The organism is Cupriavidus sp. GW821-FHT07C08, assembly GCF_059419025.1.
Genome location: NZ_JBWKQZ010000017.1, coordinates 1 through 57,671, shown reverse-complemented (window position 1 = coordinate 57,671; position 57,671 = coordinate 1). Strand labels below are relative to the sequence as shown.

Sequence of the window (57,671 nt, the reverse complement as noted above, 5' to 3'; positions counted from 1 at the left end):
GGTGCATTCGGACATCACCGCGCCCTACATCGTGCGCCTGGGCACCGAGGAACAGAAGCGCAAGTGGCTGCCCAGGATCTGCCGCGGCGAGAAGATCCTGGCCATCGCCATGACTGAGCCCGGCAGCGGCTCCGACCTGAAGTCGATCCGCACCAGCGCCGTGCGCGACGGCGACGAGTTCGTCATCAACGGCAGCAAGACCTTCATCTCCAACGGCCTGAACGCCGACATGATCGTGGTGGTCTGCAAGACCGATCCGGCGGCGGGCGCCAAGGGCGTCAGCCTGATCATGGTCGAGGCCGAGCGCGCGGGCTTTCGCCGCGGGCGCAAGCTGGAGAAGGTCGGCCAGCACGCCGCCGACACCGCCGAGCTGTTCTTCGACAACGTGCGCGTGCCGGTCACCAACCTGATCGGCAATGAGAACGGCGGCTTCATCCACCTGATGGAAGAGCTGCCGCAGGAACGCCTGATCATCGCCGTCTACTGCGCCGCCAAGCTGGAGCGCCAGCTTGAGCTGACGCTCCAGTACGTGAAGGACCGCCGCGCCTTCAACCAGACCGTGTGGGACTTCCAGAACACCAGGTTCAAGCTGGCCGACGTCAAGGCCCAGGCCGTGGCGGTGCGCACCATGGTCGACTACTACATCGGCAAGCACATGGTGCAGAAGCTGTCGCTGCAGGAGGCGGCCATCGCCAAGCTGTACGCCACCGAGACCCTGTGGAAGTGCATCGACGACATGGTGCAGCTGCACGGCGGCTACGGCTACATGCTCGAGTACCCGATCGCGCGCGCCTTTGTCGACATGCGCGTGACCCGCATCTTCGGCGGCACCAGCGAAGTGCTGCGCGACCTGATCGCGCGCAAGCTCTGAGCCCCTTTTTCGAAACCTCCTTCAGGAATCCATCATGAGCGAGAAAGTCCTGGTTGCCGGCGTCGGCATGATCCCCTTCGCCAAGCCCGGCGCAAGCCTGAGCTACACCGAAATGGGCGCCGAGGCCACGCGCCGCGCGCTGGCGGACGCCGGCATCGGCTACGAGCAGGTGCAGCAGGCCTTTGCCGGCTATGTCTACGGCGACTCCACCTGCGGCCAGACCGCGCTGTATGAAGTCGGCATGACCGGCATCCCCATCATCAACGTCAACAACAACTGCTCGACCGGCTCGACCGCGCTCTACCTGGCGCGCAAGGCAATCGAGAGCGGCGATGCCCACTGCGTGCTGGCGCTGGGCTTCGAGCAGATGCAGGCAGGCGCGCTGAAGTCGCACTGGGATGACCGCCCCGTCACCCGCGCCCGCTTCCAGCCGATCATGCACGGGCTGACCGCCGACATGGCGCACCTGCCGCAGGCCCTGCGCACCTTCGGCGGCGCCGGCCGCGAGCATATGCAGCGCTATGGCACCCGCATGGAAACCTTTGCCGCGGTGCGCGCCAAGGCCAGCCGCCATGCCGCCAACAACCCGCTGGCGCTGTTCCGCAAGGTCGTCACCACCGAAGACGTGATGAACGACGTGGAACTGCTGCCGGGCGTGATGACGCGCCTGATGGCCTGCCCCCCGACCTGCGGCGGCGCGGCCGCAATCCTGGTGTCCGAGCGCTTTGCCCGCCAGCACGGCCTGCGCACCGGCGTGCAGATCGTGGCGCAGGCGCTCACCACCGATCCTCCCGCCTCGTTCGACCCGCCGTCCATGCTGAACTACGTCGGCACTCACATGACGCGCGCGGCGGCCAACAAGGTCTACGAGCACGCCGGCATCGGCCCCGAGGACGTCGACGTGTGCGAGCTGCACGACTGTTTCGCGCACAACGAGGTGATCTCGTATGAAGCCCTGGGCTTCTGCCCCGAAGGCGGCGCCGAGAAGTTCGTCATGGATGGCGACAACACCTACGGCGGAAAGGTGGTGGTCAACCCGTCGGGCGGCCTGCTGTCCAAGGGGCACCCGCTGGGCGCCACCGGCCTGGCCCAGTGCTACGAGCTGACGCACCAGCTGCGCGGCACCGCCGAGCACCGGCAGGTGGAAGGCGCAAAGCTGGCGCTGCAGCACAACCTCGGCCTCGGCGGCGCCTGCGTGGTGACGCTGTACGGCAAGTACTGAGCCCCGGACCGAACCAAAGCAATGACGTGGTGCGCCGGCTGCATCGTGCTGCCGGCAGTGCCCCGCAAGGAGACCGCCATGAAACGTTCCACGCTTTCCCGCCTGCTGGGCCTTGGCCTGGCCTGCGCGATGCTGCTGCCGGCGCTGCCGGCAAGCGCCGCCGACAACTTCCCCTCGCGTCCGCTGCGCTTTATCGTGCCCCTGACGCAGGGCAGCGGCTCGGACACCGTCACCCGCTTCGTCGCCGAGCTGGTGGGCAAGGAGCTGGGCCAGCCGGCCGTGGTCGAGAACCGCCCCGGCGCCGACACCATCATCGCCGTGCAGAGCCTGCTCAACGCGCCGGCCGACGGCTACAGCATCCTGATGATCTCGCCCAGCGCCATGGTCATCAACCCGCTGGTCAACGACAAGCTGCCCTACGACCCGCGCGACATCCGCCCGCTGGCCGCCGCGATCCGCGCTTCGGCGGTGCTGGTCACGGGCGCCAGTTCGCCCTACAAGAGCGTTGCCGACGTCCTCGCCGCCGCGCGCAGGAAGCCGCATACGGTCAGCCTGGCCAACTACAGCTACCACTATCGCCTGGGCGGGCTGCAACTGCAGCAGATGGCCGGCATCGACCTGAACCACATTCCCTACAAGGGCGCGGCCCAGGTGCAGACCGACCTGATGGGCGGCGCGGTGGACCTGGCCCTGCTGGATGTCGGCGGCGCCCTGCCGCTGCTGCGCGCCGGCAAGCTGCGTCCGCTGGCCGTGACCACCCGCGCGCGCCACCCTGACCTGCCCGACGTGCCGACCGTGCGTGAAAGCGGCGTGGCCAACTATGAGCTGTCGGTGTGGATCGGCTTTGGCGTCAGCAGCAAGACGCCCGAGCCGATCGCGCAGAAGCTCGAGGCGTCGCTGCTGAAGGCGCTGGGCACGCCGGAATTCCGCAGTTTCGCCGCGCGCACGGCCTACGCCGAAGTGCTGGCCGAGCCGGGCAAGCAGATGCGCGCCATGATCGCCTTGGAGCGGGTGCGCTACGGGGAACTGGTCAAGAACTACGACGTCAGCGCGCGCTGAAGGCGCCGCCCTGCACAACCCAGAGAACAGGATTCACCATGTCACAGCTTTGCAAGGACCGCGTTGTCGTCATCACCGGTGCCGGTCGCGGCATCGGGCGCGAGTATGCGCTGGAGTTCGCCCGCCAGGGCGCGAAAGTGGTCGTCAACGATCTCGGCGGGCGCGGCGAAGGCGGCGGTGCCGCCAGCGGCCCGGCCCAGGAAGTGGTGGCCGAGATCCGCGCCGCCGGCGGCGAGGCCATCGCCAACTTCGACGACGTGGCCGACTGGGCCGGCGCCGAGCGCATGATCCGCGCCGCCATCGACACCTTCGGCGGCCTCGACGTACTAGTCAACAATGCCGGCATCCTACGCGACCGCACCCTGGTCAACATGACCGAGGAAGACTGGGATTCAGTGATCCGCGTGCATATGCGCGGCACCTTTGCGCCGTCGCGGCACGCCGCCGCCTACTGGCGCGAGGAATCGAAGGCGGGGCGCCAGCGCGCCGCGCGCCTGATCAACACCAGCTCGTCGTCCGGCCTGTACTGCAACGCCGGCCAGTCCAACTACGGCGCGGCCAAGGCCGGCATCGCCGCGATGTCGGTGATCGCCGCGCGCGAGCTGGACCGGTACGGCGTCACCGTCAACGCGATCTACCCGACCGCGATGAGCCGGCTGACCGAAGACATCTTCGCCAAGCGGCGCAACGAGTTCACCGCCGGCGCCGTGCCGGGCTTCGATCCGCTCGATGCCGGCAACGTGGCGCCGCTGGTGGCCTGGCTGGGCAGCGTCGAGTCCGGCGACGTCACAGGGCGCGTGTTTGGCGTGCGCGGCGGGCGCATCACGGTGGCCGAAGGCTGGCACGCCGGCCCGCGCATCGAGAAGTCAGGCCGCTGGGACGCCGCCGAGCTTGGCCAACTGATTCCCGCGCTGGTCCGCCAGGCCGCGGCCAATGCCGACACGTCGGGCGAAATTCCCGCCGCCTGAGCACCGCACCCACGGATCCGCACCATGAACCCGACCCCCAAGTACCTGGGCGATCACGCCGCCCTGAACCCTGAGAAGCCCGCCGCCATCAACGGCACCACCGGCGAGGTCCTGAGCTACGGCGAGCTGGACCAGCGCTCGAACCGCTTCGCCCAGTACCTGTACGCGCTTGGCCTGCGCCGCGGCGACCATATCGTGATGTTGCTCGAGAACAATATGCGCTGCTTCGAGCTGTGCTGGGCCGCGCTGCGTTCCGGACTGCTGATCACCCCCGTCAACCGCTTCCTGACCGCGCCCGAGGCCGCCTACCTGATCGAGGACAGCCAGGCGCAGGTGGTGGTGACCTCCCACGCGATGCGCGAGCTGGCCGCCCAGTTGACCGACCTGATGCCGACCTGCCGCAGCCGGCTGATGGTGGACGGCACCATTCCCGGCTGGGATAGCTACGAAGCGGCCATCGCCGCGCAGCCGGCCGGGCGCCTGGCCGAAGAATGGATGGGCGCGACCATGATCTACAGCTCCGGCACCACCGGCCGGCCCAAGGGCATCGTGCGCGCGCAGCCGCAGGGCTATGTGACCGAAGGCTCGGGCTCGCCGCGCCGGGCGCAGTTCGTTCGCTATGGTTTCGACGCCGATACCATCTACCTGTCGCCCGCACCGCTGTACCACACCGCACCGCTCGGCTATGGGCTTGAGACCCAGTTCGGCGGCGGCACCGTGGTCTTCATGGAGAAGTTCGACGCGGTCGAGGCGCTGCGCATGATCGAGCGCTACCGCGTCACCCACAGCCAGTGGGTGCCGACCATGTTCATCCGCATGCTCAAGCTGGAGCCGGCGCAGCGCGAGGCCTTCGACCTGTCCAGCCACCGCGTGGCGATCCACGCGGCAGCGCCCTGCCCGCAGGAAATCAAGCGCGAGATGATTGCCTGGTGGGGACCGATCGTGCACGAGTACTACGCCGCCACCGAAGGCAACGGCGTGGCCACGCTGAACACGGCGGAATGGCTGGCGCACCCGGGCTCGGTCGGCAAGGCGCTGGTGGGCGTGCTGCATATCTGCGACGAGGACGGCAACGAACTGCCTTGCGGCGAAAGCGGGCTGGTCTACTTCGAGCGCGAAGCCCTGCCGTTCCACTACCACAACGATGCGGAGAAGACCCGCGCCGCGCAGCACCCGCGCCACCCCAACTGGACCTCGGTGGGCGATATCGGCCGGCTGGATGAAGACGGCTACCTGTACCTGACCGACCGCAAGGCGTTCATGATCATCTCCGGCGGGGTCAACATCTACCCGCAGGCGATCGAGGACGCGCTGGTGGTGCATCCCAGCGTCGGCGACGCCGCCGTGATCGGCGTGCCCAACGCGGAGATGGGCGAAGAGGTCAAGGCCATCGTCGAACCAGCCGCCGGCATCGCGCCGTCCCCGGAACTTGCCGAGGCCCTGCTCGAATACCTGCGCGGCAGGGTGGCGCGCTACATGGTGCCGCGCTCGATCGACTTCACCGACGCCATGCCGCGGCTGCCCACCGGCAAGCTGTACAAGCAGGCCCTGCGCGACCGCTACTGGAAAGCCCAATGACCGTGTCGGCAATGCGCGCCGCCACCAAGGAGTAAAACGTGAGCCAATTGCTGGACGCCTTCCGCCTGACCGCGCTGCCGCCCGCGGCGGAAGCCTTGCGCGCCGAAGTCAGGCGCTTCCTGGCCGAGCACCTGCCACCCGCCAGCGCCGATATCCGCGCGCGCTCGTGGATGGGTTTCGATGCCGGTTTCAGCCGCCGGCTGGCGCAACGCGGCTGGGTCGGCGTGACGCTGCCAGCCAGCTATGGCGGCGCCGGCATGGATGCGTTCCACCGCTTCGTGCTGGTGGAAGAGCTGCTGGCCGCCGGCGCCCCGGTGGCCGCGCACTGGGTCGCCGACCGCCAGAGCGGCCCGCTGATCCTGAAGTACGGCACGCCGGCGCAGAGGGCCTTCTACCTGCCGCGCATCTGCAACGGCAGCGCCTTCTTCTGCATCGGCATGAGCGAGCCAGACTCCGGCTCGGACCTGGCCAGCGTGCGCACCCGCGCCACGCGTTGCGCTGGCGGCTGGCGCCTGAGCGGGCGCAAGATCTGGACCACCAACGCGCACCATTGCCACTACATGATCGCGCTGGTGCGCTCGTCGGGGGTGCCGAAAGACCGCCAGAAGGGGCTGTCGCAGTTCATCATCGAACTGGCCGCGCCCGGCGTCACGGTGCGCCCGATCGTCGACCTGACCGGCGACGCGCATTTCTCCGAGGTCACCTTCGACGACGTGTTCCTGCCCGACGACGCGCTGGTCGGCGCGGAAGGCGGCGGCTGGGAGCAGGTCACGGCGGAGCTGGCGTTCGAGCGCAGTGGGCCGGAGCGGCTCTATTCCAGCATCGTGCTGGTGGACCGCTGGGTGCAGGCGCTGCGCGCCGGCCAGCCCTCGGACGCCGATGCCGCCAATGCCGCACTGCTCGGCAGCTTCGTGACCCAGCTGGCCACGCTGCGCAGCCTGTCGGTGGCCGTGACCGCGCGCCTGGCGCGCGGCGAAAGCCCGGTGGTGGAAGCGGCACTGGTCAAGGACCTGGGCACGGAATTCGAGCAGTCCATCCCCGCCCTGCTCGAAGCCGTGACCAGCGCCGACCCCGGCGCCGCGCCGGACCCCGAGCTGTACCGCACGGTGGCTTTCCTGAGCCAGATCTCACCCACCTTCTCGCTGCGCGGCGGCACCCGTGAAGTGCTGCGCGGCATGATCGCCCGCGGCCTCGGCCTGCGCTGAGCCAACCAGACTTCCAGAGAGACGACATGTTTACCGAAGCCATCGAAGACATCCTGCGCGACTACGCCACTCCGGCCGCGCTGCGCGCCATCGAGGGCGGTGCGTCACCCGCGCCGCTGTGGGCAGCACTGGCCGATGCCGGCTTCCTGGAGCTGATGGCGCCGGAATCCGCGGGCGGCGCGGCCCTGCCGCTGCAAGCGATCGGGCCGGTCTTCACCCTCTTCGGCAGCCACGCGCTGCCACTGCCGGCGGCGCAGGCCATCGCTGCCCGCGCGCTGCTGGCGCCCACGGGCAAGGCGGCGCCGGCCGGCATGATCACGCTGGCCGGCCAGTGCGCGCGTGGCGCCGACGGCACCATCACCGCACCGCTGCTGCCCTTTGGCGCGATCGCGGACTGGGTGCTGGCCAACGTGGAAGGCGGCATGCTGCTGCTCGATGCGTCGCAGGCATCGCGCCAGCCGTCCGGCGTGCATGGCAGCCTGGCGGCCACGCTGGTATGGGCCGCGCGGGACCTGCCGGGGCCGGTCGGCGACCATGGCGAGCGCGTGCGCGACTTCAGCGCCGCCATCCACGCGGCAGCAATGGCGGGCGCGATGGGACGCGTGTTCGACATGACGCTGCAGTACTGCAACGACCGCTCGCAGTTCGGCAAGTCGATCGGCAAGTTCCAGGCCGTGCAGCACCAGCTAAGCGTGATGGCGCAGCATGTGGCGGCGGCGGGAATCGCGGCGGAGCTCGCCTTTGCCGGCGACGGCCCCTTTCCTGCGCGCATGCCGGTGGCAATCGCCAAGGCTCGCACCAGCATGGCGGTGCCACTGGTCGCCGCCGCCGCGCACGCCCTGCACGGCGCCATCGGCGTGACCGAGGAATACGACCTGCAGCTTTACACCCGGCGCCTGCACGAGTGGCGCATGGCGGATGGCTCTGAAGCGTACTGGAACCGCCTGGCCGGCCAGGCCCTGCTGGCGCAGCCGCAGACAACCATTACCGACTTCGTGCGCGAGACGCTCGCGGCCTGAACCCCTGCCTCCCCATGCAAGCCACATTCCGTACCCGCATCACCGAGCTGCTGTCGATCCGCCACCCGATCCTGCTGGGCGGCATGCATCACCTGGGGGAATCGCGCATGGTCGCGGCCATGGTCAATGCCGGCGCGATGGCGGAGGCGTCGCGGGCAGCCTCCGCCTTTACACAAACCTTTGAGCGAGCCTTCTCCGCAAACAGCCGCGCAGCCTGAGCCGCGCGGCGCTTCAGCTTGCCAGCGCCGACACCCCGCCCTCCGGCCGCCTGACGCGGAACCACGCCGCGTACAGCGCCGGCAGGAACAGCAGCGTCAGCACCGTGGCAATGATCAGCCCGCCCATGATCGCCACCGCCATCGGCCCCCAGAACATCGAGCGCGACAGCGGGATCATCGCCAGCACCGCCGCGGCGGCGGTCAGGATGATCGGACGGAAGCGGCGCACCGCGGCTTCGACGATGGCGGTCCACTGCGGCACGCCGGCGCTGACGTCCTGCTCGATCTGGTCGACCAGGATCACCGAGTTGCGGATGATCATGCCCAGCAGCGCGGTGATGCCCAGCTGCGCCACAAACCCCATCGGCGCGCGCAGCAGCAACAGCGTGGCGGCGGCGCCGATCAGGCCCAGCGGGCCGGTCAGGAACACCATGGTCGCGCGCGAGAAGCTGTGCAGCTGCAGCATCAGCAGCGTGAAGATGATGAAGATGCACAGCGGCAGCTGCGCCGCGATCGAGGCGCCGGCCTTGCCGCTCTCTTCTTCCGCGCCGGCCACGGTGATGCGGTAGCCCGGCGGCAGCTGCGCGCGCAGCTTGTCCAGCTTCGGGTTGATCTGCGCGGTCACCGTCGGGCCCTGGATGCCGTCGACCACATCGGACTGCACGGTGACGCCGAAGTCGCGGTTCTCGCGCCACACCACGCCCGGCTCCGAGCGCAGCGTCACGCGCGCCACCTGCGTCAGCGGCACCATGCGCCCGGTGTTGGTCGGCACCAGCATGTTGTTCAGGTCCGAGATCGCATCGCGCTCATTGCGCGGGGTGCGCATCAGGATGTCGATCAGCTTGTCGCCGTCGCGGTACTGGCCCACCGGCACGCCGCTCAGCACGATCTGCGTGACGCGGGCGATGGCATTGGTGGTCACGCCCAGTGCGCGCGCCTTGTCCTGGTCGATCTCCAGGCGCAGCATCTTGACGTTCTCATTCCAGTTGTCGTTGACCCCGACGGTGTTGGAGTTGGCGCGCATCTCGGCCTTAACCTGGTCGGCCAGCCGGCGCACCCCGGCGGCGTCCGGCCCGATCACGCGGAACTGCACCGGATAGGCCACCGGCGGCCCGTTGGGCAGCAGCTTGACGCGGCCCCGCAGGTACGGGAACTCGGCATCCATCAGCTTGATGATGCGGCGGCGCAGCGCGTCGCGCACCTCGGTGCTGACCGGCATCACGATCACCTGCGCCACATTGGTCTGCGGGAAGATCTGGTCCAGCGGCAGGTAGAAGCGCGGCGCGCCGGTGCCGACGAAGGTGGTCAGGCTCTCGACCTCGCGGTCCTTGCCGACCAGCTGCTCGAAGCGCTTGGCCTCGGTTTCCATCTGGGCGAAGCTGGTGCCCTCGGGCATCCACAGCTCCACCATCAGCTCGGGGCGGCTGGAATCCGGGAAGAACTGCTTCTCGACAAACTTGAAGGCGTAGATGCCCAGTGCAAAGGCCACCAGCGTGATCGCGATCACCACCTTGCGCCAGGTCACGCACCAGTCCACCAGCCGGCGGAAGCGCGCATAGAACGGCGTGTCGAAGACCTCGTGGGCCTCGCCCGCGCCCGGGCCGCGGGTCTTGAGCAGCAGGTAGCCCAGGTAAGGCGTGAAATAGACCGCCGCCAGCCATGACAGCACCAGTGCCAGCGCCGTCACCGCAAAGATCGCGAAGGTATATTCGCCCACCGTCGAGCGCGCCAGGCCCACCGGCAGGAAGCCGGCCGCGGTGATCAGCGTGCCGGTCAGCATCGGCATCGCGGTGGAGGTATAGGCGAAGGTGGCCGCCTCCATCTTGGAGAAGCCCTCTTCCAGCTTGCGCACCATCATCTCGACCGCAATGATGGCGTCATCGACCAGCAGCCCCAGCGCCACGATCAGCGCCCCGAGCGATATCTTGTGCAGGCCGATGCCGAAGATATGCATGAACAGGAAGGTCACCGCCAGCACCAGCGGGATGGTCAGCGCCACCACCAGGCCCGGCCGCACGTCCAGCCGCAGCGGCCGGGTGTGCAGGCCCAGCGAGACAAAACTCACGGCCAGCACGATCACCACCGCCTCGATCAGCACGTGCACGAACTCGCCAACCGAGCGCTTGACGGCCTCCGGCTGGTCCTGCACCTGGTCCATCTCGATTCCCACCGGCAACTGCGTGCGCAGCCGGTCGAACGCGGCGCGCAGGTTCTTGCCCAGCTCGATGATGTCGCCGCCCTTCTGCATCGAGATCCCCAGCCCGATCACGTCCTTGCCGTTGAAGCGCATGCGCGTCTGGGTCGGGTCGACGTAGCCGCGGTAGACGTGCGCGATGTCGCCCAGGCGGATATTGGCGATGCCGTTGGGCCCGCGCAGCACCAGGTTCTCCAGGTCTTCCACGCTCGCGAACTGGCCCGACAGGCGCACCTGCAGGTTATCGGTCGGGGTGACCAGCACGCCGCTGCCGGTCAGGTTGTTCTGCTGCGAGATCTGGTCGGCGATGGCGTTGATATCCAGCCCCAGCTGGGCAAAGCGCGCCTGGTTGAACTCGATGAAGACCTTCTCGTCCTGCAGGCCGATCAGCGACACCTTGGCCACCGACGGCACGCGCAGCAGTTCCTGGCGCACCAGGTCGGCGTACTCGCGCAGCTCCTTGTAGTTGAAGCCGTCAGCCGAGAGCGCGTAGATGGTGCCGTACACGTCGCCAAACTCATCATTGAAGAACGGCCCGCGCACGCCCGCGGGCAGCGTCTGCTGGATATCGCCGATCTTCTTGCGCACGGTGTACCAGACCTGCGCGGTCTCCTTTGCCGGCGAGGTGTCCTTGAGCTGGAAGATCACCGTGGTCTCGCCCGGCTTGGAGAAGCTGCGGATCTTGTCCGCATAGGGCACTTCCTGCAGCTGGCGCTCGATCTTGTCCGTCACCTGGACGGCGATCTGCTCGGCGGTGGCGCCGGGCCAGAACGCCTGCACCACCATCACGCGGAAGGTAAAGGGCGGATCCTCGTCCTGGCCCAGCTGAAAGAACGCCAGCATGCCGCCAAGCAGCAGCACCACCAGCAGGTAGCGGGTCAGCGGCTGGTGCTCGAGCGCCCAGCGCGACAGGTTGAAGCGGGAATGGTCCATCCGCTCACCCCTGCTTCGGGGTGGCGGCAGCTGCGGGGGCCGATGCAGGTCCTGCTGCGGGCGCGACCGTCTGCAGCGGGCGCACCTTCTGGCCCGCGCGCAGCAGGTGAACCCCGGCGGTGACGATGGTCTGGCCCGGGGCCAGGCCCTGGCGCACCTCCACCTCGTTGCCGATGGCCTCGCCCAGCGTCACCGGCACCGGCTTGACCGTGCCGGCGGCGCCGTCATAGATCCAGACCTGGTTGCGGCCCTGCTCCTGCAGCAGCGCGGTCAGCGGCACCCGAATGGCCGGGGTGGCGCCGGTGCGCATGAAGGTCACCACTGCGGTCATGCCGAGCTTGAGGTCGGCGGGCGGGTTCGGCACCGTCACGCGGGTGGCATAGGTGCGGGTGACCGGGTCGGCCGCCGCGGCAATCTCGCGCACGCGGCCAGGCAGCGTGCGCTGCGGCTCGGCCCAGGTATGGATGGTCACGTCGGTAATGCCGCGCAGCAGGTCGACCTGGTCTTCGGGCAGGCCGATGGCGACTTCCTTCTCTGCCGTCTGCGCCACGCGCACCACCGGCTGGCCAGGCGTCACCACCTGGCCCACCTCGGCATCGATCGCCGTGACCACGCCCTCGGCGTCGGCATGCAGGACCGAGTAGCCGGTCTGGTTGGACTGGCTGCGCAGCCCCGCCTGGGCCTGGCGCAGCCGCGATTCGGCGGCGTCGTAGTTGGCCTGGCGCCGGTGCTGCTCGGCAGCGCTGATAAAGCCCCTGGCGAACAGGTCGTTGTAGCGCTTCAGGTCGGCGGCGGCCAGGTCACGGTCAGTCTTCGCGGCCTCGAACTGGGCGCGCGAACCGGCCTCTGCCAGCGACAGGTCGGTGGGATCAAGCCGCGCCAGCGGCTGGCCCTTGCTGACCACCGCGCCCACATCCACCAGCCTGGCGGCGATCTTGCCCCCGACGCGGAAGCCCAGCCGCGACTCCACGCGCGGGCGCACGTCGCCGGAGAACTCGAAGGCGGTCTTGCCGTTGTGCGGGCTCAGCTGCATCAGGCGCACCGGGCGCACCTCCGGCGCCGGCTCGGCCTTCTTGCCGCAGCCGGCCAAGGCCAGCAGGCTGGCCGTCAAAAGTGCGGCTACGGTCATGCCTCGGCCGAGGTGGCGCGGCGGCATCGTAACGACAGGGGTATCTGCAGCCGCAACTTCCGGCACTTGGCAAAGCACTGGCATCGGTAGGCAACGAGTCGGATGGGAACCACTGACAAGACTGGCCGGTGAACGCAATCCCGTGCGCCCGGGAAGTCGTCGGGGCTGGCGGAATGGCCGTGGGCCGCCGGCATTGGCAATAAATAACTTGTCGGTCAGTAATATAGCGACGACCTCCGGGTGCGTCAAACGGCAGGCGACGAAACCGCTGGAATGAAGACTCAGTTGCCGTTCCGGGCCGGTGAACTGCGCTGACAGGCTTCGGCATGCGCGACCATACCCTCCCCGGCGCGATGCTACAATCCGCCGCGCCTCTGCCGCTTCCCCCCACATCTTCGACCCGAGACCGGCGTGACGCCCGATCAGTATTGCCAAGAGAAAGTCGCCCAGAGCGGCTCGAGCTTCTATTACAGCTTCCTGTTCCTGCCGGCCGAGCGCCGCCGCGCCATCACCGCGCTGTACGCCTGGTGCCGCGAAGTCGACGACGTGGTCGACGACTCCCATGACGCGGGCCTGGCCCACCAGCAGCTGGACTGGTGGCGCGCCGAACTGCGCCGCCTGTTCGAGGGCGAGCCGACCCATCCGACCACCAAGGCCCTGCAGCCGCATGTGCGCAGCGCCGGCCTGCCCCAGGGCGAGATGTCCGAAGTGCTGGAAGGCATGGAAATGGACCTGACCCAGACCCGCTACCTGGACGAGCCCGGCCTGACCCGCTACTGCCATTGCGTGGCCGGCGTGGTCGGCACGCTCAGCGCGCGGCTGTTCGGCTATACCGACCCGCAGACGCTGGTATTTGCTGAGAAGCTTGGCCAGTCGCTGCAACTGGTCAATATCCTGCGCGACGTCGGCGAGGACGCGCGGCGCGGGCGCATCTACCTGCCGGTCAATACGCTGCAGCAGTTCCAGGTGCCGGCCTCCGAGATCCTGAAGGGCGAGCATTCCGAGCGCTTTGTCGCGCTGATGCAGTACCACGCCAGCCGTGCCCGCGCGCTGTACCATGAGGCACTGGCGCTGCTGCCGAAGCAGGACCGCCGCGCCCAGCGTGCCGCCCTGCTGATGGGCGCGATCTACCACGCGCTGCTCGACGAACTGGAAGCGAGCCAGTTCCAGGTGCTGAACCAGCGCATCGCGCTGACCCCGTTGCGCAAGCTGTGGATTGCCTGGAAGACCTGGTTGCGCAACAGCTAGTTCTGCTCCTTTTCCCTGACCGACCCGTCCCAAGCCGTACCGCCATGACGCAGACCTCAGCTTCCCTCGGCGACGCCATACTCGCCCACGCCGACCAGCTCGCCCGTTTCTCCGACATGGAAGGCGGCCTCACCTGCGCCTACCTGACCCCGGCCCACCGCGCCGCGCAGGCCCGGCTTGCGCAGTGGATGGAGGCGGCCGGCATGCAGGTGCGGATCGACGCCATCGGCAACGTCATCGGCCGTTATGCGGCCGACCCGGCCGTGCCCGGCGCGCGCGTGCTGATGACCGGCTCGCACTTCGACACCGTGCGCAATGGCGGGCGCTATGACGGCCGGCTTGGCATCCTGCTGCCGATCGCCGTGGTCGGCGCGCTCAACCAGGCCGGCATCCGCCTGCCCTATCATTTTGACGTGGTGGGGTTCGCCGAAGAGGAAGGCCTGCGCTTCAAGACCAGCTTCCTGGCCAGCAGCGTGCTGGCGGGCCGCTTTGATCCCGCCCTGCTGGAGCGCCAGGACGCGGACGGCATCACGCTGCGCGAGGCGCTGGCGGCATCGGACCTGCCCGGCGCGGGCGATCTGCAGGCCCTGCGCGCCGCGGCGGTCGATCCGGCGTCGCTGCTGGGTTTTGTCGAAGTGCATATCGAGCAGGGCCCGGTGCTGCTGCACCACGGCCTGCCGCTGGGCGTGGTCACCCAGATCGCGGGCAGCAGCCGCTTTGCGGTGCGGGTCGAAGGCCTGGCCAGCCATGCCGGCACCACGCCGATGGGCATGCGCCGCGACGCCGCCGCGGGCGCGGCCGAGATGATCCTGCTGGTGGAGCAGCGCTGCGCGGCGGCGCCGACGCTGGTCGGTACGGTGGGCCAGCTGCAGGTGCCCAACGGGTCGAGCAATGTCATCCCGGCGGCCTGCACCTTCTCGATGGATATTCGCGCCGGCGAGGATGGCATCCGCGAGGCCGCCATCGCCGACATCGTGGCCGGCATCGGCCAGATCGCGGAACGGCGCGGGCTGGCCGCGCAGGTGGAGCGCGTGCCCCCGGTCAACAACGCGCCGTGCGCGCGCTGGCTGATGGACCAGTTCGGGGCAGTGCTGAAGAAGCGCGGGCTGCAGGCCTTCGAGCTGCCCTCAGGCGCCGGCCATGACGCCATGATGATGCAGCGCATCGCCGACGTGGCCATGCTGTTCGTGCGCTGCGGCAACGGCGGCATCAGCCACAACCCGCTGGAAACCATCACGGCGGAGGATGCCCAGCTGGCGGCGGAGGTCTTCGTGGATTTCCTGCGGCACTTCCAGCCGCACGGCTAAGCGCCACAGTGGCGTACCATGGGGGGCGCGGCACGACAAGAACGGGTCAGCCGCCCTGGTAGATATCGCGCCCGAAGTCGTAGAGGTTCTTGCGCAGCTTGCGGCGCTCGTCCGGCGACAGGCGCGAGCTGCCGCGTTCGTCCGCGCGCCGGCGCTCGGCTTCGCGCTGCTCGGCGCGATGGCGCTCGGCACGGGCCCGCGCCTCGCGCTGGCTGTTGCCGGGATCGCTGGCCTGGGTCGACTGATGGGGCTTGAGCAGGTTGGCGATGCCGGCCGATTGCGCCTGCACCGTCCCGGCCGGCATGCACAGCGCCAGCACGGCCAGCGCCAGCGCAAGGCAGGCGCCGGCGATACCATGCTGCGGATGCCCGTGCCGGGTTCGGTTCACTTTCATTGATAATGGCGATCTTGGCCTCGGGGAATAGCAGTCGTTGGACTGACTGGATGGACTGCCCTGAAGCCGGGAATTCCGGTACCCCGTCCGGCGCCGCACCCTCTGCAAGCATCGCGCCAGCGCGGGCTAGGCAGGCTGGGCGAGGCAGTGGTTCGTCTGGTGCAAATGCGTGGAAACCTGCCGCGCATGGCGCCCAAAAAGACGGATTGCGCAGTGTAATCGCACGATTGGTGCACACTGCCATACCACGGGGTAAAGTATGTAACGTTTTGTTAAGCCATTTTGAGCGAAAGCGATAGTCGCTAAGATACCGCCATGGAAAATACCAGCCACAAGATTCTTGTCGTCGACGATGACCCGCGTCTGCGCGATTTGCTGCGCCGCTATCTGGGCGAACAGGGTTTCACCGTGCTGGTGGCGGAAAACGCCACCGCGATGAACAAGCTCTGGCTGCGCGAGCGTTTCGACCTGCTGGTGCTGGACCTGATGATGCCGGGCGAAGACGGCCTGTCGATCTGCCGCCGGCTGCGCGGGGCCAATGACCAGACCCCGATCATCATGCTCACCGCCAAGGGCGAGGACGTGGACCGCATCGTCGGCCTGGAAATGGGCGCCGACGACTACCTGCCCAAGCCGTTCAACCCGCGCGAGCTGATCGCGCGCATCCACGCGGTGCTGCGCCGCAAGGGCCCGGCCGAAGTGCCCGGCGCCCCGTCGGAAACGCCCGAAACCTTCGCCTTCGGCGACTTCGTGCTGAACCTGGCCACGCGCACGCTGACCAAGAACGACGAGGAAATCACGCTGACCACCGGCGAGTTCTCCGTCCTCAAGGTGTTTGCCCGCCATCCGCGCCAGCCGCTGTCGCGCGAGAAGCTGATGGAAATGGCGCGCGGCCGTGAATACGAAGTGTTCGACCGCAGCCTGGACGTGCAGATCTCGCGCCTGCGCAAGCTGATCGAGCCGGACCCGAGCAACCCCCGTTTTATCCAGACGGTGTGGGGCCTGGGCTACGTCTTCATCCCCGATGGCGTGAAATAACCGATTACGGCCGCTGTTCCCATCGTGGCGACCGTTATCGGTAGAACCGCAACGCGGTTCTTTGGTTCGCTGTTCTGGCGGACCTTCATGCTTATCGCCCTGCTGCTGGCGATTTCGCTGGGCATCTGGTTCCAGAGCTACCGGCTGTTCGAACGCGCCCCGCGCGCGCAGCAGATCGCCATGCAGGTGGTGAGCGTGGTCAAGCTCACGCGCGCCGCCCTGCTCTATTCCGACCCCGCGCGGCGCCGCTTCCTGCTGCTCGACCTGGTGCAGAACGAAGGCATCAAGGTCTATCCGCGCGAGAAGGACGACGACTTCGCCGCGCCCACCGCCAACCCGTTCCTGACCACCCTGGTGCAGCAGGAGATCCGCAGCCGCCTGGGCGAGGACACGGTGCTGGCCACCACCGTCAACGATATTCCCGGCGTGTGGGTCAGCTTCGAGATCGAGGGCGACGACTACTGGGTGGCGATCAGCCCCGAGCGCTTCGAGCGCGTGCCCGGCATCCAGTGGCTGTGGTGGAGTATTGCCGCGCTGCTGCTGTCGATCATCGGCGCGGCCTTTATCACCGCGCGCGTCAACTACCCGCTCAAGCGGCTGGCCAACGCCGCGCGCGCCATCGGCGCCGGCGGCGACCCGCCGCCGCTGCCCGAGCATGGCGCCAGCGAAGTGGCGCTGGCCAACCACAGCTTCAACCAGATGGTGCGCGACCTGCGCCAGCTCGACGACGACCGCGTGGTGATGCTGGCCGGCATCTCGCACGACCTGCGCACGCCGCTGACACGGCTGCGCCTGGAAACCGAGATGTCGCCGATGGACACCATCACGCGCGACGCCATGATCGCCGACATCGAGCAGATGGACGCGATCATCGGCCAGTTCCTCAACTACGCGCGGCCGCCGCTGGAAACGGTGGAGCCGGTGGATTTGTCCGCGCTGGTCCACGACGCCGTGGGGGTCTACGCCGCGCACGACGACGTGCGCGTGCACGTGCGCGCCAACGAGCCGGTGATGGCCGTGGCCAACCGCATGGAAGTGCAGCGCATCCTGGACAACCTGGTCGAGAACGCGCGCCGCTATGCCAAGGACGAGCAAAGCGGCATGGCCGTGGTAGAGATCACCACGCGCGTGGACGACAAGGAGGCGGTGCTGACCGTGGCGGATCACGGCAACGGCGTGCCCGACGGCCAGCTGTCGCTGCTGACGCGGCCCTTCTACCGGCTCGACGCCGCGCGCAGCGAGGCCAAGGGCGCCGGGCTGGGCATGTCCATCGTCAACCGCATCATGCAGCGCAATGGCGGCCGGCTGCTGCTGGCCAACCGCGCCGCCCCGGCTACCGGCCTGGTGGTCAGCGCCTGCTTCCGGCGCGCCTGAGCGTCACCTGAGCGCCATCCCCGGCGCATTGACAGGTTTTCGACAGCCTTTGATAGGCTTCTGAAAGGCTTTCGTCAGGGCAATGACAGGGTCGCGGCGCACACTGGCGCCCGTCATCAGGCCCGCGGCGAAGTCCTTCCCACACGGCGTGACCCGCGCACGCCTGGCTGACTTCTCCGAACCATCATGCCGCCGGGGCCACCGGCGGTGCCTGAGAGACAGCCATGTCAGATACCTCCGCAGCCGCCCCCGGCGCGCAGCACGGGTTCCGCACCGTGTTCCGCGTCGTCAGCGGCAACTTCCTGGAAATGTATGACTTCATGGTGTACGGCTTCTACGCGGCCGCCATCGCCAGGACCTTCTTCCCCAGCGGCAACGAGTTCGCCTCGCTGATGCTATCCCTTGCCACCTTTGGCGCGGGCTTCCTGATGCGGCCGCTGGGCGCGATCGTGCTGGGCGCCTACATCGACCGCCATGGCCGCCGCAAGGGCTTGATCATGACGCTGGCGCTGATGGCCATGGGCACGCTGCTGATTGCCTGCGTGCCGGGCTACGCCACCATTGGCGTGGCCGCGCCGCTGCTGGTGCTGGCCGGGCGCCTGCTGCAGGGTTTCTCGGCGGGCGTGGAGCTGGGCGGCGTCTCGGTCTACCTGTCGGAAATCGCCAGACCTGGCCGCAAGGGCTTCTACGTCGCGTGGCAATCGGGCAGCCAGCAGGTGGCGGTGATCTTCGCCGGCCTGCTGGGCGTGATCCTGCACGCCACGCTGGCGCCGGCGCAGATGGATGAATGGGGCTGGCGCATTCCCTTCCTGGTGGGCTGCCTGATCGTGCCGTTCCTGTTCCTGATCCGCCGTTCGCTGGAAGAGACCGAGGCCTTCAAGGCGCGCAAGCACCGCCCCGCCATCGACGAGATCTACCGCTCGATGCTGGACAACTGGCGCATCATCCTGGCCGGCTGCATGCTGGTGGTGATGACCACGGTGTCGTTCTACATGATCACCGCATACACGCCGACCTTCGGCAAGACCGTGCTGAAGCTGGACGACACCGACAACCTGATCGTCACCATGTGCGTGGGCCTGTCCAACTTTATCTGGCTGCCGCTGATGGGCGCGCTGTCGGACCGCATCGGGCGCAAGCCGCTGCTGCTGTTCTTCACCGTGGCGACGCTGCTGACCGCGTACCCCGCCGTGTCGTGGCTGGTGGCCGAGCCGTCGTTCTCGCGGCTGCTGATGGTGGAATTGTGGCTGTCGTTCCTGTATGGCAGCTATAACGGCGCGATGGTGGTGGCGCTGACCGAGATCATGCCGCCCGCGGTGCGTACCACCGGCTTCTCGCTGGCCTACAGCCTGGCCACGGCGCTGTTCGGCGGCTTCACGCCGGCAATCTCGACCTGGCTGATCCACGCCACCGGCAACAAGGCGGCGCCGGGACTGTGGCTGATGTTCGCCGCGCTGTGCGGACTGGTCGCCACGCTGGTGATCTTCCGGGCGCGCCGCGCGGAGCCGGTCATGCATCCGGCCTGAACATGGCGGGTTGAACTCGCCGCAATCGTCACCAACTTGCCATAAGCGGGACCATCGCGCATGGCATACTTGCCCTTCCGCATCGAAGCCGCCAGGCTGATGCCGCGCGGCTGCCCATGCCGGGATTCGCACCAGGCGTCACATGCCTTGCCTATCGGGCTCTTTGAGAATATCAATTAGCCCGGCATCTGGTGATGACGCATAATCACGTTTTGTCGCGGTAAGCCACGCAGCCGGCCCACGCCAGCCGCGCGGCGGCAGCACCGCTCTCATTGCAACCGTATCAGGAGATAGTCTATGAAGACCGTTGGTGACAAGCTCGAAGCCTTCCACGTCGTCGGTGTCAAGCCGGGTTTCAACAATCACGAAGAGAACGGCCAGTCGGCTTTCGAAGACATCACCGAAAAGTCGTTCGAAGGCAAGTGGAAGATCATCTACTTCTACCCGAAGGACTTCACCTTCGTCTGCCCGACCGAAATCGTTGCCTTCGCCAAGCTGAACGGCGACTTCGCCGACCGCGACGCGATCGTGCTGGGCGGCTCGACCGACAACGAATTCGTCAAGCTGGCATGGCGCCGCGAACACAAGGACCTGAACAAGCTGAACCAGTGGCAATTCGCCGACGTGACCGGTTCGCTGATCGACCAGCTGGGCGTGCGTGACCACGCTGCCGGCGTTGCCCTGCGCGCGACCTTCATCGTCGACCCGGACAACGTGATCCAGCACGTGTCGGTGAACAACCTGAACGTGGGCCGCAACCCGGAAGAAGTCCTGCGCATCCTGGACGGTCTGCAAACGGACGAGCTGTGCCCGTGCAACCGTGCCGTTGGTGGCGCCACGCTGTAATTTGCAGTTCTTCGCCAGACACCGTGGCGATCCGCGGAGGGCCCCGCCCTCCGCTTCAAAACCCGCTTGCGCGGGTTTTTTGGGCCCCGATCGATAGGAGAAATAAATGGAATTCCTCAGCACGATTAAGAATCTCATCCCCGATTACGCCAAGGACATCCGCCTGAACGTGGACGGCACCATCGCGCGCTCTTCGCTGGAAGGCAACGATGCCGTGGGCGTGGCGCTGGCGGCGGCATTCGCGGCGCAGAGCAAGGTGCTGGTGGATGCCATCCGCAACGCCGGCGTGCTGTCGCCCGAGGAAACCAACGCCGCACTGACCGCAGCGGCGTTGATGGGCATGAACAATACCTGGTACCCGTACGTCGAGATGGCCGACGATCCGGACCTGGCCACCCAGCCGGCCGGCCTGCGCATGAACGCCTATGCCACCCATGGCGGCGTGGACAAGCGCCGTTTCGAGATGTACGCGCTGGCCGCCTCGATCGTGGGCAAGTGCCACTTCTGCGTAAAATCGCACTACCAGCTGCTGAAGAATGAACAGGGCATGACCGCGCAGCAGTTGCGCGATGTCGGCCGCATCGCCGCCGTGATCGTGGCCGCCGCCAACGTGATCGCCGCGCAATAAGCCCGGCCACAGCGCGCCCCCGCGCCCTCCGTGGCGCCCTGACACGGGCGCCGTAGCACAGCAGCCGGCAGCTTCCCATCAGGAGTTGCCGGCTGTTCCCATCCTGCAACCGCCCCGCGCCAAGGCTGCACACGTGCGGCGATCGGCCTACAATCCAGGCAGGACACGCACTTACAGCCTGCCATGACCCTGCCTTCGCCGACTTCCCCCCGCTTCCACTACCGCCTCGCGGCGGTGCATGACTGGGGCGACATCGCCGCCGTCACGCAACAAGCCTACGGGCAATATGAGCTAGCCATCATGGAAGACTGCCGCGCCTCGTTCCAGCGCGGCATGCAGGCGGTGCTGGCGACCAGCCATCCGGATATGGAATGGTGGGTGGCGGAGACCGATCACGGCATCATGGGCGCCGTGCTGTTCTGCCATCCGGGCGCCACGCTGCCGGCACTGGACGGCAGCACCATCACCCTGACCCAGCCGGAAGCGCGGCTGCTGTCGGTGAGCCCGCAGGCGCGCGGCCTGGGCCTGGGCCGCACGCTGATGCAGATCTGCATCCAGCGCGCGCGCGATATCGGCGCGCCCACGCTGGTGGTGCGCACCATGCCGGAAATGGCATCGGCCAACCGGCTGTGCCAGCAGATGGGCTTCACCAAGCGCACCGAAGCCGGTGCGCGCGCGGGTGCCATGGCCCGCCTGATCGACTACACCTACGCCATCCCGCCGGAAAACGCGGCACCAGACGCCGCGCGGCCCTGATCAGTCCTGCACGTCGCCCACCGAGGCGCGCCAGAGCAGCACCGCGGCCTGCGCCACGATGCCCTCCTGGCGCCCTTCGAAGCCCAGCTTCTCGTTGGTCTTGGCCTTGACGTTGCAGCGACCGCGCGCCACCCCCAGGTCTTCCGCCAGGTTCGCCACCATCGCCCCGATATGCGGGGCCAGCTTGGGCGCCTGCGCGATCACGGTGGCATCCACATTGCCGATTTCATAGCCCGCCGCGCGCACGCGGCGCGCGGCCTCGCGCAGCAGTGCGCGGCTGTCGGCGCCGGCAAACTGCGCGTCGGTGTCGGGGAAATGGCGGCCGATATCGCCCAGCGCGGCCGCACCGAAGAGCGCGTCGGTGACCGCGTGCAGCAGCGCATCCGCATCGGAATGGCCCAGCAGGCCGCGGTCATGCGGGATCTCGACCCCGCCCAGGATCAGCTTGCGGCCAGGCACCAGCGCGTGGACGTCATAGCCCTGTCCCACCCGGATATCGAAAGGCATCATGCGGTCAGTCTCCTTTGCCGTCGTTGCCCAGCAGCACTTCGGCCAGTGCGAAGTCCTCCGGGTAGGTCACCTTGAAATTGCGCAGCGAGCCGTTGACCAGACGCGGATGCAGCCCCAGGCGCTCGATCGCGCTGGCCTCGTCGGTGACCACCGCGCCGGCCGCCATGGCGTCCTGCAGCGCCTGGCGCAGCACGCCCAGGCGGAACATCTGCGGCGTCTGCGCCTGCCACAGCCCCTCGCGCGGCACCGTGGCGCCGATACGGGCGTCGTCCTGGGCACGCTTGAGCGTGTCGGGCACCGGCACCGCCAGGATGCCGCCGATGGCGGCGTCAGGATCGTCGTCGCCGTCGCTTTCCACCGCCCGCACCAGTGCGTGGATCATCGCCGGGGTCAGGCCCGGGCGCGCGGCATCGTGCACCAGCACCCAGTCGCTGTCGGTCGCGCCCAGCTGCGCCAGGTGGTGCAGCCCGGCCAGCACCGACGCATGGCGGGTATCGCCGCCGACAAAGGCGGTATCGAAGCGCAGCCCGGCAAACGCCGCCGCGCCGAAGCGCGATTCCAGCGGCATGTCGTCGGGCGCCAGCACCAGCGCGGTGGCGTTGATGGCATCGCACGCCGAGAACGCCGCCAGCGCGTACCAGATCATCGGCCGGCCGGCCACGGTCTGGTATTGCTTGGGAACGGCGCCGCCGGCGCGGCTGCCGGAACCGGCACAGGGAATCAGGGCAAAGCGGCGAGCGGACACAGGATCGGGGTGGAGTGAAAGAGGCGTGGGCGCCCGCTGGCCAGCATGGCCAGCGGGACAACCGGTGCGCATTCTATAATACGGCCCTTGCCCGTCGCCATGCCGCGCCATTCCGCATTGACGCGTGCCCGGCACGGGCCGTTGAGGTCCCCTGCTCCGACCCCCGCCCGCAATGCCGGCGGGGTGTCGTCGTTTTGAACGCCCCGCTGCCGACATGCCTGACGCCAAGCCCGCCTTCCCCTTTGTCAACCTGCCGCTGGTCAAGCCGGGGCTGCGCCACAGCGTGGCCGGCCTGCGCGGCTCGGCCGATGCGCTGGCTGTGGCCGCGTACGCTCGGCAGCACCGCGAGCGCGCGCCGATGCTGGCCGTAGTGTGCTCCCACGCGGTCGATGCCCAGCGCCTGGCCGAGGAAATCCCCTGGTTCGCGCCCGAGCTGCGCGTGCGCCTGCTGCCCGACTGGGAAACCCTGCCCTACGACAGCTTCTCGCCGCACCAGGACCTGGTGTCCGAGCGCCTGGCCACGCTGCACGACATCCAGACCGGGCAATGCGACGTGATGCTGGTGCCGGCCACCACCGCGCTGTACCGGCTGGCGCCACCGGCATTCCTGGCGGCCTACACCTTCTTCTTCAAGCAGGGCGAGCGCCTGGACGAGAACGCGCTCAAGGCCCAGTTCACGCTGGCCGGCTACGAGCACGTCAGCGCGGTGATGCGCCCCGGCGAATACAGCGTGCGCGGCGGCCTGATCGACCTGTATCCGATGGGCTCGGCGCTGCCATACCGGATCGACCTGTTCGGCGACGAGATCGAGACCATCCGCGCCTTCGACCCCGATACCCAGCGCAGCCTGTACCCGGTCAAGGAGGTACGGCTGCTGCCCGGGCGCGAGTTCCCGCTCGACGAAGCCGCGCGCACCGCCTTCCGCGGCCGCTGGCGCGAGGTGTTCGAGGGCGACCCGACCAAGTCGCCGATCTACAAGGACATCGGCAACGGCGTGCCATCGGCCGGCATCGAGTACTACCTGCCGCTGTTCTTCGAGCACAGCGCAACCGTGTTCGACTACCTGCCCGCCGATACCCAGCTGGCCTTCGCCGGCAATGTCGACGAGGCCATCCGCCGCTTCTGGGCCGATACCACGCAGCGCTACAACTTCATGCGCCACGACCGCGAGCGCCCGCTGCTGCCGCCCGCGGACCTGTTCCTGTCCGAGGAACAGTTCTTCGTTGCCGCCAAGCCGATGGCGCGCCTGGTGCTGCAGCCCGAAGCCAATGCGGACCAGGCCGCGTTCTCGGCCATGCTGCCCGACGTCGCGGTGAACCGCCGCGCCGATGATCCGCTGGTCAACCTGGAAGCGCTGCTGCTCGACAAGCAGACCCGCGTGCTGATGTGCGCCGACTCGGCCGGGCGGCGCGAGACCCTGCTGCAGCTCTTTGCCGAAAGCGGCCTGCGCCCGCATCCGGTAGACGACTTTGCCGCGTTCCTGGCCGGCGAAGCGCATTTCTCGATTGCGGTGGCGCCGCTGCAGAGCGGCTTTGCGCTGCCGCAGGGGCAGATCGCCTTTGTCACCGAGGCCGAGCTGTACGCCGGCACCGCGCGCCGCACCGGCCGCCGCAAGCAGGAGCAGGCCTCCGCCGTCGACTCGATGGTGCGCGACCTGGCCGAGCTGAAGATCGGCGACCCGGTGGTGCACAGCGAGCACGGCATCGGCCGCTACCAGGGCCTGGTCACGCTGGACATGGGCCAGGGCGACGAGGAATTCCTGCACCTGGACTACGACAAGGCCAGCAAGCTGTACGTGCCGGTGCACCAGCTGCACGTGATCTCGCGCTATTCCGGCGCCGATCCCGATACCGCGCCGCTGCACCACCTCGGTTCTGGCCAGTGGGACAAGGCCAAGCGCAAGGCCGCGCAGCAGATCCGCGACACCGCGGCCGAGCTGCTCAACCTGTACGCGCGCCGCGCCGCGCGCGAGGGCTTTGCCTTCCCGCTCTCGCCCAAGGACTACGAGACCTTTGCCGAGAGCTTCGGCTTCGAGGAAACGCCGGACCAGGCTGCCGCCATTGCCGCGGTGATCGCCGACATGACCTCGGGCAAGCCGATGGACCGGCTGGTCTGCGGCGACGTCGGCTTCGGCAAGACCGAGGTGGCGCTGCGCGCGGCCTTTGTCGCGGTGCTGGGCGGCAAGCAGGTGGCGATGCTGGCGCCGACAACGCTACTGGCCGAGCAGCACTTCCAGACGCTGTCCGACCGCTTTGCCGAATGGCCGGTGCGCATCGTCGAGCTGTCGCGCTTCAAGACCAAGAAAGAAATCGACGCGGCCATCAAGCAGATCAACGACGGCACCGTCGACATCGTCATCGGCACCCACAAGATCCTGTCCGACCAGGTCAGGTTCGAGCGCCTGGGCCTGGTCATCATCGACGAGGAACACCGCTTCGGCGTGCGCCAGAAGGAGGCGCTGAAGACCCTGCGCGCCGAGGTCGACGTGCTGACCCTGACCGCCACGCCGATCCCGCGCACGCTGGGCATGGCGCTCGAAGGGCTGCGCGACTTTTCGGTGATCGCGACCGCGCCGCAGAAGCGGCTGGCGATCAAGACCTTCGTGCGGCGCGAGGAAGACGGCGTGATCCGCGAGGCCATCCTGCGCGAGCTCAAGCGCGGCGGCCAGGTCTACTTCCTGCACAACGAAGTCGAGACCATCGAGAACAAGCGCGCGCGGCTGGCCGAGCTGGTGCCAGAGGCGCGCATTGCCGTCGCGCATGGCCAGATGCACGAGCGCGAGCTGGAGCGCGTGATGCGCGACTTCGTCGCGCGCCGCGACAACATCCTGCTGTGCACCACCATCATCGAGACCGGCATCGACGTGCCGACCGCCAACACCATCCTGATCCACCGCTCGGACAAGTTCGGCCTGGCGCAGCTGCACCAGCTGCGCGGCCGGGTCGGGCGCTCGCACCACCAGGCCTATGCCTACCTGCTGGTGCATGACGTCGAGGGCCTGACCAAGCAGGCGGGGCGCCGGCTGGAGGCCATCCAGCAGATGGAAGAACTGGGCTCGGGCTTCTACCTGGCCATGCACGACCTGGAAATCCGCGGCGCGGGCGAGGTGCTGGGCGACAAGCAGTCCGGCGAAATCCACGAGATCGGCTTCCAGCTCTACACCGACATGCTCAACGCCGCGGTCAAGGCGCTCAAGGCGGGCAAGGAGCCCGACCTGATGGCGCCGCTGGCCGCCACCACCGAGATCAACCTGGGCACGCCGGCGCTACTGCCCAACGACTACTGCGCCGACGTGCACGAGCGCCTGTCGCTGTACAAGCGGCTGGCCAACTGCGAGACCGCCGAGCGCGTGGACGACATCCAGGAAGAGCTGATCGACCGCTTCGGCCGGCTGCCGGCGCAGGCGCAGGCGCTGGTCGAGACCCACCGGCTGCGCATCGCCGCGGCGCCACTGGGCGTGCGCAAGATCGACGCGGGCGAGGCCACCATCAGCGTGCAGTTCGTGCCCAACCCGCCGATCGACGCGATGCGCATCATCGACCTGGTGCAGAAGAACCGCCATATCAAGCTGGCCGGGCAGGACAAGCTGCGCATCGAGGCCAAGATGCCGGACGTGGCGATCCGCGCGCAGACCATCAAGCATACGTTGCGGCAACTGGCGTAGGCGTCATGGGCATCCTGCATGGACGCGACGCGCGGCCGGGTGTAGCATCAAATACTTAACAAGTTAGCGATAACGCCCCCATGCCTGCACACGCCGCCTCCCACAGCCAGCCCGTCACCGAAACCGCCGCGCGCGGCAGCGCGCTTGAATGGACCCAGCGGCTGGTTGCGTACGACACCACCAGCCGCCACTCCAACCTGGGCCTGATCGAGTCGGTGCGCGACCATTTCCTGGCCAAGGGGCTGAAGCCGCATCTGAGCTACAACCCGCAGCGGGACAAGGCCAATCTGTTCGTCACCGTGCCCGCCGCCGACGGCAACACCAACGGCGGCATCGTGCTCTCCGGCCATACCGACGTGGTACCGGTGGACGGCCAGGACTGGACCACCGACCCGTTCAAGCCGGTGGTGCGCGACGGCAAGCTCTACGGCCGCGGCACCTGCGACATGAAGGGCTTTATCGGCACCAGCCTGTCGCTGCTGCCGGCCATCCTGCAGGCCAGGCTGCGCGAGCCGGTGCACTACGCGCTGTCCTTCGATGAAGAGATCGGCTGCATGGGCGCGCCCTACCTGCTGGCCGAACTGCGCGACCGCGGCGTGACGCCCGGCGGCTGCATCGTCGGCGAACCCACCAGCATGCGCGTGATCGTCGCGCACAAGGGCATCAACGCCTACCGCTGCTGCGTCAGGGGACAGGCCGCGCACTCGTCGCTGACACCGCGCGGCGTCAATGCGATCGAATACGCCGCGCGCCTGATCTGCTTCATCCGCGACATCGCCGATGAGTTCAAGGCCAACGGCCCCTACGACCAGGCCTTCGACGTCCCCTACACCACCGCGCAGACTGGCACCATCCAGGGCGGCATCGCGCTGAACACCATCCCGGCGCTGTGCGAGTTCGTGTTCGAATTCCGCAACCTGCCCGGCGTGGATCCTGAAGCCATCTACGCCCGCATCCAGGGCTACGCCAATGACGTGCTGCTGCCGAAGATGCGCGCCGAGCATGCCGACGCCGGCCTGACGCTGAGCAAGATCGCGGCCGCGCCATCGCTGGACGTGGCCGAGCAGGAAGCCATCACGCAGCTGGTGCGCGCGCTGACCGCCGACCGCGACACCAACAAGGTCGCCTATGGCACCGAGGCCGGCCTGTTCCAGCGCGCCGGAATTCCGGCCGTGGTGTGCGGGCCTGGCGATATCCAGCAGGCGCACAAGCCGGATGAATTTGTTTCGCTGGAGCAGCTGGCTGCTTGCGAGGCCTTCCTGCACAAGGTGGTCGACAGCCTGCGCGTGGCGGGCTGACATCCCCCTCAGCCGTGTTGTGTGCCCGGCCAGGACACACAACGCGGCACCCTTCTGGCCGCCCCATCCGGCGCGGCCGCAGCACTGCCTGCATCACACCAACAACAACGAAGGAGACCTTGCATGGCTGTCCGTGATTCCGCATCCTGTTCCACCAAGCGCTTCGCGCTCGCCGGCCTGGCCCTCACCGCCGGCCTGCTCTGCCATACCGCGCAAGCGCAGGCACCGGCCGCCGCGTCTCCCACGCTTGCTGGCGCCGACACACTGCATGCGCAGGTCGAAACCCGTGCCAAGGCGGTCGAGAAGCAGCTAATCGCATGGCGCCGCGACATCCACCAGCATCCGGAACTGGGCAACTACGAGACCCGCACCGCGAAGCTGGTGGCTGACCACCTGCGCAAGCTCGGCATGGAAGTAAAGACGGGCGTGGCCAAGACCGGCGTGGTCGGCGTGCTCAAGGGCGGCAGGCCCGGTCCGGTGGTGGCGCTGCGCGCCGACATGGATGCGCTGCCGGTCAAGGAACGCGTGGACGTGCCGTTCGCGTCCAAGGCCAAGGGCCAGTACCTGGGCAAGGAAGTGGACGTGATGCACGCCTGCGGCCATGACACCCACGTGGCGATTTTGATGGCCACCGCCGAAGTGCTGGCCGGCATGAAGGACCAGTTGCCCGGCACGGTCAAGTTCATCTTCCAGCCGGCCGAGGAAAGCCCGGCCGACTTCGAACCCAATGGCTCCAACACCTGGGGCGCCAAGCAGATGGTGTCCGAGGGCGTGCTGGACAATCCCAAGGTCGATGCGATCTTCGGCCTGCATGTGAGCAGCGGCATCGAATCCGGCAAGCTGGGCTGGCGCAGCGGCCCCTCGATGGCGGCGGCCGACCAGTTCTGGATCGACGTCAAGGGCCGCCAGACGCACGGCGCGCGGCCGTGGGGCGGGATCGACCCGATCGTGGTGGCGTCGCAGATCGTGATGGGCCTGCAGACCATCCAGAGCCGCCAGGTCAACGCCATGCTGGAGCCGTCGGTGATCACCGTGGGCACCATCCACGGCGGCAACCGCATGAACATCGTGCCGGAGAAGGTCGAGATGATGGGCACCGTGCGCACCTATGACGAAGGCATGAAGAAGGACATCCATGCCCGCATGAAGCGCACCACCGAGGCCATCGCCACCAGCGCCGGGGCCGAGGCCAACTTCCGCGTGGTGGAGCTGTACAACGCCACCATCAACCAGCCGGCCCTGACCGAGAAGATGGCACCCACGCTGCAGCGCGTGGCCGGCGAAGGCAACTGGATGATCACGCCCAAGGCGACCGCGTCGGAGGACTTCTCGTTCTACCAGGAGAAAGTGCCGGGCCTGTTCTTCAACCTCGGTGTGACGCCCAAGGGCCAGGATGTGACCAAGGCGCCTTCCAACCACTCGCCTGAGTTCTATGTGGACGAGCCGGCGCTGATCAACGGCGTGCGCGCCCTGTCCAGCCTGACCGTGGACTACATGGTGATGGCGCAGCGCTGAGCGGCTCGCCCGGGGCGCTGCGGCGGGGCTACAATAGCAGTTTTGCCGCGCGCATTGCGGCCAGCCCTGCCCCGCCTTGCCGCCAGCGCGGCAAGCGCCCGATCCTCATCCGCCATGCCCCTGATCCTCCAGAGCACCGCCCCGCTTTCCCCAGCCGACCTCGACACCGCCCGCACCCTGGCCCGCGCCTCTGAACTGGTGCTGCGCAGCGACACCGTGGCCGCCGCCGAGGAATGCGCGCCGCTGACGCCGGCGCTGCGCGATGCGCTCGACGATTTCTGCGGCCCGCGCGCGATCGACTGGGCAGTGGTGCCCGCGGGGCGCAAACTGTCCGACTTCCGCCTGGTGGCGATGGACATGGACTCGACCCTGATCACGATCGAGTGCATCGACGAGATCGCAGATTTCTGCGGCCTCAAGGCCGAGGTCTCGGCCATCACCGAAGCCGCCATGCGCGGCGAGATCACCGATTTCAACGAGAGCCTGCGCCGCCGCGTGGCCCTGCTCAAGGGGCTGGACGCCAGCGTGCTGGACCGCGTCTACGAAGAGCGCCTGCGGCTGTCGCCGGGCGCCGAGCGCATGCTGCAGACCGTGCAGGCGCTGGGCCTGCGCACGCTGCTGGTGTCTGGCGGCTTCGTGCATTTCACCGAGAAGCTCAAGGCACGGCTCAAACTCGACGTGACCCGCGCCAATACGCTGGAGATCGTCGACGGCAAGCTGACTGGCAATGTCGTTGGCGAGATCGTCAACGCCGATGTCAAGGCCCGCACCGTGCAGGAAGTCTGCGCCCAGATCGGCGCCACGCCGGACCAGGCCATCGTCATGGGCGATGGCTCCAACGACCTGAAGATGATGGCCGTGGCCGGCCTGTCGGTGGCCTTCCGGGCCAAGCCGGTGGTGCGCGCGCAGGCCAGCGTCGCGTTCAACCACGTCGGGCTGGACGGCCTGCTAGCGCTGTTCCCGCACTGATCCCGGGCCGCGGCAAACGCGGCATCGCGCGCCGGGCGGCAATCGCCCGGCCGGCCCCACCCCCTGGGCCACCAGCAACGATTCGCGCTACAGCCAGCGCAAGTCCCTCCCCAAGTGCAGATAAATCCCTGAGACGCAGCATCTACTTAGCGCTTGCCTCTTCAAATGCGAATCATTACCATTAATGTTTCGTTTATCTGACATTGCCCCATGCAAGCTCTGGCCGTCCTTCTTGGCCTGGCTGCGGCCGCGTGCCTGTACCTAGCCGCGCCCAACCAGGTCCTGCTTCCGCCCGGCAGGGTCGCGCAACCGCGTGTGCTGGGCTGGCTGGGCCTGGCCCTGGCCATCGTCAGCACCTGGCTGTGGAGCACCACCGACGGCTGGCCCGTGGCCATTGCGGCCAGCCTGGTGACAGTGCCCTACGCGCTGTCGGTATGGCCCTTTATTGGCACCTATGCCGCGCGCAAGCGCCGGGCGGCACGGGAGCAACGGGCATGAGCGCAAACCAATCCGCGATGGGCACCAAGTGGCTGGCCGGTGCGCTGCTCGGGCTGCCGCTGGCGGTGGCGCTGTGCACGCTGCTGATCCTGTGGCTGCCGGGCGGCTGGGAGACCGGCATCGTCGCGGCCGTGGTGGCCTGCCTGCCGGTGTGGGTGGCCATCATCAGCGCCAGCCTGCTGTTCCGTTCCAGCCGCGCCGCCTGGATCTGGCTGGGCGGCGCCAACCTGGTCTGCTTCGGTGCGCTGTGGGCGCTGCGCCTGGCCGGCCTGGCGCCGGCTGCACTGCCCGCCTCCTGAGAATGCCATCATGAAAACCGCAACCCTGCGCCTGTACCAGACGCTGCATACCTGGGTCGGCCTGATGGCCGGCTGGGCCCTGTTTATCGCCTTCTTTGCCGGGGCGGTCACCGTGTTCCACCACGAACTGCATGTGTGGCAGTCGCCGTCGCGGCTCAAGGGCAGCGCGCCGGTCGAGGCCAAGGCCGACCCGGCCGCGGTCGACCGCTTCATGCAGAAACTGGTCGCGATCCACCCCGAGGCCGCGGCCAGTTCCTACGTGATCATGCCGTCGGAGGGCGAGCCCAATATCTCGGCCTACTGGCAGGACAAGGCGGGCGAGTGGCAGATGACCACCTACGCCCGCCTGGCCGGCGACGCCGCGATGCAGCGCGACACTTCGCGCGACCAGGTGATCGGCGAGCTGTCGGCGTTCCTGAATAGCCTGCACTACTCGCTGGGGATCCCGGTCGGCGGCATCTACTTCATGGGTGCGATCTCGGTGCTGTACGGGCTGGCGCTGGTGTCGGGCGTGCTGCTGCACTTGCCGCGGCTGAAGAAGGACCTGTTCGCGGTGCGCCCCGGGCGCAACCTGAAGCGCTTCTGGATGGACACCCACAATGTGCTGGGCCTGTTCAGCCTGCCCTTCCACCTGGTCTTTGCCATCACCGGCGCACTGTTCTCCGTGTCGCTGGTACTGATGATGGTGTTCAACACGCTGACCTTCGACGGCCGCCTGTTCGAGGCGGTGCCCCGTGCCACCACCGCCGTACCGGAAGTAGCCGCAGCCAACCGCGCGGTGCCGACCATGCCCACGGCAACGCTGATGCAGATCGCGCGCGAGCACGGCGGCGAGCGCTTTACGCCCGAGTCTTTCCGCTTCCAGCGCTTTGGCGACGCCAATGCCGTGGTGGAGGTGCGCGGCACCAGCACGCAGGCACTCGGCAACCTGGGCTCGGTCGGCATCCATGCCGCCAGCGGCGAGCCCAACGCGGGCCAGCTGACCGCCAACCAGACGGCCGGCACGCGCGACAGCAACCACGGGCTCTACAGCGCGCTGTACGCGCTGCATTTCGGCACCTTCGGCGAGCTGCCGGTGCGCCTGGTCTACCTGCTGGCCGGGCTGGCCGGCGCCTTCCTGTTCTATTCGGGCAACCTGCTGTGGATCGAGTCGCGGCGCAAGCTGCGCCAGGCCGAGCAGCCGCGCGTGCACCGGCTGCTGGCGCAGGGCACGGTCGGCGTGTGCATCGGCTGCTGCATCGGCGTGGCGCTGTGCTTCCCGGCGGCGCTGCTATGGCCGGAGCGCGCGGTGAGCTACACGTATTTCACGGTGTTTGGCCTGGCCTGTGCCTGGGCGATGCTGCGCCCGCCGGTACGCGCCGCGGTGGAACTGCTCTACGCCGCCGCGCTGGCGTCGCTGACCGTGCCGCTGGCGAACGCGATCCTGACCGGCGACCACCTGCTGCACAGCATCCCCAGCGGGCACTGGATCATCGCCGGCTTCGATATCGGCGCGATCGCGCTGGCCGCGGGCTTTGTCGCCCTGGCGCGCGCCACGCAGCGCCGCGCGCGCAGCGGGCCGGCGGAGTCGGTGTGGGCGATGCCGCAGGCAGCCCGGGCAGCACAAGCCGCCAGGCCCACCGCGAGCGCCAAGACGATGCCCAGCGCGGATACGCCCTGAGCGCACGGCGCGCGCACAAAAAAACGGACGCAGCAGCGTCCGTTTTTGTTTCCTTGGCCGCGCCGGCCCGGCCGCTGCCCTACACTATCACAGGCCAACAACATCGAGCCGACCGCCATGGAATCGACCTTCCACCAGTTTTCCGAACTGTTCGCCCAACTCGGCCTGGCCTCCGACGAAGCCAGCATCCGCAGCTTTATCGGCACGCACGCCCCGCTGCCCGACGATGTCGAGCTGGCCGAGGCACCGTTCTGGACTCCCGCCCAGGCCACGCTGCTGCGCGACGAGCTGCTGGACGACGCCGACTGGGCCGAAGTCGTCGACCAGCTCAATCTCGCCCTGAGGCAGCCGGCCTGAGGCCGCTTACGCGGCCAGCGTAGCCTCCAGCGCCTGGCGCAGGTCGGCGATCAGGTCGCGCGTGTCTTCCAGGCCGATATAAAGCCGCACCAGTTCGCCGGTGTCCTGCCAGCCGGCCGGCGGCCAGGTGCCCGCCGGGCGCATGCCCTGCACGTGGTATGGCACGGCCAGGCTATGGGCGCCGCCCCAGGACCAGCCGATCGCAAACAGCTGCAGCGCCTCGACGAAGGCATCCACCTGCTGGCGCGTATAGCTTGCCCGCAGGGTGATGGCAAATAGCCCGCTGGCGCCAGTGAAATCCCGCCGCCAGCTGGCGTGGCCCGGGCAGTCCGGCAGCGCCGGATGCAGCACGCGCGAAACCTCGGGCCGCTGGTGCAGCCACTCCGCCACTTCGCGGGCCGCACGGTCATGCGCGGCCAGGCGCACCGGCAGGCTCGGCAGCCCGCGCAGCACCAGGTGGCAGTCATCGGCGGAAACACCCCAGCCCATCAGCATGCGGGTGCGCTTCAGGCGCTCATGCAGCGCATCGTCGCAGGTCAGGACCGCGCCCATCAGCACGTCGCTGCCACCGGACTGGTACTTGGTCAGCGCCTGCACCGAGATATCGATGCCCTTGTCGAACGGGCGGAAGTAGATGCCGGCCGACCAGGTATTGTCGATCGCGGTCAGCACGCCGCGCGCCCTGGCCGCGGCGACGATGGCGTCGCTGTCGGGCACTTCCATGGTCACCGAACCGGGCGACTCCATCCAGACCAGGCGCGTATTCGGCCGGATCATCGCCGCCACCGCAGCGGCGTCCATCGGGTCGTAGTAGCGCACGGTCACGCCGAATTCGCGTGCCAGCCACTCGCCGTGGTCGCGGTTGGGGCCGTAGACGTTGTGCGGCACCAGCACGTCGTCGCCGCTCTTGAGCAGCGCGAAGTAGACCAGCGAGATTGCTGCCAGCCCTGACGGCTGCAGCAGCGTGTGGCGCGCGCCCTCCAGCAGCGCCAGGTGCTGGCACAGCGCCTCGCTGGTGGGCGTGGCGTGCAGGCCATAGCGCCAGTAAGTGGTGGCACCGTCGCCATGGGCACGCAGTTCGGCCAGGTTGCGGAACACCACGGTGGACCCGCGGTGCGTGGCGGGAGAAAACGAGGCAAAGCCGGGCGCGATTTCCAGCTCGGGCTGGACCGCAACGGTTTGCAGGTAATGGGCGGGCGACGCGGGCTTGTCGGATGGCGAATCGGACACGGCGGTTTCCTTGCTGGCTGCTGGCCGGCCACGGCGCGCTGCCCCGGCGGTATCGCCCAGGCAGAAGCACGGCACGGTCAGGAATGAGACTCGATGAGCCTTCGAGCTTACCAGCAAATGCTGGCCGCGCCACCGGCGATGGCAACGGCGGGCACCAGGAAGCGCCTTACCAGCCGGAAATCGAGGACTTCGGTGGCGGCGGCGCGTAGGTGACGCCGCTGTTGGGCGTCATGTCAAACGGGGGGATCACCAGCACGCCCAGCGGGCGGATAAAGAACGGTAGCACGATGGCGGGGTTGAACGCGTCGGTCCAGGTGCCGCGCACGGCGCCGCTGGCGTCGATGCTGCCTTCCCAGTTGCCCGACACGCGGGTGCCGTCGTCGGACTCCTCCATCAGGAAGGCGCCGCCCTCCCACTCGCCGGCCAGCAGGCGCACACCGGCGCCACGGCCTGCGTATTCGCCGCGCACGCTGTCGCGCTCGTCAGGCTTGGGGCCCAGGCGCAGCCGCACCGGCTGGTCGCCGACCTTGCCGACGTAGACCGGCAGCGACGCATATTCCGGCCGCGGCGCCAGAGGTCTTGGCGCCCCAGTGGAGAGCGAGGTGCCGCCGCGCCGGGCTTCGCCGTCGCGAATGGCCTGGTTGATGCCCAGGCCTTCCCCGCCGATCACCGGGCCAGTCGACAGCTCGGTGCCCGGCGCTGCCTGCGCCGTGCCCGCCAGGGCGAGCACGGCGGCCAGGCCCAGCGTGCAGAGGTTCTTCGTCAGCAAAGCCGGGCGCAAGGCTAACCTCAGATGCGTTCGAAGATAGCGGCAATACCCTGCCCGCCGCCGATGCACATCGTCACCAGCGCGTAGCGGCCCTGCACGCGGTTCAGCTCATTCAGCGCCTTCACCGTGATCAGGGCACCGGTGGCGCCGATCGGGTGGCCCAGCGAGATGCCCGAGCCGTTCGGGTTGACCTTGGCCGGATCCAGGCCGAGCGCCTTGGTCACCGCGCACGCCTGCGCGGCAAAGGCTTCGTTGGCTTCGATCACGTCCAGGTCCGACACCTGCAGGCCGGCACGCTCCAGCGCGATCCTCGTCGCCGGCACCGGGCCAATGCCCATGGTCTTGGGGTCCACGCCGGCATGGCCGTACGACACCAGGCGGGCCAGCGGCTTCAGGCCGCGGCGCTCGGCCTCGGCGCGCTCCATCAGCACCACCGCGGCGGCGGCGTCGTTCAGGCCCGAGGCGTTGCCGGCCGTGACCGTGCCGTTCTCCTTGACGAAGACCGGTCGCAGCTTGGTCATGTCGTCCATGGTGGCGTCATGGCGGACGTGCTCGTCGGTATCGAAGGTGACGTCGCCCTTGCGGCCCTTGCTCACCACCGGGACGATCTGGTCCTTGAAGTAACCGGCCTTGATCGCGGCCGAAGCGCGGCGGTGCGATTCCAGCGCGGCCTCGTCCTGCTGCGTGCGCGAGATGTCGTATTCCTTGGCGACGTTCTCGGCGGTCACGCCCATGTGGATGCGGTGGAAGGGATCGTGCAGCGCGCCCAGCATCATGTCGACCAGGCCGGCATCGCCCATGCGTGCGCCCCAGCGGGCCGCGGGCGCCAGGTACGGCGCGCGGCTCATGCTTTCCGCGCCACCGCCGATGGCTACGTCGGTATCGCCCAGCAGGATGGTCTGCGCGGCGCTGACAATGGCCTGCAGGCCCGAACCGCACAGGCGGTTCACGGTCAGCGCGGGGGCATTGACCGTCACCCCGCCGTTGACGGCCGCGACGCGGCCCAGATACATGTCGCGCGGCTCGGTCTGGATCACGTTGCCGAACACCACGTGGCCGACATCGTCGCCCGATACCTGCGCACGCGCCAGCGCCTCGCGCACCACCAGCGCGCCCAGCTCCGCCGGCGCCACATCCTTCAGGCTGCCGCCAAAGGTCCCGATCGCGGTACGGACACCGCTCACCACTACCACTTCACGCGTCATGACTTTGTCTCCATGAGGGTTATGTTGCACCGCACAGTATAGCGGGACGCGGACGAAATCGAACGAGCGTACTTTTACCTAATCAACCCGTTTCAGACCTCGCCCCACAGATCGTGGCCGTCGGCGCCGGTGATCTTCACGTCGACGAACTCGCCGGCGCGGTAGCGCTGGGAATGGCGTTCCGGCGGCGCGATATAGACCAGACCGTCGATTTCCGGTGCATCCGCGGACGAACGGCCGATGCCGCCGTCCTGGTTGACCTCGTCCACCAGCACGCGCAGGGTCTGGCCGACCTTGCGCTGCAGGCGTCGTGCCGAGACCTCTTCGGCCACTTCCATGAAGCGGGCGCGGCGTTCCTCGCGCACTTCGTCGGGCAGCGCGCCCGGCAGGTCGTTGGCGGTGGCGCCCTCCACCGGCGAATAGGCGAAGCAGCCGACGCGGTCCAGCTCGGCTTCGGCGATGAAGTCGAGCAGGGTCTGGAATTCCGCCTCGGTCTCGCCCGGGAAGCCGGCGATAAAGGTGCTGCGGATGGTCAGCTCAGGACAGACCTCGCGCCAGGCGCGGATCCGGTCCATGGTCTTCTCGGCATTGGCCGGGCGCTTCATGCGCTTGAGCACGTCCGGGTGCGCGTGCTGCAGCGGCACATCGAGGTACGGCAGCACATGGCCCTGCGACATCAGCGGGATGATCTCGTCGACGTGCGGGTACGGGTAGACGTAGTGCAGGCGAACCCAGGCGCCATATTGCGCAGCCAGCTCGCCCAGGGCCGCCACCAGTTCGGTCATGCGGGTCTTGAGCGGGCGGCCGTTCCAGAAGCCGGTGCGGTACTTGACGTCGACGCCGTAGGCGCTGGTGTCCTGCGAGATCACCAGCAGTTCCTTGACACCTGCCTTGAACAGGTTCTCGGCCTCCAGCATGACCTCGGCCACCGGGCGCGACACCAGGTCGCCGCGCATCGACGGGATGATGCAGAACGAGCAACGGTGATTGCAGCCCTCGGAAATCTTCAGGTAGGCGTAGTGCTTGGGCGTCAGCTTGATGCCGGCCGCGGGAACCAGGTCGGTAAACGGGTCGTGCGGCTTGGGCAGGTGCGTGTGCACCGCCTGCATCACCTCGCCCAGCGCGTGCGGGCCGGTCACGGCCAGCACCTTCGGGTGCACGGAGGACACGATGTCATGACCCGCGGCATCCTTCTTGGCGCCCAGGCAGCCGGTCACGATGACCTTGCCGTTCTCGGTCAGCGCCTCGCCGATGGCGTCCAGGCTCTCCTGCACTGCCTCGTCGATAAAGCCGCAGGTATTGACCACGACCAGGTCGGCGCCGTCATAGGTGCCGCTGATGGCATAGCCCTCGGCGCGCAGTTGGGTGATGATCTGCTCGGAGTCGACCAGCGCCTTGGGGCAGCCAAGGGAAACGAATCCCACACGCGGACTATGGTCTTTCTGGGTCGTTGATTCTGAAGGGTTTTTCACTGTGCAATCCGAATGTGGGGGCAGGCGCGGCGGTATATGCGGGGACAAGGCCGGCGGCCGGTGAGCCAATCACACATTTTAACCGTTTGCCATGAATTCTCGGCGCCTGACTCCACACATGTGGCCCAGGCTGCGGCAATGCCGCGTCATTCCGGCACGGTAGTGGCTCCTGGCAGGCCTTCCAGGACACGCTCTATCTCCAGCGAGTCCTGCATGCGCCGGATGGCCGCATGCAGTTCGGCGGCCTGTGGCCAGGTCCGCTTGAGATAGCTGAGCCACAGTTTCACGCGCCCATGTTCATGGCACGAGGCGATACGGGCATGCAGCTTTTTCAGGTAAGTGGCGATCTGGCGCAGCACCAGCGGCCACTCCTCGTCTGACGGCGCGCTGTCCATCAGCCCGCGAATGCGCAAGGCCAGGAAAGGGTCGGACACGGCGCCGCGCCCGATCATCACGTCGGCGCAACCGCTGACGGCCCGGCAGCGTTCCCAGTCCGCGACCGTCCAGACGTCTCCGTTGGCAATCACGGGCACGTCCACCGCCGCCGCAATGCGCGCGATCCAGTCCCAGTGGGCCGGCGGCCGGTAGCCATGGTCCCGCGTCCGGGCATGGACCACGAGTGAAGCCGCGCCGCCCTCGGCCAGCGCCGTGGCGCAATCAATGGCCAGCGAGGTATCGGAGACGCCCAGCCGCATTTTTGCCGTCACGGCGATATGGGCCGGCACCGCCGCGCGCACGGACGCAACGATCCGGTTCAACAACTCAGGGTTCGTCAGCAGCATGGCGCCGCCGCCATGCCGGTTGACGACCTTGGCGGGACAACCGAAGTTCAGGTCGATGCCATGCGGCGACAAGGTCGCGGCATAGGCCGCATTGCGCGCCAGCCATTCCGGATCGCTGCCGAGCAACTGGATCACCATCGGCGTGCCGCTGCGGGTATAGCCGCCGGCGAGGATTTCGGGCGTATCGCGCTCGTAGACGCGGGCTGGAAGCAACGAACCCGTCACCCGGACAAACTCGGACACACAGCCGTCGTAGCCGCCGGTATCGGTCAGCACGTCGCGCAAGACGTAGTCGGCGAGCCCTTCCATGGGGGCCAGGAACAGCCGGCTCATGGCAAGGCCTTCACCGAAGCAGAGGGCCGGGCCTGAAAGGCCGGACGAGCATATTGGATAACGGAGAGCATGGGGTGTCGCGCACAAAAGGCGAGTCCACACTGAGCCGCCGCTGGAGAGAGTTGCGTGATTGCGTGCGCCTGGGGGGCGCAGATCGCGCATTCTACCTGCTTTGCGTCGGCAGGGCGCTCAGGGAGGTGATGCGGGCGCTGGGCATCCGCCTGCATGCGAGCGCTGGCTGAGAACCAGCCAGCTTGCGGCGGGTGCAGAGCCCGCCGCCGCTAGTGCTTTACTTCTTGTCCGGCTGGTTGAACGGGAACGTCCCGAACATATTCTTGGCCTGGCTTTGCATCTGCTCCTGCATCTGCACGAACAGGTTCTTGCTCTGCTCGATGTAGTTGCTCATCATGCCCTGCATCATCGGGCCCTGCATGTTCATGAACTGCGACCACATGTCGGGGCTGAAGGTTTCGCCGGAATACAGGCCCTTGGAGTTCTCGGCCAGCTTGTTCTGGATGTCGATGAAGGCCTGGATGTTCTTTTCCAGGTAGGTGCCCATCATGCCTTGCATGGCATGGCCATAGAAGCGGATGATCTGCGACAGCATCGCGCTGGAGAACATCGGCACGCCGCCCGACTCTTCTTCCAGGATGATCTGCAGCAAGATGCTGCGGGTCAGTTCGTCACCAGACTTGGCGTCGACGACCTTGAATTCTTCTGAATCCATGACCAGCTGCTTGACGTCGGCCAGGGTGATGTAGGTGCTGGTCTGGGTGTCGTAGAGCCTGCGGTTCGGATACTTTTTGATCAGTCGCTCTGCGCCTTTTTTGGTCGTGGCCATCGGTGCTCTGTCCTTGTGTCATCGCTGTTTGCGCGCTGCTGCACCGCATGGGGTGCAGTGCGCAAATCGGTATCGCCCGCGCCATCTGCTTGTTGTCGTGCCGGCCGTCTGGTGGCCTGTTCGCGCATGGCTGCGCGTGGCGGCCTGCAACCTCGCCCCCGCGAGGGCCGCGCTGCACGAACATGGTGCTGGCTGCGCCGCTGCCCTGATTCTATGCCCAACAAGGCACTAAGAAAAGCGAGCGGGCTTAAGGAAAACCCGGTGAACTGGCGCAAAAAGGGAGGAATGCCACGCGGGCAGAAACGATTCGCGGGCCATGACGGCCCGCGAAACAGGTGGCGCAACGTAGTGTCCGCCGCCTTGTGCGCCGCGCTGGCTGCACCGCAATACGCGGGCGCCAGCGCCGGCTGCCGACTGGTTGAGCCAGGCCGGCAGGTCAGCCCATATGCAGGCCACCGTTGAGCGAGAAGTCGGCGCCGGTCGAGAAACCGGACTCGTCCGACGACAGCCAGGCGCAGATCGAAGCGATCTCTTCCGGCTCGCCCAGGCGCTTGACCGGGATCGTCCCGACGATCTTGTCGAGCACGTCCTGGCGGATCGCCTTGACCATGTCGGTGGCGATATAGCCCGGCGAAACGGTGTTGACCGTCACGCCCTTGGTCGCCACTTCCTGCGCCAGCGCCATGGTGAAGCCGTGCAGGCCGGCCTTGGCGGTGGAGTAGTTGGTCTGGCCGAACTGGCCCTTCTGCCCGTTCACCGACGAGATGTTGACGATACGGCCCCAGCCGCGGTCGGCCATGCCGTCGATCACCTGCTTGGTGACGTTGAACAGCGAGGTCAGGTTAGTGTCGATCACCGCGTCCCAGTCGGCACGGGTCATCTTGCGGAACACCACGTCGCGGGTGATGCCGGCGTTGTTGATCAGCACATCGACCTCGCCGACCTCGGCCTTGACCTTGTCGAACGCGGTCTTGGTCGAGTCCCAGTCAGCCACGTTGCCCTCAGAGGCAACGAAGTCAAAGCCGAGTGCCTTCTGCTGCTCGAGCCACCTTTCACGGCGCGGCGAGTTGGGGCCGCAGCCGGCCACCACACGAAAGCCATCCTTGGCCAGCCGCTGGCAGATGGCGGTTCCGATACCACCCATGCCGCCGGTCACATACGCAATGCGCTGAGTCATGTCCACTCCTTGATTGGCTCTTCGTTATCGTCGCCGGGTCCGCGCCAACCGCGCGCGGCCCGGAAAACCCCTTCCTTATTTGCGCTCGACTGCCAGCGCCACGCCCATGCCGCCGCCGATGCACAGCGAGGCCAGGCCCTTCTTGGCGTCGCGGCGCTTCATCTCGTGCAGCAGCGTCACCAGGATACGGCAGCCCGACGCGCCGATCGGGTGGCCGATGGCGATGGCGCCGCCGTTCACGTTGACCTTGGAGGTGTCCCAGCCCATCTGCTGGTGCACCGCCAGCGCCTGCGCGGCGAAGGCCTCGTTGATCTCCATCAGGTCCAGGTCCTGCGGGGTCCACTCGGCGCGCGACAGCGCGCGCTTCGAGGCCGGCACCGGGCCCATGCCCATCACCTTGGGATCGACACCGGCGTTGGCGTAGCTCTTGATCGTGGCCAGCGGGGTCAGGCCCAGTTCCTTGGCCTTGGCCGCCGACATCACCACCACCGCGGCGGCGCCGTCGTTCAGGCCCGAGGCGTTGGCCGCGGTCACCGTGCCGGCCTTGTCGAATGCGGGCTTGAGGCCGGACATGCTGTCCAGCGTGGCGCCCTGGCGCACGAACTCGTCGGTCTTGAAGGCCACCGGGTCGCCCTTGCGCTGCGGGATCAGCACCGGGACGATCTCTTCGTCAAACTTGCCGGCCTTCTGCGCGGCTTCGGCCTTGTTCTGCGAGCCGACGGCGAACTCATCCTGCGCCTCGCGCGTGATGCCGTATTCCTTGGCCACGTTCTCGGCGGTGATGCCCATGTGGTACTGGTTGTACACGTCCCACAGGCCGTCGACGATCATGGTGTCGACCAGCTTGGTGTCGCCCATCCGGAAGCCGTCGCGCGAGCCCGGCAGCACGTGCGGCGCGGCGCTCATGTTCTCCTGGCCGCCGGCCACCACGATCTCGGCGTCACCCGCCATGATCGCGTTAGCGGCCAGCATCACGGCCTTCAGGCCCGAGCCGCACACCTTGTTGATGGTCATGGCCGGCACCATCGCCGGCAGGCCGGCCTTGATCGCGGCCTGGCGTGCGGGGTTCTGGCCCGAACCGGCAGCCAGCACCTGGCCCATGATGACTTCGCTCACCTGCTCCGGCTTGACGCCGGCGCGCTCCAGCGCGGCCTTGATGACCACGGCACCCAGTTCCGGCGCCGGGATCTTGGCCAGCGAGCCGCCAAATTTGCCGACCGCGGTGCGGGCGGCGGATACGATGACAACGTCAGTCATTGTGTAGTCCTTTCAATGAAAACGGGAGGGAACCTGCAGGCCTGCCGGCGCCGTGCATGATGCACGCCGGCACGCATGCAAGCGTCATGCCTTGGCTTTGACGTATCGCCCAGGCGCGGGTTCGATCGCAGGATAGCGCGCATTGCCGTAGTTGGCGGGCGCGGCGCGTTTCGCGCCGGCCTGGCCAGCCAGCCATGCGGTCCAGTCCGGCCACCAGCTGCCGTGATGCTCGGTGGCGCCAGCCAGCCATTGCTGCGGCGACTCCGGCAGCGCATCGTTGGTCCAGTGGCTGCGCTTGTTCTTGGCCGGCGGGTTGATCACACCGGCGATATGGCCCGACGCACCCAGCACGAAGCGCAGCTTGTTCGCCAGCAGCGCGGTCGAGGCATAGGCCGCGGTCCACGGCACGATGTGGTCTTCGCGCGAGCCGTAGATGTAGGTCGGCACGTCGATGCTGGCCAGGTCCACCGGCACGCCGCACACGGTCAGCTTGCCCGGCACCTTGAGCTCGTCCTGCAGGTAGGTGTGGCGCAGGTACCAGCAGTACCACGGCCCCGGCAGGTTGGTGGCGTCGCCGTTCCAGAACAGCAGGTCGAACGGCACCGGCGTGTTGCCCTTCAGGTAGTTGTCGACCACGTAGTTCCACACCAGGTCGTTCGGGCGCAGGAACGAGAAGGTATTGGCCAGCTCAAGGCCGCGCAGCAGCGCGCACGGCGCGCCGGCTCCCCCGCCCAGCGTGGCCTCGCGCAGCTGCACATGGCCCTCGTCGACAAAGACGTCGAGGATGCCGGTGTCGGCAAAGTCCAGCAGCGTGGTCAGCAGCGTGACGCTGGCAGCCGGGTGCTGGCCGCGCGCGGCCATCACCGCCAGCGCAGTCGAGACAATGGTGCCGCCCACGCAGAAGCCGAGCACGTTGATCTTGTCCTGGCCACTGATGTCGCGCGCGACTTCGATGGCGCGGATGGCCGCGTTCTCGATGTAGTCGTCCCAGGTGCTGCCAGCCATGCTGGCATCCGGATTGCGCCACGACACCAGGAACACCGTATGCCCCTGCTCCACCACATGACGCACCAGCGAGCTCTCCGGCTGCAGGTCCAGGATGTAGTACTTGTTGATGCACGGCGGCACCATCAGCAGCGGGCGCGCGTGCACCTTGTCGGTCAGCGGCTTGTACTGCAACAGCTGGAAGTATTCGTTCTCGAAGACCACGGCGCCTTCGCTCACCGCGACATTGCGGCCGACCTCAAACGCGCTCTCGTCGGTCTGCGAAATCTTGCCGCGCGTCAGGTCTTCCATCATGTTGCGCACGCCGGCACGCAGCGATTCGCCGCCCGACTCGATCAGCAGGCGCTGCGCCTCGGGATTGGTGGCAAGGAAATTGGCGGGCGACATCGCATCGACCCATTGCGAGATCGCGAAGCGGATGCGCTGGCGCGTCTTGGCATCGGCCTCGACGGCATCGGCCAGCTCGGTCAAGGCGCGCGCATTGAGCAGGTAGAACGCGGCAGCGAAGCGGTATGGCAGGTTGGTGCGCCATGCGTCGCCGGCGAAGCGCCGGTCGTGCAGCGGCCCGGTGGCCTCGGCCTTGCCCTCGGCCATGGCCTGCCATAGCGCTGAGAAGTCCTTCATGTAGCGCTGCTGGATATCACCCAGCTGCGCCGGCTCGATCTTGACGCCTGCCAGCGCATCCAGGCCCGGAATGCCGGACGCAGCCGCGTGGCCGTTGCCTTCAGTGCCCTGCCACTGGCGGGACCATTCCAGCCATGTGGCTGGATCGAATGGCCCCGGCGTGAACTTGAATGGTTGGGACTTGCCTTCCTGAGTGGAAGCTGCCGCGCCTTTGCCGGTCGCCATGATTTGATTGTCTCTCTGCCGTCACTATTCGAACCGGCTCCGGGCATTGCCCTGGCCGGCACTTTGCATGGGGAGATGCTATCCGAATGGACCCGGCTTGTGCCTCCCCCAAAGTGGGAGGGTCTGCCGGCACATCTGCCCTGGAACTGGCTGGAAGCCTCGACCGCACCTGCTGCGGCCCGTGGCTTGCGTCCATTCCGATAGCGGCTCCCCTTTTATCCGGCAAGCGCGACATCCTCGCATGGCAACGCCATGCGCTATGCTTGCCGGAGAAACCTGGGAATCGTCAGCGATTCCGAGACATTTGAGCTCATTGTTGCCTTGCAACGCACGCGCTGTCAATGCGGGAATCCGCCCCGGCGCCGCGCGCTTCCCGACCTACCGGACGGTATGCAGCGCTCGCATCTGCCGAGGCCACAGAGCATAGGCGAGAAGGATGAAAATTTGATGTACATCGTGGCCATTGGCTGGCTCTACGTGGCGCTGATGATGGCGATCACCGAGCACACCGTGGTGGCAGGGGTTGCCACCTTCCTGATGTATGGCGTGGCGCCGGTGGCGCTGGTGCTCTACATCATGGGCACGCCCGGCCGCCGCCGGCGCGAGGCCGAAGCCGAGCGCGCGCAGGCGGCCAGAGGCAAGGACGAGTGAGGCAGCGGCCGGCTCAGTCCGCCAGCCAGACCAGGCTGGCCATGCGGCCGGTCACGCCGTCGCGCCGATAGGAGTAGAAGCGACCGGCATCGGCCACGGTGCAGGCGTCGCCGCCGTAGACCTCGGTGCAGCCGGCGCGCGCCAGGCGCGTGCGCGCCAGCGCATAGATGTCGGCAAGGTATTTGCCCGGCGCACCCGCGCGGAAGGCCGCGGCAACCGCGGCCTGTTCATCGGCGCGTGCCTGGGCCAGGAAGGCATCGCGCACTTCGGCACCTACCTCGAACGCATCGGGGCCGATGGCCGGGCCCAGCCACGCCAGCCAGCGCGGGGCGCCAGCACCGGCAGCGGCCTGCATCCGTGACAGCGTGGCTTCGATCACGCCGCTGCACAGGCCGCGCCAGCCCGCATGCGCGGCGCCCACCACCGTCCCCTGCGCATCGCACAGCAGCACCGGCAGGCAATCCGCCGTCATCACGGCGCAGACGTGGCCGGGTGCCACCGCCAGGCTCGCGTCGGCCTGGGGCACGGGCGTGCCCCAGGCCGCGACATGATCGACCGTCGCCACCGCGCAGCCATGCACCTGCTCCAGCCATTGCGGCATCGACGGCAGGCACGCGGCCAGCCGCGCACGGTTGCGCGCCACGTCGGCGGCATCGTCGCCGACGTGGGTGCCCAGGTTCAGGCCACCCGGGGCGCCGCCGGCAAGCCCGTACGGGCCCTTGCTGACGCCGCCCTGGCGCGTCGTGGATAGCGCGCACACACGCGCCGGCGCGGGCCAGTCAGGGACCAGCCAGGCGGGATCAGGCGCTGCGCTCATCGTCATCGTCACCGTCTTCATCATCGCCGGCGTATTCCCAGTGGGCCTCGCCGCCTTCCCAGACTTCGTCCCAGGCTTCTTCTTCCTCGTCGGCCTGCGCGCTTTCAAAATCCAGCGCATCGATCAACGCCTGCAGGTCTTCCGGCGGCTGCGCGGTCCAGGACATGCGCTTGCCGGTGGCCGGATGCACCAGGCCGAGCTGGTACGCATGCAGCGCCTGGCGCTCATACGGCACCGGCAGCGGCGCGCGGACTGCCGGGCGCTGCCCGCGCTGCGTGGCGCGGAAGTAGACCGGGTCGCCCACCAGCGGATGGCCGATCGATTCGAAATGCACGCGGATCTGGTGCGTGCGGCCAGTCTCCAGCTTGCACATCACCATCGACACAAAGCCCCGCCCCAGCGGCACCGTGGCCAGCGTGCGGAAATGCGTGCGCGACGGCTTGCCGCTGGCGGTATGCACGACCGCCATGCGCGTGCGTTCGCGCGGATCGCGGCCGATGGGCGCGTCGATGGTGCCCTCGTCATAGGTGCGGCCCCACACCAGCGCGATATAGGTGCGCTTGACCGTGCGCGCCTGCAGCTGGCGCACCAGGTCGGTCTGCGCGGTCAGCGAGCGCGCCACCACCATCAGCCCGGAGGTTTCCTTGTCGAGCCGGTGCACGATGCCCGCGCGCGGCAGCGACGTGGCGGCGGGGTCGCGGTGCAGCAACCCGTTGAGCACGGTGCCGCTCCAGTTGCCGGCAGCCGGGTGCACCACCAGCCCGGCGGGCTTGTTGATCACCAGCAGGGTGTCGTCTTCATAGACCACGTCCAGCGGCACGTCCTCGGGCGAGAAAGCGGACGATTCCGGCGCGGCCTGCGGCTGGATCTCGATGCGGTTGCCCATCTGCACCGCGTCGCGCGGCCGGCGCACCTGGCCGTCGACGCGCACGGCGCCGCTTTCGATCCACTGCTGCAGGCGGCTGCGTGAAAACTCGCTGAAGTGACGCGCGAGCAATTTATCGAGCCGCTCGCCATGCGAGGCGCTGTCCACCTCCAGCGTCAGGGTCACGGCCGGCTCGGCAGCTGGCGCGCCGCTGCCGGACGGCGTCTCGGCAAGGTCTTCAAATTCCTCGGGATGTGCCTCGAAATCGGCCACGGACGCGGCTGCGCGCACCCGTTCTGGTGGAAGTCCTCCCACGCCACCTCCGGCTTCGGGGTGGGGCTGGGGGCTTGGGCTATAATGCTTGACGCTATTTTTCTTCATCCGGGATACGATTGCCCATGCAATTGCAGAGCATGAAACGCGCGCGCTGGCGCACGACAATTGGAGCGGTTCTGCTCGCAGGCGGCTGCGTCATGCTGTCTGCATGCGGCCTGCTGGCGGACCAACCCGACGAGACCGCAGGCTGGTCGGCCAACAAATTATATTCGGAAGCCAAGGATGCGCTGGATGGCGGCGACTACACGCGTGCCGTCAAGCTGTATGAAAAGCTCGAAGGCCGCTATCCGTTTGGCCGCTATGCGCAGCAGGCCCAGATCGATACCGCCTACGCCAGCTACAAGGATGGTGAAACGGCAGCAGCCCTGGCCGCGGTGGACCGCTTCATCCAGCTGCACCCGAACCATCCCAATATCGATTACGCCTACTATCTCAAGGGCCTGATCAACTTCAACGACAACCTGGGCTGGCTGGGCCGCTTCTCGGGCCAGGACCTGAGCGAGCGCGATCCCAAGGCCGCGCGCGCCGCGTACGACGCCTTCCATACGCTGATCACGCGCTACCCAGAAAGCAAGTACACCCCCGACGCAACGCTGCGCATGCAGTACATCGTCAACTCGCTGGCCCAGCATGAAGTGCATGCCGCGCGCTACTACTACCGGCGCGGCGCCTATCTGGCCGCCGTCAACCGTGCCCAGCAGTCACTGAAGGACTACGATGGCGCGCCGGCCAACGAAGAGGCCCTGTACATCATGATCCGCTCGTATGACGCGATGGGCATGAAGGACCTGCGCGACGACACCGCGCGCGTGATGGAGCGCAATTTCCCGGACAGCGACTTCATCAAGTACGGCGCGCGCCGCAAGGACAAGGCCTGGTGGGAAGTGTTCTGACGCCGGCTGGCCAGCGGCCATAAAAAAACGGGACGTATCCTCCGATACGTCCCGTTTTTCTTTTTCCGGCACCCGCAGCGTTCAGTCCGCTGCCGCTTCCCCTGCGGGCTCCGCCTCAGCTTCCTTGCCAGGACCGCGCAGCGACTCCAGGAAGCGCACCACCGTCGCTGCCTCACGCGTGCGCGTGAACGGCGGCAGGCTTTGCCAGATCTGCCGGCCATAGGGCTTCTCGACCAGCCGCGTATCGAAGATCGCCAGCACGCCGCGGTCAGACTCCGAGCGGATCAGCCGCCCCGCCCCCTGCTTGAGCGTGATCACCGCATGCGGCAGCTGGTGCACGGCAAACGGGCTCAGGCCCTTCTTCTGCAGCACTTCCATGCGCGCGGCCAGCACCGGGTCGTCGGGCGGAGCGAACGGCAGCTTGTCGATGATCACCAGCGACAGCGCCTCGCCGCGCACATCCACGCCTTCCCAGAAGCTCTGGCTGCCGACCAGCACCGCATTGCCCAGTTCGCGGAAGCGGTCCAGCAACTCGGTGCGGCTGGCCTGGCCCTGCACCAGCAGCGGCAGGTTCAGGCCGCGCTCGGCAAACGCGTCATAAAGCAGGTCCGAGGCACGCTGCACGGCGCGCAGCGTGGTGCACAGCAGGAAGGTGCGCCCGCCGGCGGCCTCGATCAGCGGCAATGCCGCCTGCACCACCGCGTCGGTGAACTGCGGCGACTGCGGCGCCGGCATGTCGCGGGGCACGTAGAGCAGCGCCTGCTTCGCGTAATCGAACGGGCTGGGCAGCGTCAGCGAGCGGTCCTTGTCGAGCCCCAGCTGCGCGGCATAGTGGGTGAAGTTACCCTTCACCGACAGCGTCGCCGAGGTAAAAACCCAGGCGCGCGGCTGGCCGTCGCGCTGGCGCGTGAAGATCGGCGCGATCGACAGCGGCGTGCGGTGCAGTTGCACAGTATGCGAGAACACCTCGACCCAGCGCACGGTTTCAGGCCCGGCGGGCACCGCTGGCGCGGCTTCACCCTCGCCCTCCGGCGGCTGCGGTGCCGGCGCGGGCGCGGCATCGGCGCGCCACGCGGCCAGCTTGTTGGCCAGCTCCAGCGCGCGGCGGTGGCATTGCTGCAGCGATTCGGCACGCTCGGCCTGGCTTTCGAGCATCTCGACGAAGTCTGACAGCGCTTCGTCCAGCGCATCGAGCGTCTCGTTGAAAGGCTCGGCGATACGGCGGTCGGCCTCGATCTGGCCCAGCGCCAGCCGCGCATTGTCCTTGCTGAAGGCAAGGCGCAGGTCGCGCGCGGCGCGCTCCAGCGGCGCGGCCAGCGCGACCCAGTCCACCGCATCGCGCGCATGGGACAGGCCTTCGGCCACGGCATCGCGGGCGATTTCGAGCAGCTGGCTGGTCGACAGTGTCTCGCCGAAGAACAGCGTGGCGGTCTCGGGCAGCTGGTGGGCCTCGTCGAAGATCACGGTGTTGGCCGCCGGCAGCAGTTCCGCCATGCCGGTGTCGCGCAGCACCACGTCGGCAAAGAACAGGTGATGGTTGACCACCACCACGTCGGCCTGCTGCGCTTCCTTGCGCGCGCGCATCACAAAACATTCCTTGTAATGCGGGCATTCCGATCCCAGGCAGTTGTCGCGCGTGGAGGTCACCATCTGCCATACCGGCGCGTTCTCGGGCACGGACGCCAGCTCGGCCTTGTCGCCGGTGGAGGTTTCCTTGATGAAGCGACCGATGTCGCGCAGCCACGCCGCATCCTGGCGCGACGCCAGGCGCCCGTTGGCCTGCGCGCGTTCCAGGTGGTAGTGGCAGACGTAGTTGGCGCGGCCCTTGAGCAGCGCCACCGAGACCGGCACGTTCAGCGCATGGCGCACCGTGGGGATATCGCGCAGGAACAGCTGGTCCTGCAGGTTCTTGGTGCCGGTCGACAGGATCACCTTGCCGCCCCACAGCATCGCCGGCACCAGGTAGGCGTAGGTCTTGCCGGTGCCGGTGCCCGCCTCGACGATGACGGAATCGTTCTGCGCGATTGCGTCGGCGACGGCCTCGGCCATCTTGTGCTGCGAGGCGCGTGGCCGGTAGCCGGGAATGGCCTGGGCCAGCGTGCCGGTATCGGCAAAGATGGTGGCCAGTTCAGCGCCGCGGCTGGCGCCGTCGTCGGCGGGCGCGGCAGGCACGGGCGACCCGGCGTCGGTCAGGCTGACGGCTTCGGACGGCTCAGGGGAATCTGGAAGATCGGACAAGGGAGGGGGGAGAATGTTGTATGGGCCGCCGGACAGGGCCAGCGGCGATCGGCAAGACAATGGGCCAGCCTGGCGCGGATGCGCTCAGGCCGGCACGTCGGGTTCGAGCTGCAGCTGCAGCAGCGTGATGGCGTCCTTCAGCTTGAGGCGGCGCTTCTTCAGCCGGCGCAGCTGCAGTTCGTCATGGACGGCGTCGCTGGCAAGCCGGTCGATCAGGAAATCCAGGTCGCGGTGCTCGATCTGCAACTCCATGATGCGCCGCTCCAGGGTGTTCAGGTTGCTGTCCATCTATGCCTCCGCTGCGCAGTCACGGTGCCGGGCCTCAGAAGCCGAACGGGCGCGGCGCCGACGCCTGGCCCTGTTGCTCCTTCGCCTTGGCGCGGCGCTCTTCCAGTTCCTTCTGGCGCTGTTCGAGGTCGCGCTGCTTGGCCTCGTATGCCTTGACGTTCTCCTGCCGCTGGCGGGCCTGCTCGGCGCCCTTCTGCTGGGCCTCCTGCATGCGGGCATCGAAGTCGGACTGCTTCTTTTCATACGCCTGCGCATTGGCGGCACGCTGCGGCGCCTCGCCCTGGCGCTGCGCCTCGCGCAGCTGCTGTTCCTGCTGCTTCTTCTGGAAGGCCTCGCGACTGGACTGTTCACTGGCCGAGCGCTTCGGCTGGCTGGCCTCGAACTCGGCGTTGCGCAGCGCCTGTTCGCGGTCGCGCTCGGCGGCGCGGTGGGCGCGTTCGGCCTCGCCTACCTCCAGTTCGCGCTTGCGCAGCACCTGCAGCTCCTCGCGCTGGACTTCCTTGGCGTTGTTGATGCAGTGGTTGACGAAGAACTTGCCGTAGCACTCACGTTCGGCGGCGGCAAAGCGGTAGTTGGTCCAGGCGCGCGAATCCTCGACGGCCTTGCGTTCGGCGGCAAAGTCGCGCTGGCCGTTGGCGGCGGGCGGCGCGGCGGGCGCGGAAGCCTGGGCGCGCGCCTCGCGCAGCGGCATCAGCACGGCGCATGCAGCCAGGGCCAGTGCAGCCAGGCGGCCGAAGCGGAACAGGGAAGTTTCAGGCACGTTGGCGAAGGTTGGCATGGCCAGGATGGTGGCCTTGGCGGCGGCCGGGCGGGACTTGACGATCATGACCGGATTCTAGCATCCGGGCCGGGCACCGGCCTGCCCCGCCGGCCCGTTCCGGACGTGCGCGGGACGCCGCCCGCCCCGCACCCACAGCGCGCCCCGGCGGATACCTCGCGCGCTTGTGGCAAAATGCCCCGCTTTCGACTGACTGCGTTTTTCGCTGCGCTCTCCGATGTCCAACCTGCCCGCATCCGTCTCGCAAAAGATTGTCTCGCTCATCGCGGCTGAACTGTCCGTGCAGCCCCGCCAGGTGGCCGCGGCCGTGGCGCTGCTTGACGAAGGCGCCACCGTGCCCTTCATCGCCCGCTACCGCAAGGAAGTGACCGGCAACCTGGATGACACGCAGCTGCGCAACCTGGAAGAGCGCCTGCTCTACCTGCGCGACATGGAAGACCGCCGCGCGGCCATCCTCGCGTCGATCCAGGAGCAAGGCAAGCTCACGCCCGAGCTCCAGGCTGCCATCGAGGCCGCCGAAACCAAGCAGACGCTCGAAGACCTCTACCTGCCCTACAAGCCCAAGCGCCGCACCCGCGCCCAGATCGCGCGCGAATGCGGGCTGGAGCCACTGGCGCAGGCGCTGCTGGCCGATCCCACGCTGGACCCGCAGGCCGAGGCCGCCAAGTACGTCAACGGCAACCCCACCGCCGACGGCGGCGTGCCTGATGTCAAGGCCGCGCTGGACGGCGCGCGCGACATCCTGTCCGAGCAGTTCGGCGAAACCGCGGAACTGCTGGGCAAGCTGCGCGAGCACCTGTGGAACAACGGCGTGGTGGCCTCCACCGTGATGGAAGGCAAGGAAACCGCCGAGGAAGAGAAGTTCCGCGACTACTACAGCTACAGCGAGACCATCCGCACCGTGCCGTCGCACCGTGCGCTGGCGCTGTTCCGCGGCCGCAACGCGGGTGTGCTGATGGTCAAGCTGGGCCTGGGCGAAGAACAGGACGCGATGGTGCCGCACCCGTGCGAAGGCATGATCGCGCGCCATGTCGGCGTCCAGAACCTGGGCCGCGCGGCCGACAAATGGCTGGGCGACGTATGCCGCTGGTGCTGGCGCGTCAAGGTGCAGCCCCACCTGGAAACCGAACTGCTGACGCAGCTGCGCGAAACCGCGGAGAACGAAGCCATCAAGGTGTTCGGCCGCAACCTGCATGAGCTGCTGCTGGCCGCGCCGGCCGGGCCCAAGTCCGTGATGGGCGTCGACCCGGGCATCCGCACCGGCTGCAAGATCGCCGTGGTGGACAGCACCGGCAAGCTGCTGGACACCGCCACCATCTACCCGCACGAGCCCCGCCGCGACTGGAACGGCTCGCTAGCCACGCTGGCGCGCCTGGCAAAACAGCACAATGTGGCGCTGGTGTCGATCGGCAACGGCACCGCCAGCCGCGAAACCGACAAGCTGGTGCAGGACCTGATGAAGCAGATGCCCGAGCTGAAGCTGACCAAGATCGTGGTCAGCGAGGCCGGCGCTTCGGTGTATTCGGCGTCGGAGCTGGCAGCCAAGGAATTCCCGGACCTCGATGTATCGCTGCGCGGCGCGGTGTCGATTGCCCGCCGGCTGCAGGATCCGCTGGCGGAACTAGTCAAGATCGATCCCAAGTCGATCGGCGTGGGCCAGTACCAGCATGACGTCAACCAGCGCGAGCTGGCGCGGGCGCTGGACGCCGTGGTCGAAGACTGCGTCAACGCCGTGGGCGTGGACGTCAACACCGCCTCGGCGCCGCTGCTGGCGCGCGTGTCGGGCCTGAACACGGTGCTGGCACGCAATATCGTCGAGTTCCGCGACGCCAATGGCGCCTTCCCCAACCGCAACGCGCTGAAGCAGGTGCCGCGCCTGGGCGACAAGACCTTCGAGCAGGCGGCCGGCTTCCTGCGCATCAACGACGGCGACAATCCGCTGGACCGCTCCTCGGTGCACCCGGAAGCGTATCCGGTGGTGCAGCGCATCCTGGAACACGTCAAGAAGGGCCTGCGCGATGTGATGGGCAACCGCGACGCGCTGCGCGGCCTGTCGCCGACGCAGTTCACCGACGACTCCTTCGGCCTGCCGACCGTGCGCGACATCCTGACTGAACTGGAAAAGCCGGGCCGCGACCCGCGCCCCGAGTTCAAGACCGCGACCTTCCAGGAAGGCGTGGAAGACGTGAAGGACCTGCAGCCCGGCATGGTGCTGGAAGGCGTGGTCACCAACGTGGCAGCCTTCGGTGCGTTTGTCGATATCGGCGTGCACCAGGACGGCCTGGTCCATATCTCGGCGTTGTCGAACAAGTTCGTCAAGGACGCGCACGAGGTGGTCAAGGCTGGCCAGGTGGTCAAGGTCAAGGTGATGGAGGTCGACGTCAAGCGCAATCGCATCGGCCTGTCGATGCGCCTGGACGACGAGCCCGGCCAGGCCGCGGCGCGTGCCGGCGGTGACCGTGGCGACCGCGGCGCTCAGCGCAATGGCGGCAAGGGCTTCGGTGGCGGCCGCCGCGAGCAGGAACCGGCGGGCGCGATGGCCGCGGCCTTCGCCAAGCTCAAGCGCTAAGCCGCAAGCGCATGGCAAGACGCCCCGCACGGGAAGCCGTGCGGGGCGTTTTTGCTTTCAACCGCCGCGCCCGATCCGCACCGCCAGGCCCTTCCCGGCCCCATCCGAGCGGTTGGCAAACGCAATTTCCAGCCCATGCAGCCGCGCCACGCGCCGCGCGATGGAAATGCCAAGGCCGTGCCCCTGCTCGCGCTGCCCGCTGCCGCCGCGGAAAAAGCGGTCTCCCAGCCGTGCCAGCACGTCCGGCGCCACGCCCGGTCCCTGGTCGCGCACGGTGATGCCGTCAGGCTGGAAATCGACCGTCACCAGCGCACCCGGCGGACTGTAGCGGATCGCGTTGTCGAGCAGGTTGCGCAGCATCAGCGACAGCAGGCTGGTGTCGCCCGCCACTGGCAATGGGGGATGGTCCTGCGCCGGCCATTCCAGCTCGACGTCGACCTGTTTCTGCTGCGCCAGGCCCAGGCAGTCGGACAGCGCCTGCTGCGCCACGGGCAGCCAGTTGACAGGCTGGCGCGAAGGCGGCGCTGAGGCATCCTCCAGCCGGCTCAGTGTCAGCAGCTGCGACACCAGCCGGCCGATGCGGTCGATGCCGGATGCCACATTGGCGCGCGCCTGCACGCGTTCGTCGGCGTCAGGTGAGCGCTCGGCTATCTCCCACTGCGCCTTGAGCGCGGCCAGCGGCGTGCGCATCTCGTGCGCCGCATCGGCGGTCAGGCGCCGTTCGTGTTCGATGGAATCCGATACGCGCGCCAGCAGCCGGTTCATCGCATGCACCAGCGGCACCAGTTCACCGGGCACGGCCTTGAGGCTGAGCGGCCGGCGGTCCTCCGGGGCGCGCCCTTCGATGTCCGAGGACAGCGCCCGCACCGGCGCCAGCGCGCGCCTCATGAACCAGATCAGCAGCCCGATCAGCACCGGCAGCCCCGCGGCCCACGGCAACACCTGCGCGGCGATATAGGACAGGATCAGCTCGTTGCGCTCGCCGATCTGCTGGCCGACACAGACACGCCAGCCGGTATCGGGGTCGTCGAGGTAGTAGAGCCGCCAGGCCTTCTTGTTGATGGTGATATCGGTAAAGCCCTTGACGCCGGGGGCGCGTGGCAGCAGGTCGCCCTCGGGATCGATATGCAGCGACTTGCCGTCCGGCAGCCACGCCGCGATGGCCAGGTCGCCCAGCCCGGCGTCGCCCTGGTCGCCTTCCACCAGCTGCGGCAGCCGCGTTCGCGACGGCGCAGCGGCGACATCGACCAGCGGGACCACCGAATGCATCTGCAGCGCCATGCGCACCATGTCAGTGTCATAGAGCTCGTTGATCTCATGCCGGGCCCGCACGTAGGTCAGGCCGATGGTCAGCAGCCACACCACCGGCGCGGCGATCAGCACCGCAAAGATGAGCCGGCGCTGCAACGTCATATGCAATCCTCCGCCGCGCCCAGCGTGTAGCCCGCGCCGCGGAAGGTGCGCACGATCTTCGGATGAATCTTGCGGCGCAGGTGGTGGATATGCACCTCTAGCGCGTTGCTCTCGATGCCGCCCTGCCAGTCATAAAGCTTGTCGCGCAGGAAGTCGCGCGTCAGCAGCCGGTTGGGGTGCGCCAGCAGCAGCTCCAGCAACATGGCTTCGCGGCTGGTCAGTTCCACCGGCTGTCCCTGCCAGTACGCCTGGCGCGCGGCCGGGTGGAATTCCAGCGCGCCGTGCTTCCACACTGGCGACGACAGGCCCGCTGCGCGGCGAGTGACGGCACGTAGCCGGGCCGCCAGCTCATCGAGCGCGATCGGCTTGACCAGGTAGTCGTCGGCGCCGGCGTCAAGGCCGCCGATGCGGCTGTCGATCGCATCGCGCGCGGTCAGCACAATCACCGGGATGCGGCAGCCGCGCGCACGCCAGCGCGCGAGCAGCGACATGCCGTCTTCCCCTGGCAGGCCCAGGTCCAGCACCACGGCATCGTAGTGGACCACGCCGAGTGCATGGTCGGCTTCAGCGCCGGTGCTGAACCAGTCGACCGCATAGTCCAGCAGTTGCAGGCCGCGGCGAAGCCCGTCGCCCAGCATCGGGTCGTCTTCAACGATCAGGATTCTCATTTATTTCGGGCTGGGTTCGTTTTGTCCTTCCGGTGTTATCTACCGGTCACAAGAGCGCGTGCGGCATCGTGCCTGCAACGCATCGTGGCCATTATGTGCGCGCCCGCTTAATCTGCCATTAAGGTTCGCCGATTATTCTCGCCCTCTCCGCGCCAGGACCAGCCTGAGTCAACGCCGCACCTCCAGCCGGCGTTGTCATGGCCATGCCGCCGGGCCGCGCTGCCGCGCAGCGCCGCCTCAGCACTCTACCCAAGCCACCGCCGCCCTTGCCGTCACACCCGCCTCCAGGCCACGACGTTCCTGCCATGCCTCAACGTCCCAATCGCTCTGCCGCCGTGCGCAGGCTCGACGCCACCCGGGCCGGCGACCCCGGCCATGCCGCACGCATCGCCGGCATGCCCGCCCTGACGGTGGCGCTGGTGGCGCTGGCGTTCGCGCTGGTCTGGTTCGGCACGCTGGGCGTGCGCCACCTGCTCGGCCCCGACGAGGGCCGCTATGCCGAGATCGCGCGTGAAATGCTGAGCACCGGCGACTGGGTCACCATCCGCTACAACGCGCTGAAGTACTTCGAGAAACCGCCCTTCCATATGTGGGTGACGGCACTGTCGTACGCGCTGTTCGGCGTCGGCGAATGGCAGGCAAGGCTGTGCGTGGCGCTGGCCGGCATGGCCGGGCTGGGCGTGTCGATGCTGGCCGCGGCACGCTGGTTCGGCGCGCGCGCCGGACTGTTGACGGGTCTGGTGCTGGCGTCCGCACCGATGTGGAATGTCGCCGCGCATTTCAATACGCTGGACATGACGCTGTCCGGCGTCATGGCCTGCGTGCTGGCGTGCATGCTGCTGGCCCAGCATCCGGCCGCAACGCCCGCCGCGCGCCGCAACTGGATGCTGGCGTGCTGGGCCGCGATGGGCGTGGCCGTGCTGACCAAGGGCCTGGTCGGCCTGGCGCTGCCCGGCCTGGTGCTGGTGATCTACACCTGCTTGACGCGCGACCTGGCGCTGTGGCGAAGGCTGCATGTGCCGGCCGGCATCGTGGTGATGCTGCTGGTGGCGGTGCCATGGTACTGGCTGGTGGCGCGGCGCAACCCGGAATTCCTGCGCTTTTTCTTTATCCACGAGCACTGGCAGCGCTATACCTCGACCGTGCATGCGCGCACGGGTGCGCTGTGGTACTTCGTGCCGCTGGTGATCGGTGGCTTCCTGCCATGGCTGGGGCTGGTGCCCGGCATGGTGCGCGCCGTCCGGCAACGTGCCGGCGTCGCCGACCCAGGCAGTCCGCGGCCGTTCCAGCCTGCCCTGATGGCGGCGCTGTGGGCGGCGTCGATTTTCGTCTTCTTCAGCCTGTCCGGATCCAAGCTCCCCGGCTATATCCTGCCGGTGTTCCCGGCGCTTGGGATGCTGGCGGGTGCGGCGCTGGTTCAGACCGGCGAGCGTGCCTGGCGCCGACAGTTGCGGGCGATGCTGGTTGTCGGCGCGATCGCGCTGCTGGCCAGCCCCTACGTGGCCACGCTCGATTCCAACAACACGCCCAATGCGCTGTACCGCGCCTATGCCGTGTGGGCGGCGTTGGCGTTCGCGCTGGTGATGCTGAGCGCCGTGGCCGGCCTGTGGCTGCAGCGCCGGCACGGGCGCATGGCCAGTATTACGGCCTATGCATTCGGGATGCTGCTGGCATTCTCCACCGCCCTGCTCGGCCACGAAACCATCGGCCGCTCGGCGTCGGGCATCGACATGGTGGCGCCGATCGCGCGCGTACTGGAGCCTGGCATGCCGCTCTACGGCGTCGGCATGCTGGACCATACGCTGCCGTTCTACCTGCACCATCCGCTCACCATGGTGGCGCGAGCCGACGAACTAACCTTCGGCACCGAACAGGAGCCGCAGAAATGGCTGCCCACCATCGATGCCTTCATCGATGCCTGGCTGCACGGTCCGCGCGCCGTCGCGCTGCTGTCGCCGCAGACCTTTGCCGAGCTGAGTGCGCGCGTGCCGATGCATGTGGTCGCGCGCGACTGGCGGCGCGTGGCCGTCACCAACTTCCCCATCGCTGGCGCGCGTTAGCCGCGCCAGCGAGTTCCGTTTTCCCATGCCATCGTCAAACGCAATGCAAGGCAAGAAAGTACTGATCCTCGGCGTCAACGGCTTCATCGGCCACCACCTGACGCGCCGCATCCTGGAAACCACGCCGTGGGAGGTCTACGGCATGGA

Annotated in this window: 49 protein-coding genes and 1 pseudogene (1 of these 50 running past the window's edge); 29 read left to right on the top strand and 21 right to left on the bottom strand. The window is 67.9% G+C overall.

The features are described from left to right. From AC07UK_RS21125 to AC07UK_RS21090, 8 genes are all read left to right on the top strand, one after another. A protein-coding gene (locus tag AC07UK_RS21125; protein WP_494686283.1) for an acyl-CoA dehydrogenase family protein crosses the window boundary here: on the top strand, window positions 1-871 show its 3' portion. Its footprint begins 269 nt before the window's first position; the window shows 871 of its 1,140 coding nt (coding positions 270-1,140); its start codon lies beyond the left edge, outside the window; it ends in the stop codon at window positions 869-871. Window positions 872-905: 34 nt separating this feature from the next. Continuing rightward, complete coding sequence (locus tag AC07UK_RS21120; protein WP_494686284.1) at window positions 906-2,093, top strand: lipid-transfer protein; 1,188 nt, start codon at window positions 906-908, stop codon at window positions 2,091-2,093. A 78-nt stretch (window positions 2,094-2,171) separates the two neighbouring features. After that, the gene (locus tag AC07UK_RS21115) at window positions 2,172-3,152 is read left to right on the top strand and encodes a Bug family tripartite tricarboxylate transporter substrate binding protein (protein WP_436221414.1); all 981 of its coding nucleotides are present in this window, start codon (window positions 2,172-2,174) and stop codon (window positions 3,150-3,152) included. A gap of 38 nt (window positions 3,153-3,190) precedes the next feature. After that, window positions 3,191-4,120, top strand: coding sequence for an SDR family oxidoreductase (locus AC07UK_RS21110; RefSeq protein WP_436221413.1), 930 nt, complete (start codon window positions 3,191-3,193; stop codon window positions 4,118-4,120). 24 nt (window positions 4,121-4,144) lie between these two features. Beyond that, window positions 4,145-5,698 carry an acyl-CoA synthetase gene (locus AC07UK_RS21105; RefSeq protein ID WP_494686285.1) on the top strand — a complete coding sequence of 518 codons (1,554 nt, stop codon included), beginning with the start codon at window positions 4,145-4,147 and terminating at the stop codon, window positions 5,696-5,698. Between the two features lie 38 nt (window positions 5,699-5,736). After that, on the top strand, window positions 5,737-6,903 hold the full coding sequence (locus tag AC07UK_RS21100; protein WP_494686286.1) for an acyl-CoA dehydrogenase family protein: 1,167 nt from the start codon (window positions 5,737-5,739) through the stop codon (window positions 6,901-6,903). A 26-nt stretch (window positions 6,904-6,929) separates the two neighbouring features. Then, window positions 6,930-7,922 carry an acyl-CoA dehydrogenase family protein gene (locus AC07UK_RS21095; protein ID WP_436221410.1) on the top strand — a complete coding sequence of 331 codons (993 nt, stop codon included), beginning with the start codon at window positions 6,930-6,932 and terminating at the stop codon, window positions 7,920-7,922. 14 nt (window positions 7,923-7,936) lie between these two features. Further along, complete coding sequence (locus tag AC07UK_RS21090) at window positions 7,937-8,140, top strand: hypothetical protein (RefSeq protein ID WP_436221409.1); 204 nt, start codon at window positions 7,937-7,939, stop codon at window positions 8,138-8,140. Between the two features lie 13 nt (window positions 8,141-8,153). On the opposite strand, the gene AC07UK_RS21085 is transcribed toward AC07UK_RS21090, so the two are convergent. Both AC07UK_RS21085 and AC07UK_RS21080 read right to left on the bottom strand, forming a co-directional pair. Then, window positions 8,154-11,267 carry an efflux RND transporter permease subunit gene (locus AC07UK_RS21085; protein WP_494686287.1) on the bottom strand — a complete coding sequence of 1,038 codons (3,114 nt, stop codon included), beginning with the start codon at window positions 11,265-11,267 and terminating at the stop codon, window positions 8,154-8,156. Between the two features lie 4 nt (window positions 11,268-11,271). Next, on the bottom strand, window positions 11,272-12,480 hold the full coding sequence (locus AC07UK_RS21080; RefSeq protein WP_436221407.1) for an efflux RND transporter periplasmic adaptor subunit: 1,209 nt from the start codon (window positions 12,478-12,480) through the stop codon (window positions 11,272-11,274). A gap of 327 nt (window positions 12,481-12,807) precedes the next feature. On the opposite strand from AC07UK_RS21080, the gene hpnD reads away from it, so the two are divergent. After that, window positions 12,808-13,644 carry a presqualene diphosphate synthase HpnD gene (gene hpnD / locus AC07UK_RS21075; RefSeq protein ID WP_436221406.1) on the top strand — a complete coding sequence of 279 codons (837 nt, stop codon included), beginning with the start codon at window positions 12,808-12,810 and terminating at the stop codon, window positions 13,642-13,644. A gap of 44 nt (window positions 13,645-13,688) precedes the next feature. Next, window positions 13,689-14,951, top strand: a complete 1,263-nt coding sequence (locus AC07UK_RS21070) for a Zn-dependent hydrolase (RefSeq protein WP_436221405.1) — start codon at window positions 13,689-13,691, stop codon at window positions 14,949-14,951. A gap of 46 nt (window positions 14,952-14,997) precedes the next feature. Here the strand turns inward: AC07UK_RS21070 and AC07UK_RS21065 are convergent, their stop codons facing one another. Continuing rightward, a complete protein-coding gene (locus tag AC07UK_RS21065; protein WP_436221404.1) occupies window positions 14,998-15,345 on the bottom strand; it encodes a hypothetical protein in 348 nt (115 codons plus the stop codon). A gap of 315 nt (window positions 15,346-15,660) precedes the next feature. Between AC07UK_RS21065 and ompR the strand changes: the two genes are divergently transcribed. From ompR to AC07UK_RS21035, 6 genes are all read left to right on the top strand, one after another. Then, a complete protein-coding gene (gene ompR / locus AC07UK_RS21060; RefSeq protein WP_010810107.1) occupies window positions 15,661-16,383 on the top strand; it encodes an osmolarity response regulator transcription factor OmpR in 723 nt (240 codons plus the stop codon). 24 nt (window positions 16,384-16,407) lie between these two features. Beyond that, entirely contained in the window at window positions 16,408-17,757 is a 1,350-nt protein-coding gene (locus AC07UK_RS21055) for an ATP-binding protein (RefSeq protein WP_436221403.1), read from the top strand. Window positions 17,758-17,981: 224 nt separating this feature from the next. Then, window positions 17,982-19,283, top strand: a complete 1,302-nt coding sequence (locus AC07UK_RS21050; RefSeq protein ID WP_436221402.1) for an MFS transporter — start codon at window positions 17,982-17,984, stop codon at window positions 19,281-19,283. A gap of 297 nt (window positions 19,284-19,580) precedes the next feature. After that, window positions 19,581-20,129: a peroxiredoxin gene (locus AC07UK_RS21045; protein WP_010810110.1), complete on the top strand. Its 549-nt coding sequence runs from the start codon at window positions 19,581-19,583 to the stop codon at window positions 20,127-20,129. A 106-nt stretch (window positions 20,130-20,235) separates the two neighbouring features. Continuing rightward, window positions 20,236-20,757: a carboxymuconolactone decarboxylase family protein gene (locus AC07UK_RS21040; protein WP_153955276.1), complete on the top strand. Its 522-nt coding sequence runs from the start codon at window positions 20,236-20,238 to the stop codon at window positions 20,755-20,757. A gap of 183 nt (window positions 20,758-20,940) precedes the next feature. After that, on the top strand, window positions 20,941-21,513 hold the full coding sequence (locus AC07UK_RS21035) for a GNAT family N-acetyltransferase (protein WP_436221401.1): 573 nt from the start codon (window positions 20,941-20,943) through the stop codon (window positions 21,511-21,513). On the opposite strand, the gene ispF is transcribed toward AC07UK_RS21035, so the two are convergent. Further along, a complete protein-coding gene (ispF, locus tag AC07UK_RS21030) occupies window positions 21,514-22,023 on the bottom strand; it encodes a 2-C-methyl-D-erythritol 2,4-cyclodiphosphate synthase (protein ID WP_013956468.1) in 510 nt (169 codons plus the stop codon). A 4-nt stretch (window positions 22,024-22,027) separates the two neighbouring features. Next, window positions 22,028-22,840: a 2-C-methyl-D-erythritol 4-phosphate cytidylyltransferase gene (ispD, locus tag AC07UK_RS21025; RefSeq protein WP_436221400.1), complete on the bottom strand. Its 813-nt coding sequence runs from the start codon at window positions 22,838-22,840 to the stop codon at window positions 22,028-22,030. A gap of 142 nt (window positions 22,841-22,982) precedes the next feature. Here ispD and mfd point away from each other — a divergent pair, with 142 nt between their 5' ends. From mfd to AC07UK_RS20985, 8 genes are all read left to right on the top strand, one after another. Then, window positions 22,983-26,432, top strand: a complete 3,450-nt coding sequence (mfd, locus tag AC07UK_RS21020) for a transcription-repair coupling factor (protein WP_494686288.1) — start codon at window positions 22,983-22,985, stop codon at window positions 26,430-26,432. An 80-nt stretch (window positions 26,433-26,512) separates the two neighbouring features. Next, a complete protein-coding gene (gene argE / locus AC07UK_RS21015) occupies window positions 26,513-27,730 on the top strand; it encodes an acetylornithine deacetylase (RefSeq protein ID WP_436221398.1) in 1,218 nt (405 codons plus the stop codon). Between the two features lie 123 nt (window positions 27,731-27,853). Further along, a complete protein-coding gene (locus AC07UK_RS21010; protein WP_494686289.1) occupies window positions 27,854-29,245 on the top strand; it encodes an amidohydrolase in 1,392 nt (463 codons plus the stop codon). A 114-nt stretch (window positions 29,246-29,359) separates the two neighbouring features. Continuing rightward, window positions 29,360-30,214, top strand: a complete 855-nt coding sequence (serB, locus tag AC07UK_RS21005) for a phosphoserine phosphatase SerB (protein ID WP_456806444.1) — start codon at window positions 29,360-29,362, stop codon at window positions 30,212-30,214. A gap of 210 nt (window positions 30,215-30,424) precedes the next feature. Next, on the top strand, window positions 30,425-30,712 hold the full coding sequence (locus tag AC07UK_RS21000; RefSeq protein WP_494686290.1) for a hypothetical protein: 288 nt from the start codon (window positions 30,425-30,427) through the stop codon (window positions 30,710-30,712). Continuing rightward, entirely contained in the window at window positions 30,709-31,011 is a 303-nt protein-coding gene (locus tag AC07UK_RS20995) for a hypothetical protein (protein ID WP_494686291.1), read from the top strand. The genes AC07UK_RS21000 and AC07UK_RS20995 overlap by 4 nt, the downstream gene beginning before the upstream one ends. A gap of 10 nt (window positions 31,012-31,021) precedes the next feature. Continuing rightward, window positions 31,022-32,671: a PepSY-associated TM helix domain-containing protein gene (locus tag AC07UK_RS20990; RefSeq protein ID WP_494686292.1), complete on the top strand. Its 1,650-nt coding sequence runs from the start codon at window positions 31,022-31,024 to the stop codon at window positions 32,669-32,671. A 117-nt stretch (window positions 32,672-32,788) separates the two neighbouring features. Further along, on the top strand, window positions 32,789-33,028 hold the full coding sequence (locus tag AC07UK_RS20985; RefSeq protein ID WP_010810122.1) for a DUF2789 domain-containing protein: 240 nt from the start codon (window positions 32,789-32,791) through the stop codon (window positions 33,026-33,028). A 6-nt stretch (window positions 33,029-33,034) separates the two neighbouring features. Here the strand turns inward: AC07UK_RS20985 and AC07UK_RS20980 are convergent, their stop codons facing one another. The 9 genes from AC07UK_RS20980 to AC07UK_RS20940 form a co-directional block, all read right to left on the bottom strand. Then, window positions 33,035-34,258, bottom strand: coding sequence for a cystathionine beta-lyase (locus tag AC07UK_RS20980; RefSeq protein ID WP_436221392.1), 1,224 nt, complete (start codon window positions 34,256-34,258; stop codon window positions 33,035-33,037). 166 nt (window positions 34,259-34,424) lie between these two features. After that, window positions 34,425-35,039: a hypothetical protein gene (locus tag AC07UK_RS20975; RefSeq protein ID WP_494686293.1), complete on the bottom strand. Its 615-nt coding sequence runs from the start codon at window positions 35,037-35,039 to the stop codon at window positions 34,425-34,427. A gap of 8 nt (window positions 35,040-35,047) precedes the next feature. Continuing rightward, window positions 35,048-36,232 carry a beta-ketothiolase BktB gene (gene bktB, locus AC07UK_RS20970; protein WP_494686294.1) on the bottom strand — a complete coding sequence of 395 codons (1,185 nt, stop codon included), beginning with the start codon at window positions 36,230-36,232 and terminating at the stop codon, window positions 35,048-35,050. Window positions 36,233-36,324: 92 nt separating this feature from the next. Next, window positions 36,325-37,704, bottom strand: coding sequence for a 30S ribosomal protein S12 methylthiotransferase RimO (gene rimO / locus AC07UK_RS20965; protein WP_494686295.1), 1,380 nt, complete (start codon window positions 37,702-37,704; stop codon window positions 36,325-36,327). A 146-nt stretch (window positions 37,705-37,850) separates the two neighbouring features. Beyond that, window positions 37,851-38,819: a tRNA dihydrouridine synthase gene (locus tag AC07UK_RS20960; RefSeq protein WP_436223063.1), complete on the bottom strand. Its 969-nt coding sequence runs from the start codon at window positions 38,817-38,819 to the stop codon at window positions 37,851-37,853. 289 nt (window positions 38,820-39,108) lie between these two features. Beyond that, a complete protein-coding gene (gene phaR / locus AC07UK_RS20955; RefSeq protein WP_013956454.1) occupies window positions 39,109-39,660 on the bottom strand; it encodes a polyhydroxyalkanoate synthesis repressor PhaR in 552 nt (183 codons plus the stop codon). Window positions 39,661-40,096: 436 nt separating this feature from the next. Beyond that, a complete protein-coding gene (locus tag AC07UK_RS20950) occupies window positions 40,097-40,837 on the bottom strand; it encodes a 3-ketoacyl-ACP reductase (protein ID WP_013956453.1) in 741 nt (246 codons plus the stop codon). 75 nt (window positions 40,838-40,912) lie between these two features. Next, window positions 40,913-42,094, bottom strand: a complete 1,182-nt coding sequence (locus tag AC07UK_RS20945; RefSeq protein WP_114135270.1) for an acetyl-CoA C-acetyltransferase — start codon at window positions 42,092-42,094, stop codon at window positions 40,913-40,915. A gap of 84 nt (window positions 42,095-42,178) precedes the next feature. Next, entirely contained in the window at window positions 42,179-43,948 is a 1,770-nt protein-coding gene (locus tag AC07UK_RS20940) for a class I poly(R)-hydroxyalkanoic acid synthase (protein WP_436221388.1), read from the bottom strand. 447 nt (window positions 43,949-44,395) lie between these two features. Between AC07UK_RS20940 and AC07UK_RS20935 the strand changes: the two genes are divergently transcribed. Next, window positions 44,396-44,599, top strand: coding sequence for a hypothetical protein (locus tag AC07UK_RS20935; protein WP_494686296.1), 204 nt, complete (start codon window positions 44,396-44,398; stop codon window positions 44,597-44,599). Between the two features lie 13 nt (window positions 44,600-44,612). Here AC07UK_RS20935 and pgeF read toward each other — a convergent pair whose 3' ends face one another. After that, a complete protein-coding gene (gene pgeF / locus AC07UK_RS20930) occupies window positions 44,613-45,416 on the bottom strand; it encodes a peptidoglycan editing factor PgeF (protein ID WP_436221387.1) in 804 nt (267 codons plus the stop codon). Continuing rightward, a complete protein-coding gene (locus tag AC07UK_RS20925) occupies window positions 45,400-46,662 on the bottom strand; it encodes an RluA family pseudouridine synthase (RefSeq protein ID WP_436221386.1) in 1,263 nt (420 codons plus the stop codon). The genes pgeF and AC07UK_RS20925 overlap by 17 nt, the downstream gene beginning before the upstream one ends. A 17-nt stretch (window positions 46,663-46,679) precedes the next feature. Here AC07UK_RS20925 and AC07UK_RS20920 point away from each other — a divergent pair, with 17 nt between their 5' ends. Then, window positions 46,680-47,510 (top strand): outer membrane protein assembly factor BamD, encoded by an 831-nt coding sequence (locus tag AC07UK_RS20920; RefSeq protein ID WP_114135275.1) that lies wholly within the window; start codon window positions 46,680-46,682, stop codon window positions 47,508-47,510. An 81-nt stretch (window positions 47,511-47,591) separates the two neighbouring features. Here the strand turns inward: AC07UK_RS20920 and yoaA are convergent, their stop codons facing one another. From yoaA to AC07UK_RS20905, 3 genes are all read right to left on the bottom strand, one after another. Then, complete coding sequence (yoaA, locus tag AC07UK_RS20915) at window positions 47,592-49,748, bottom strand: DNA repair helicase YoaA (protein WP_436221385.1); 2,157 nt, start codon at window positions 49,746-49,748, stop codon at window positions 47,592-47,594. Between the two features lie 84 nt (window positions 49,749-49,832). After that, window positions 49,833-50,036 carry a DUF465 domain-containing protein gene (locus tag AC07UK_RS20910; RefSeq protein WP_013956445.1) on the bottom strand — a complete coding sequence of 68 codons (204 nt, stop codon included), beginning with the start codon at window positions 50,034-50,036 and terminating at the stop codon, window positions 49,833-49,835. A 34-nt stretch (window positions 50,037-50,070) separates the two neighbouring features. Then, on the bottom strand, window positions 50,071-50,862 hold the full coding sequence (locus AC07UK_RS20905; RefSeq protein WP_436221384.1) for a hypothetical protein: 792 nt from the start codon (window positions 50,860-50,862) through the stop codon (window positions 50,071-50,073). A gap of 169 nt (window positions 50,863-51,031) precedes the next feature. Between AC07UK_RS20905 and AC07UK_RS20900 the strand changes: the two genes are divergently transcribed. Then, complete coding sequence (locus tag AC07UK_RS20900) at window positions 51,032-53,383, top strand: Tex family protein (protein ID WP_494686297.1); 2,352 nt, start codon at window positions 51,032-51,034, stop codon at window positions 53,381-53,383. Between the two features lie 57 nt (window positions 53,384-53,440). Here AC07UK_RS20900 and AC07UK_RS20895 read toward each other — a convergent pair whose 3' ends face one another. After that, window positions 53,441-54,796: an ATP-binding protein gene (locus AC07UK_RS20895; RefSeq protein ID WP_436221382.1), complete on the bottom strand. Its 1,356-nt coding sequence runs from the start codon at window positions 54,794-54,796 to the stop codon at window positions 53,441-53,443. Next, window positions 54,793-55,464: a response regulator gene (locus AC07UK_RS20890; protein WP_436221381.1), complete on the bottom strand. Its 672-nt coding sequence runs from the start codon at window positions 55,462-55,464 to the stop codon at window positions 54,793-54,795. Before AC07UK_RS20890 ends, AC07UK_RS20895 begins: the two co-directional genes overlap by 4 nt. 305 nt (window positions 55,465-55,769) lie before the next feature. Between AC07UK_RS20890 and AC07UK_RS20885 the strand changes: the two genes are divergently transcribed. Continuing rightward, window positions 55,770-57,524, top strand: a complete 1,755-nt coding sequence (locus AC07UK_RS20885; protein WP_436221380.1) for a glycosyltransferase family 39 protein — start codon at window positions 55,770-55,772, stop codon at window positions 57,522-57,524. Window positions 57,525-57,549: 25 nt separating this feature from the next. Next, window positions 57,550-57,671 (top strand): annotated as a pseudogene (locus AC07UK_RS20880) (bifunctional UDP-4-keto-pentose/UDP-xylose synthase); the annotation flags it as partial.

Coding starts and splice junctions, on each gene's coding strand:
- AC07UK_RS21070 (WP_436221405.1), top strand. CDS start 13,689: ATGACGCAGACCTCAGCTTCCCTCGGCGACGCCATACTCGCCCACGCC.
- AC07UK_RS20960 (WP_436223063.1), bottom strand. CDS start 38,819: ATGAGCCGGCTGTTCCTGGCCCCCATGGAAGGGCTCGCCGACTACGTC.
- serB (WP_456806444.1), top strand. CDS start 29,360: ATGCCCCTGATCCTCCAGAGCACCGCCCCGCTTTCCCCAGCCGACCTC.
- AC07UK_RS21040 (WP_153955276.1), top strand. CDS start 20,236: ATGGAATTCCTCAGCACGATTAAGAATCTCATCCCCGATTACGCCAAG.
- AC07UK_RS21050 (WP_436221402.1), top strand. CDS start 17,982: ATGTCAGATACCTCCGCAGCCGCCCCCGGCGCGCAGCACGGGTTCCGC.
- AC07UK_RS21085 (WP_494686287.1), bottom strand. CDS start 11,267: ATGGACCATTCCCGCTTCAACCTGTCGCGCTGGGCGCTCGAGCACCAG.
- AC07UK_RS20905 (WP_436221384.1), bottom strand. CDS start 50,862: ATGATCGTCAAGTCCCGCCCGGCCGCCGCCAAGGCCACCATCCTGGCC.
- AC07UK_RS20920 (WP_114135275.1), top strand. CDS start 46,680: ATGCAATTGCAGAGCATGAAACGCGCGCGCTGGCGCACGACAATTGGA.
- AC07UK_RS20890 (WP_436221381.1), bottom strand. CDS start 55,464: ATGAGAATCCTGATCGTTGAAGACGACCCGATGCTGGGCGACGGGCTT.
- AC07UK_RS20925 (WP_436221386.1), bottom strand. CDS start 46,662: ATGAAGAAAAATAGCGTCAAGCATTATAGCCCAAGCCCCCAGCCCCAC.
- AC07UK_RS20895 (WP_436221382.1), bottom strand. CDS start 54,796: ATGACGTTGCAGCGCCGGCTCATCTTTGCGGTGCTGATCGCCGCGCCG.
- ompR (WP_010810107.1), top strand. CDS start 15,661: ATGGAAAATACCAGCCACAAGATTCTTGTCGTCGACGATGACCCGCGT.
- AC07UK_RS21090 (WP_436221409.1), top strand. CDS start 7,937: ATGCAAGCCACATTCCGTACCCGCATCACCGAGCTGCTGTCGATCCGC.
- AC07UK_RS20940 (WP_436221388.1), bottom strand. CDS start 43,948: ATGGCGACCGGCAAAGGCGCGGCAGCTTCCACTCAGGAAGGCAAGTCC.
- ispD (WP_436221400.1), bottom strand. CDS start 22,840: ATGCGCACCGGTTGTCCCGCTGGCCATGCTGGCCAGCGGGCGCCCACG.
- argE (WP_436221398.1), top strand. CDS start 26,513: ATGCCTGCACACGCCGCCTCCCACAGCCAGCCCGTCACCGAAACCGCC.
- AC07UK_RS21080 (WP_436221407.1), bottom strand. CDS start 12,480: ATGCCAGTGCTTTGCCAAGTGCCGGAAGTTGCGGCTGCAGATACCCCT.
- AC07UK_RS20935 (WP_494686296.1), top strand. CDS start 44,396: ATGTACATCGTGGCCATTGGCTGGCTCTACGTGGCGCTGATGATGGCG.
- bktB (WP_494686294.1), bottom strand. CDS start 36,232: ATGACGCGTGAAGTGGTAGTGGTGAGCGGTGTCCGTACCGCGATCGGG.
- ispF (WP_013956468.1), bottom strand. CDS start 22,023: ATGATGCCTTTCGATATCCGGGTGGGACAGGGCTATGACGTCCACGCG.
- AC07UK_RS21110 (WP_436221413.1), top strand. CDS start 3,191: ATGTCACAGCTTTGCAAGGACCGCGTTGTCGTCATCACCGGTGCCGGT.
- AC07UK_RS20985 (WP_010810122.1), top strand. CDS start 32,789: ATGGAATCGACCTTCCACCAGTTTTCCGAACTGTTCGCCCAACTCGGC.
- AC07UK_RS21045 (WP_010810110.1), top strand. CDS start 19,581: ATGAAGACCGTTGGTGACAAGCTCGAAGCCTTCCACGTCGTCGGTGTC.
- pgeF (WP_436221387.1), bottom strand. CDS start 45,416: ATGAGCGCAGCGCCTGATCCCGCCTGGCTGGTCCCTGACTGGCCCGCG.
- AC07UK_RS21035 (WP_436221401.1), top strand. CDS start 20,941: ATGACCCTGCCTTCGCCGACTTCCCCCCGCTTCCACTACCGCCTCGCG.
- AC07UK_RS20910 (WP_013956445.1), bottom strand. CDS start 50,036: ATGGACAGCAACCTGAACACCCTGGAGCGGCGCATCATGGAGTTGCAG.
- AC07UK_RS20995 (WP_494686291.1), top strand. CDS start 30,709: ATGAGCGCAAACCAATCCGCGATGGGCACCAAGTGGCTGGCCGGTGCG.
- AC07UK_RS21010 (WP_494686289.1), top strand. CDS start 27,854: ATGGCTGTCCGTGATTCCGCATCCTGTTCCACCAAGCGCTTCGCGCTC.
- mfd (WP_494686288.1), top strand. CDS start 22,983: ATGCCTGACGCCAAGCCCGCCTTCCCCTTTGTCAACCTGCCGCTGGTC.
- AC07UK_RS21120 (WP_494686284.1), top strand. CDS start 906: ATGAGCGAGAAAGTCCTGGTTGCCGGCGTCGGCATGATCCCCTTCGCC.
- AC07UK_RS21105 (WP_494686285.1), top strand. CDS start 4,145: ATGAACCCGACCCCCAAGTACCTGGGCGATCACGCCGCCCTGAACCCT.
- phaR (WP_013956454.1), bottom strand. CDS start 39,660: ATGGCCACGACCAAAAAAGGCGCAGAGCGACTGATCAAAAAGTATCCG.
- AC07UK_RS20900 (WP_494686297.1), top strand. CDS start 51,032: ATGTCCAACCTGCCCGCATCCGTCTCGCAAAAGATTGTCTCGCTCATC.
- AC07UK_RS21000 (WP_494686290.1), top strand. CDS start 30,425: ATGCAAGCTCTGGCCGTCCTTCTTGGCCTGGCTGCGGCCGCGTGCCTG.
- AC07UK_RS21095 (WP_436221410.1), top strand. CDS start 6,930: ATGTTTACCGAAGCCATCGAAGACATCCTGCGCGACTACGCCACTCCG.
- AC07UK_RS20945 (WP_114135270.1), bottom strand. CDS start 42,094: ATGACTGACGTTGTCATCGTATCCGCCGCCCGCACCGCGGTCGGCAAA.
- AC07UK_RS20950 (WP_013956453.1), bottom strand. CDS start 40,837: ATGACTCAGCGCATTGCGTATGTGACCGGCGGCATGGGTGGTATCGGA.
- AC07UK_RS20990 (WP_494686292.1), top strand. CDS start 31,022: ATGAAAACCGCAACCCTGCGCCTGTACCAGACGCTGCATACCTGGGTC.
- AC07UK_RS21115 (WP_436221414.1), top strand. CDS start 2,172: ATGAAACGTTCCACGCTTTCCCGCCTGCTGGGCCTTGGCCTGGCCTGC.
- AC07UK_RS20885 (WP_436221380.1), top strand. CDS start 55,770: ATGCCTCAACGTCCCAATCGCTCTGCCGCCGTGCGCAGGCTCGACGCC.
- AC07UK_RS21065 (WP_436221404.1), bottom strand. CDS start 15,345: ATGAAAGTGAACCGAACCCGGCACGGGCATCCGCAGCATGGTATCGCC.